Here is a 57,671-nt window from a genome sequence, read left to right on the forward strand (position 1 = left end):
GAAACCTGTTCGGAGGACATGATCGATGCAGTGGCGCGGGCGTTTAATCGGCAGTGGTATCGCGTGGTGAAAAATAAGGTGTTTAACGGTGGATTCATCACCAAACACTACGGACAACTGCCTGATGTAGAAGCGCTTCAGATTGAAGTCCGGTATCCGGTGTATCTCAAGGGGTCGCAGTTGGATCAACCGCAGCCACCTGACTGGAATGTAGAGGAGTTGGTGAGAGCAAGAGAGACGTTTGAGAAGATTTTTGCAGCGATCGTGGGGAGATTGCGATGAAAGTATACTGACTCCACAGGACGATTCTCATTTTTCTGGGCAGCATTCCTCGATTCAATAGAAGTAATCCTGTTTCAGGTAGCGCCATTTCTATTTCGGACAGAAATAATGCAGCTTCAGATAGGACGATTCCTGTTTTAAGTAGAACGGTTCCTATTTTAAGTAGGAACGTTTCTATTTCGACTATAAACAGTCCTGTTTTAGTTGAAAGGTAGCACTCTCAAGATTGGAAACGAGGGCTTTGCACAGTGCCAAGAGCCCTACCAAGAGCCATGCTGAGAGTCATACTAGGGTTTGTTACTATTAGAAACAACTGCTCTGGTATGAATTATGACATTAGCGATCGCGGCTGAACCTGTACCCCTAGAATTTACGGCTGACGGCGTACTTCGGGTAGGCAAAACTCGTGTAACGCTAGACACGGTCGTTGCGGTCTTTCAACAGGGAGCAACCGCAGAGGAAATTGTCTATCGCTATCCATCGCTTAATCTTGCTGATGTGTATTCTGTGATTGCCTTTTACCTGAACCACCCACAAGAAGTTGAAGCGTACCTACAGCAACGACAGCAACAAGCTCAAGAAGTTCGCAAGATGAACGAGGCAAGGTTTGACCCGCAAGGACTACGTGATAGATTGCTAGTCCGTAAAGCTCAACAGGAAACCTAGTGAAGCTGCTTGCTGACGAAAACTTTGACAATACTATCGTGAGAGGTCTGCTACGCCGTAGATCTAGTATCGATATTGTTCGAGTTCAGGACGTTGGGCTGTCGGGCGAGGATGATCCGACAATTTTGGCATGGGCAGCCCAGGAAGGTAGGGTTTTACTGACTCATGATGTTGCTACAATTACCCGCTTCGCCTACGACCGAGTAGAACAAGGTTTGCCGATGCCCGGTGTGATTGAAGTGAGTACATCGGCACAAGTCGGACAGGTGATAGACGATGTGCTGATCGTTGTCGATTGCAGTTCAGAAGGAGAATTAGAGGGTCAGATTCAGTATTTTCCGCTCTAGGAGAAAGCCACATCTAATCGATTGCAAACCTGGAGTACCACACTCGGCGTTCACTTTCTAGCGCTTGTTTTGAAAAGACAGAAACGGTGTATCTTACCCGGCGCTCCGGTTTACGATGCTGATTTGGTCATCTCCAAGAGTCCTACTCTCAGAAGTATCAAGCACACTTGGAGTCGGAACATCGACATTTTCATCGTCATGAACCGAGTCATTGCGATCGGTTAGCTCTCCAGAGGCTTCTGCCTCCGGATTAGCACTAATTTCACTCGGATCAGCCGATTCATGAACCGCTAATTGGATAGGTGGACGGGATTCTTCAGTCATGTTGACCTCTTGTTCTGTCTTGCTCTACGCTCTTTAGGCTAAAGCCTCCTAGAGAGCCATCCCGTCTATCAGCCGACATATCCTGTCAGAGCTTTGAGAGAGGATTTAATGGTTCTCTGACTCATTTACCTCGGCGATCGCGCATTTGAGAAGAATGGTTTGAGGTAAAAGCAGAAGATTTGGCTCCCAAACTTAGAATGATTGGGTTCGAGATCGAAACTTTTCCTGTTTAAGTGCGTTGCTTTAGGTTGGTATAGCCACCATTCCTATTCAAAACAGAACTATTCCGATTTGAAACAGGAACGATCCGATTTGAAACAGGAAGGGTGGCACTCCAAACACAAGTCTTGCTTCCTCCGCTTCAATCCTTGCAAAGTTGCCTCTCATCCCTCCAATCTCCTTCCCCATCCGTCCCACCCTACCGATAGAATAAGAACCTGTTCCATCCATGCAAGGGTCTATGACAGAGATTGCCGCCGCTCCGTTTAGCGCACAAGAGATTGCATCAGAGGGCATTAAGCCCGACGAATACGACGAGATTGTGCGGCGCTTGGGGCGTCACCCCAATAAAGCCGAGCTTGGCATGTTTGGAGTGATGTGGTCAGAACATTGCTGCTACAAAAACTCCCGTCCCCTGTTGAAACAGTTTCCGACTGAGGGCGATCGCATTTTAGTGGGGCCTGGTGAGAACGCAGGCGTCATCGATCTCGGTGACGGCATGAGACTTGCCTTTAAGATCGAGTCGCACAATCACCCATCTGCCGTCGAACCCTTCCAAGGAGCAGCAACCGGAGTCGGTGGCATCTTACGCGATATCTTCACCATGGGCGCTCGCCCGATCGCCATCTTAAATTCCCTCCGATTTGGCAACTTAGAAGACGCCCGCACTCGCCGCATCTTTACAGGCGTCGTCGCTGGCATTTCACACTACGGCAATTGCATCGGCGTTCCCACGGTTGGGGGAGAAGTGTACTTCGATCCCGCCTATTCAGGCAATCCGCTCGTCAATGCGATGGCGCTTGGCTTAATGGAAACCACCGAGATTGTCAAATCAGGCGCGAAAGGCATCGGCAACCCCGTGCTGTATGTCGGATCAACCACCGGACGCGATGGCATGGGCGGCGCAAGTTTTGCCAGTGCCGAACTTTCCGACGAATCAATGGACGATCGCCCTGCCGTACAGGTGGGCGACCCCTTTTTAGAGAAGTCTCTCGTCGAAGCCTGCTTAGAAGCCTTTAAAACAGGCGCGGTTGTGGCAGCACAAGACATGGGCGCAGCAGGCATTACCTGCTCTACCTCCGAAATGGCCGCAAAAGGCGGCGTCGGCATCGAGCTTGACTTAGATCTAATCCCGGCTCGCGAAACGGGCATGGTTCCCTACGAATATTTATTGTCCGAATCGCAGGAGCGCATGTTGTTTGTCGCTCAAAAAGGGCGCGAACAAGAATTAATCGACATTTTCCACAAATGGGAACTGCACGCCGTCGTTGCCGGAACGGTCATCGAAGAACCGATCGTCAGAATTCTATTTCAAGGCGCGATCGCGGCTGAAATTCCCGCCACGGCTCTTGCCGACAACACGCCCATCTATCATCGCGAACTGATCGCCGAACCTCCCGCTTACGCCCGTGACGCTTGGAACTGGACACCCGACCAGCTCCCCGCCGCCGATCCGTCTGGAATCAGCATCAACGGACAAACGTTAAGCTGGACTGACGTTTTAAACCAGTTGCTTGACTCTCCCACGATCGCCTCCAAACGCTGGATCTACCGCCAATACGATCATCAAGTCCAAAACAACACCATCATGCTCCCCGGTGGAGCCGACGCCGCGATCGTTCGCATTCGCCCCCTCGCCGACGCGACCTCTTCATCCATCACTCCAGCCGCTTCATCGATCACCAAAGCCGTCGCTGCCACCACCGACTGCAATTCCCGCTACGTCTACCTCAATCCTTACGAAGGAGCCAAAGCCGCCGTCGCCGAAGCCGCTCGCAACCTCAGTTGTGTCGGCGCAGACCCGATCGCTGTGACCGACAACCTCAACTTTGGCAGTCCAGAAAAGCCGATTGGCTATTGGCAACTCTCTGAAGCCTGTCGTGGACTCTCGGAAGCCTGTACCGAATTCGCCACTCCTGTCACCGGAGGCAACGTTTCCCTCTACAACGAGACGCTAGATTCCAACGGCAACCCCCAGCCGATTTATCCGACCCCCGTTGTCGGCATGGTCGGCTTCATTCCTGATCTAACTCGAATTGTTGGACAAGGCTGGAAGAACGATGGCGACGCCATCTACTTGCTTGGCATCGGATTCGACGACGATTCTCCCTCGCTGACCTTGGGCGCATCTGAATATCTCGCCGTCCTCCACAACACGATCGCAGGGCAGCCCCCCGTCGTCAATTTTGATCTTGAACGGCGCGTGCAAGCCGCTTGCCGAGACGGCATTGGTAAAGGTTGGGTTAACTCTGCCCATGATTGTGCTGAAGGCGGACTCGCGATCGCGCTAGCCGAATCCTGCATCAGCGGCGATCGCGGCGCAACCATTAACCTTCCATCTTTTTCAACCCGAATTGATCACAGTTTATTTGCCGAAGGGGGCGCTAGAATCATCGTTTCTGTCCAGCCTGAAGCAGTTGCAGAATGGGAATCCTACCTCCAAACTCAACTTCCTGGTCATTGGCAAAAATTAGGTCAAGTTGGGACATCCGATCATTCTCTTCGGATACTTTCGGGGGACGCATCTGTTTTGATAAACGCTACGATCGCACTCATGCACACTACCTGGTCAACTGCGATCGAACGCCGACTCACCCTCTAGTCCTGAACCTAATTAGAACAGCCTCTGGCAATGCTTCATTCGGGTAAGCCCTTCTAAAACAGCATCTCTATCACCACCAGCGTGGCAGACAACTCTACAGAAGCCTCTAACGGAAGCATTCATCATTTTCTCTTATCGGTGCAGTTCATAATTCCTATCATTCATCCCGTTCCTCCAGTTCTCCCCGCGATCTGTGCGATATTTAAGAGAATGTTAAGGTTGCCTTTACATTCCTGTGCCTCTTCCGGTCCCAAACTCATCGTCTCATCCTAAGCTGAGCCTAACCTATGCTGCCGAATGATTCTTTCTCCGACCAGTCTTGCCAGTCCAGCGACTCAGAGATTGACACGCTAGCCGCCTCTGATAAACCCGAAGAAGCGTGTGGCGTCTTCGGCGTCTACTCACCCGGAGAACAGGTCGCCACCCTCGCCTATTTCGGCTTGTATGCCTTGCAGCATCGAGGTCAAGAATCAGCAGGAATCGCCGCATTCGATGGCAATCAGGTGAGTTTGCACAAAGACATGGGCTTAGTGTCGCAAGTCTTCAACGAAACCATTTTAGGAAAGCTGCCTGGCTCGTTAGCTGTAGGACATACCCGCTATTCCACCACCGGATCAAGCCGAGTTGTCAACGCTCAACCCGCGATCGTACCGACCCGTCTAGGGTCACTCGCCCTCGCTCACAACGGAAACCTAGTCAACACCGCCCAACTGCGGGAAGAACTCTCTGAACGCGATCATGACTTTATCACCACCACCGATTCTGAAATGATTGCCCTCGCGCTAGGCGATGAAGTCAACGACGGCAAAGATTGGGTCGAGGCAGCAACAAGCGCCTTCAAACGCTGTAGTGGCGCATTTAGTTTGGTGATTGGAACGCCCGACGGCATCTTGGCAACCCGCGATCGCAATGGCATTCGTCCCTTAGTGCTAGGCACATTACCCAAAGACGATCCGGAGTCCCCCGATCGCTATGCCTTAGCCTCCGAAACTTGCGGACTCGACATCATCGGCGCAGACTATGTACGCGACGTTCAGCCCGGAGAACTCGTGTGGATTACAGCCGACGGCTTAACGTCGGTTCAGTGGGCGGAGAAAGCCGAACGCAAGCTTTGCATTTTTGAGATGATTTACTTTGCGCGTCCCGATAGCGTTATGCATGAGGAAAGTTTGTACAGCTATCGACTACGCATTGGGCGGCAGCTCGCTCAAGAGTCTTTTGTTGAAGCCGATATTGTGATTGCGGTTCCCGATTCTGGCATTCCTGCCGCGATCGGGTTCTCTCAAGAATCAGGAATTCCTTATGCCGAAGGGTTAATCAAGAATCGCTATGTTGGGCGCACCTTCATTCAGCCGACCCAAGGAATGCGAGAAGCGGGAATTCGGATGAAGCTCAACCCGCTCAAGGACGTTCTTGCCGGAAAGCGCGTGGTCATTGTGGACGATTCCATCGTTCGCGGAACCACCAGTCGCAAAATTGTCAAAGCGTTGCGAGATGCGGGTGCGCTCGAGGTGCATATGAGAATTTCGTCGCCGCCTGTCACGCACCCCTGTTTCTACGGCATCGACACAGATACCCAAGATCATTTGATTGCAGCCACTAAATCTGTTGCAGAAATTGGTGAGCAAATTGGGGTTGATTCTCTCGAATATCTCAGTTGGGAAGGTATGTTGACTGCCACGAAAGAAGATACAAATAGCTTCTGTTCGGCGTGTTTTACCGGAGACTATCCGATCTCAGTACCTGACCAAGTGAAGCGGGCGAAGCTGATCCTAGAAAAAGTCGCGCCCGTGTAGTTGGTTAATTTACCGCAGCGTCGCGGGCTAACATTAGGTCGCTACCCCAATTGTTAACCCGCGATTGCTTCGCAAACTCCGAAGGATCACTTGGCAAGATCCGAAGGATAGGCGCTCAATGCGCCTCAGTAATTTACCGAATTTGGATCGGGAGCTGAATCACAAACTGCGTTCCTTGCATCTCATTAGAGAAGCACTCTAGCGATCCACCGTGTTTTTCGGTGACGATTTGATAGCTGATCGAAAGTCCCAGCCCTGTTCCTTTGCCAACGGGTTTGGTTGTGTAGAACGGGTCAAAGATTCGTTGCCTGACCGATTCCGGCATCCCAGATCCATTATCTGCGATCGTAATTTTGATTTGGTTCTCGCTGGTGATATCTGTCGAAATTGTAATGGAACTGGGACCGTTGACCCTTTCTGAACAAGTACGATCGCGATTTTGGTGTTCTAGGGCATCGATCGCATTACTCAAAATATTCATAAACACCTGATTGAGTTGACCCGCATGGCACTGTACCAACGGCAACGTTCCATAGTTTCGGATGACTTGAATCTCTGACCGCTCCGATGTTGCTTTCAAACGGTTGTGCAAGATGGTCAGGGTGCTGTCCATGCCCTCGTGAAGGTTGACATCTTTGACGTCTGCTTCATCTAAGCGCGAGAAGTTTCGTAGGGAAAGCACAATCTCTCGAATTCGGTTAGTGCCAACTCGCATTGACTGGAGAACGTTCGTTAAATCTTTGCTGAGAAATTCTAGATCGATCGCCTCGATTTCATCCAGGATGTTCTGCGGCGGGTTTGGATAGTGATGCTGATACAAATTCACTAGACCTAATAAGTTTTTGGTGTACTCATCAACATGAGCCAGATTGCCATGGATGAAGTTAACAGGGTTGTTGATTTCGTGGGCAACACCTGCCACCATTTGACCCAAACTGGACATTTTCTCGCTCTGAATCATTTGGAGCTGGGTCTGTTGCAGATCTTTTAGAGTTTGCTCTAGTTCAGTTGTCTTCTGTTGCAAAGTGACTTCTGCCTGTTTGCGTTCGTCTTCGACGCGCTTGCGATCGGTAATATCGCGCGAGATGCCGACAGTTTGAATCACCTCTCCTTCCGTGTCAAAAATGGCGCTCTTAATGGTGCTAAAAATGCGTACCTCACCATCATGCCGAGTGACTGGCTCTTCTAACACCAAGGTTTCTCCGGTGTTGAGGACATAGGCATCATCCTTCACATATTGCTGCGTGTAGTCTGGCTGATTATAGGCTGCATCAGTAATGTTCTGAAGTTGCTCTAAGGTCCTGTCGTAGTAGTCACGAAACGCTTTGTTGGCATAAATGATGCGTGACTCCGCTCCTTTGCATACGACAAAATCAGGGATGGCATTCAGAATTTGTTGGTACAGATTTTTCGTTTCCAACAACTGGTGTTCTGCCTGCTTGCGATCGGTGATCTCAATGGTGGTACCCACAAGGCGATAGATTTTGCCTTGAGCATCTTTCAAAGGAGACAGCGTGACCAAGAACCACTGAATCCCTTGGTCAAAGTGAGCAAACTCTTCGTAAGAAATGGCTGTCTCTAGCTGGGTACACCGTCGGTAGCTCTGCTCAAAGCTCGGACCCATAACTTCACCAAACACGTCCACCGGAGTCTTGCCCTGCACTTGAGCCGTGCTAAATCCAATGACCTGTTCAAGTAAAGGATTGAATCCGTGATAGCGAAATTCTCCCGTTTCTGTAACATCGACCACAAAAAAGCCTACCTCTGCTCCCTCATAAAGGCTGTGCAGGAAGCCTTCTCTCTGCTGCAACTGTTCCTCTACCTGTTTGCGCTCTGTGATGTTTCGGCAGACAACTACACCCCCGTTCAGGTTTCCATGGGCATCTTTCAGAGATGTGCCGCTAATCGTTGCCCAAATTCCGTTTGGCGCATTGCTATGACGAGTAAACAGTTCCACATTTTCCACACGTTCGCCCCGCAGCGTCCGCACAAGGGGAATCTGCTCTGTCGGAAAGGGCGTCACCCGATCGGGCAGGAAGAGTCCATACTGTTCCGACCATTCCTCGCGTTGAGTGTCTGTTGCTCCTCTGCCAAACATTTGTTCGGCAGCCGGGTTAAAGATCAGAAATTGCCCCTTTGCATCCGCCACGACGACTCCATCGCTCATCTTGTTCAGAATCAGTTGCAGCAGATCGGTCTGTTGTTTGAGTTCTCCTTCAATGCGCTTGCGATCGCGAATATCGCGGCTAATGATTGCCAAACCAAAGGGCTGGTTTGTGACCAAATCGGGGACAACAAAGAGGGTAGATTCAACCGGGATCACTTCGCCCGTACTGAAATGGTGAAACCGTAACTCTCCCTGCCAGTAGCCTGTTTGCTTTACTGTTGGCAGAATGTGCTGCTGAAAGTGCTCGAGGTCTTTGGGCAGGATATAGTCGCTAATGTGTTTGGTCTTGGCTTGCTCAATATCCTTTAGACCCACTAGGTTCAGGGCTGCCGGATTGCTATACAACCATTGCCCGTCCATTGAGTCAATTTCAATGAAGTCGGCACTAGCTCCCAGAATTGCGATCAGCGCCTGATGGTCGCCTTCAGCAAGCGGAAGGCGACGATTGGTTTTGCCAAGCTTTACGGGATCACGCGTGTCTCGAGTTGGCTGCTGCAATGACTGCGATCGCAGTTCCAACTCTTGCTCCAACTGAGCTATTCTTTGTTGTAAGGTTTTTAGTTCCTGGTTTAAGGCGTCGTCGGTTTCAGTTGCTAACAATTCGGCAGGGGACACTTCGGGAGTTTGAAAAAGCTGAGTCATAGCTTGAAGTCACAGGGTATGGATTTTCCCGATATTATTAAAGACCGGTACTTGCTCTAGATTTCCCAGTATTTATCTTCAGCTACACTTAAAATGCTTCTCTTCTAAAGCGTTGAGACGCTTTGCTAGGCGATCTCATTCGATCATTAAACGGAACGTTTCTCTCGCAGCTTATTCGTTCATTTCGCGATAGGTCGCTACCGCCGATGGAGAAACTCGGTTTAGATAACGGAAAATCCAATACTTGAAAATCGTATCCAAAATCACGGGAAAAGTCGCAATAAATAAGAAAATAAAACTGTGACTGGCAGGTAGACCAAAATGTCTAAAAAGACCATCAAGCAGCACTTCCCAGCCATGCGGCGAGTGAAATCCGACAAACGTATCAGTAAGCAAGATAATCACAAATGCCTTGGCGCTATCGCTTAAACCGTAAGCAACTTCATCAATGACAGATTTGAGAATTTCGATTTCACGTTTGCTATTGGTGAGAACAAAGGCAAATGCGATCGCGCCTACAATATCCGCAATCCAATTTTTGATCGCGTCTGTACTATGAAGCGAGAAGGTTTCGGCAATCTCCACTGCTTTTTCTTGCATTTGAGCTTCGACCGCTTCGGCTCGTTTCTTGATCCGTGCTTCCGCTTCTTCTAACGAAAACGCTCGTCGGTCTAATGTTTCTTTTAATAAATTTTCAAACTTCAGTCGCTCTTCAAACCGTTGTAAATCTAACAACGCTTCTTCGGTCATCTCTTGGTTGAGAAAAATCTTTTCAGGAGCCTCGATCCTAAACTGCTGGTTGATCCAGCGTCCGGCGGGCAGGGCATTCGTTAAAGCAATATTGCGAATTCCTTGCTGCACCAAGAGTGGAATTAAAATGAGGGTCAAAATAAACCGAACGGCAAGCAATGTTCTGACTTTGGAAAGTCGGTAGGTCTGAACAACTTCTGCTTCTGATTTGGGATCTAGGTCTCGTCTCAATCGGTTTAAAGTGGTCAAAATCGATCGCGGCAGCAGACCCGTTTTGTCAGAAATTGATTCAAAGTCGTCGCCGCCTGTAGCAGCATTGATCGGAACTTTTTCATTAGACGGTTTCTCACTCGTGTTGCTCAACCGTCTATCTTCTGCGTCAACAGCCGGAATCATTGCCGTTGACACGGCTTCTAGGGTCAGATTTTGTTCGGTGTATCGAGCTAAAATTTCGTCAATAAATGTTAGTTTTTCCAGCGCGATCGCGGGTTTATCTCGCACAGTCGGCACAAATCGATCCGAGCCGATCGCTGTTGTCTCAATCGTTCGCAGCGATCGGCTCGCCGCGACTTTATTGGGATTGGTGGTGTTGAGCGTCGAGCGACTGCGGCGAAACTCGGTTAACCGCATCCGAATCGTGCGGAGATGCCGCTTGAGATCGGCTTCAAAATAAGCGAAGGCGTTTTCGCTGAGATCTCCAGTATTCCGAGCAATTTTTTTGCCGCCGAAATGCTCGTCCTCGATCGCTTTGATTTTCAACGCCGCATCATAGGCCAAATCGAGGGCGCGATCGGGCGTTTCGAGATACCACTGCTCGGCACGGCGGAGCGATCCTTTCAAACGAGCAAAAATAGACGTTCTCATGATTCAATCGGGATGCAATACTGACGGGTGAAGGGTGTCAAGAGGTTGTAGCGTAGAGGGTGGAACTCAGATTCAGGCTCTGCATCTGAAAAGAAAATTAACCTTTTCATGAATTGGTTTGTGAAGCGGATGTAGTTCATTCTAAGCGTGCTGCTGCAACGAGATCTAGGATATAGAGAGAGGCAATCATTTGTCCCTAGCCTTTGACAGTGCAGGTAGATCGCATCGTTAGAGTGCTAAGGATTGTAGCAAATTCATCTGAGGCTGATTTGTGCGTTCTAATTCTGTTTGGGTAACAGGCGCTTCACGGAGCGGCAAAACGACTCGTTTGGTCAATCAATTTTGCGACTGGGTGCGTCCGGGGTTGACTCGTGGCGTAACGCAGAGCGCGATCGGCGTTTTGGTGTTAGCCGCGATCGGAGATAATCGATTGGATCTGGCCGATCGCCTAACAGCCGCAACCCAAGGCAAGTGCCCCTTTCGCTCAACAACGCCACTTGGTTTTTTTGAGGATGAAGTCATGCTGTTTTGGTCACTGCTAATTGGATCGTTGGATCTAAAAGCGACGTTTCCGATTCGATTGCGACCAGAGAATGAGCAGGAATTAGCCACGCGGCTGTGGCGGGCTGAACTGGATGGCGCAATTGCTCGCACAAGCTACAGCGAAGCTAGGCTTGTGCGGCGCATTCTAGACTTGATGCAACTAGCATCATTGAGCGGCATTACGCTAGACGAAATTCCGATGTTGCTAGAACAAGGCGTTCCAGGAATTGAAGGACAGGTAGCAGAACTCTCGATTTCCTACGCGACGGTTGGTGAGATGCTGCAACGGTGGCGGTTTTGGTGTTTGCGGCGTGGATTGCTCACCTATAGCTTGATTACTGAGTTGTATTGGCGCTATTTGTTGCCCAATCCGATTTATCAAAAGCATCTGCTCGATCGCTTTCAAGGCGTCATTGCCGATGACGTAGACGAATTTCCTGCGATCGCTCGGCAGTTGTTTGAGGTCTTTCTAAACAATGGCACAGCCTGCGCGTTTGGGTTTAACCCAGATGGGGCCGTGCGACTGGGCTTAGGAGCCGATCCAACCTACATGGCGGAATTGGCGTCTAGCTGCGAAGAAGTTGCCCTAACCCGGTCTGTGTCATCGCTGATGGACGATCTGGGCGAGTCGATTGTTGAACTGGTTAGCGATCCGGTTTTCTTTGCGAGTTTGCCCGATTCGATTCAAACGGTGCAAACTACGACACAAGCGCAATTGATTCGTCAAACCGGAGATGTGATTGTCAAAGCGGTGCAATCGGGGCAAATTCAGCCGCGAGAGATTGCGATCATCGGTCCGGGAATCGATCCGATCTCTCGTTATGGCTTGACTGAAATTTTGAGAAAAAAAGGAATTCCGGTCGAGTTGCTAAACGATCAGCGTCCACTCGCAAGTAGTCCGATTATCCGATCGCTGTTGACGTTACTCGCATTGATTTATCCTGGCTTGGGTCGATTGGTCGATCGAGACGCGATCGCAGAAATGTTAGTCGTCCTCAGCCAAAAAATAGCAACCTCCGATTGGAGGAACGACGAAACTTTGTCTACGTCATCTGTGGGTACTGCCTCATTTTTGATTGATCCAGTCCGAGCAGGATTGATAGCAGATTATTGCTTTGAGCCACACCCGGATCATCCAAATCTAATGCCTGCAACGGCATTTTCCCGGTGGGATCGATTGGGGTATCAGGCAGCCGATGCCTATGCGGGAATTGTGAAATGGATTGAAGATCAGCGTCAGCAGCTTCGAGAAAGACTAATTGCAAATCCGGTCGTGATGTGCGATCGCGCGATTCAGCGATTTTTTCTAGGTGGCAGTCACTTACCGTTTGATCAATTAGCCGCCCTAAGAGAGTTGATAGAAACCGCGCAGCACTATTGGGAAGTAGACGATCGCTTACGCCGGAGCGACTTTAGCGACGCTCCAGCCTCAATGACGGTTCGTAATTTCATTCAACTGTTGAGAAACGGAACGGTGACGGCAAATCCGTTTCCCGTGCGTCCGGTTGGACTTGCGAGTAATGCTGTCACTTTAGCAACCGTGTTTCAATATCGGTCAAGTCGTCGCGCTCACCGTTGGCAATTTTGGCTGGATGCAGGGTCGTCTCGTTGGCTCAGTGGGGTCGATGCGCTGTTTGCGGCTCCAATTTTTCTTCAGAATTGGTCAGGTCAAGCTTGGCGCGTCGAAGATACTCAAACGATGAACGAACAGCGCTTGCGTCGAATTATGCTGGACTTGTTGGGCAGAGCCGAGGAGAAATTATTCTTGTGCTACAGCGACTTATCGACGAGCGGACAAGAGCAAACAGGCGTTCTGACCACTTTGGTAAATGCAGCGATCCCAATTAACTCCGATCCTATTCCTGTTTAAGTTTTAGCCATTTTCTGATCTCCTGAACTAGCCAAACTTGCTCAAAGTCGGTCAACTCATACCCGATGCGATCTTGGCGATACCCATTCCGGTAAGGACCTGACGTAATTTGAATGCAGCGATCGCCGCGTCGCACCTCTCGAATGTCTGATGTCGTTCCGGTAATCCGGGATGTGGTGGAGGAAAAATGCTCTTCTTCAATGAAAAATTGTTGACGCGTAAAGCGAATTCGAGTCTGACGAAACCAAGGAGCAACAAGGAAAAAAAAGATGACTCCCAAACACAAAACTATCCACACAAGAGGTTGCAGTCCTCTAGCCCGCAATAACAGACCAATGACGGTTGTAGGAATGGCTATAGCTCCTCCTACAACCGTCATCCCGAGCCAGAACATCACGACTCGGATACCACTTGCTTTAGGAATGGCGTATTCGATTGCATCATTTTTTCGATGTTTAGGAATGACGATTTCCAAGCAATCGCGAGATTTAATCAGTTTGACTTTTGTATTGCGAGGGCGTTCGATGCCGAGTCCTGTGGAGTTGCGCTCTGCGCTAATCGCGGCAGCAGGAAGTAATTCGGTTTGATGGGCTAAAACTTGCAGCGCTTGCTCTGCACTTTTGAGTCTTGCTTCAGGTGCGGGATGAATCAGATGGTCGATCCAAGTTGCAAAGTCTGAACTTAGGGTAACGGCATCACGAAATTGAATCTGCAAGTTACGCTGAGGTAAATCGGCTGGAGACGTTCCAGTTAATAGATGAACCAACGTTGCGCCCAACGCATAGAGATCTGATGCCGGAACGGCTCGTCCTCCAAATTGTTCCATCGGCGCATAGCCATAGGTTCCAACGACAGTAAAGGTTACGCCTTCTTTAGCCGCTTTATCTTGTACGGCTCCAAAATCGACTAAGTAAATCTGATCGTCTTTTCCTAAAATCAGATTACTAGGTTTGATGTCGCGATGGAGAATCGGCGGATTGAGATGATGTAAATCGCGCAGAATTTTTAGAACCGCGATCGCAATCTTTCTCACATCGGCTTCAGAAAATCGTTTACCATTGTCAATCAATTGCTTCAGTGATGTACCTGGAATGTAGTCATACACTAAACCAAACCACAGCAAGCGATCGTCAATTGAAAAATAATCGCGATACTTCGGAATGCGCGAATGCTCCAACTGTCTCAGAATTTGCGCTTCTCGCTCAAACAGTTTGAGGTCATCCCACTGCACCTGATCGCCAAACGCTAACAGTTTGACAATCACAGGTTCCGCTTGCGTCTCTAAATCTACGGCTAACCAAGTTTGTCGTCCTGCATTTTGACCCAGCTTTTGTTGGAGTTGGTAGCGATCGTGGATAACTTGCCCTACTTGCAGCATAGATGACTATCCTTGGTCTAGGCTCTTAGTTCTTACTCCACACTCAATCCTAATGGTTCAGTAAAAGCTTCGGAGAACAGGTAAATCGTTAGCTAGTCAATAGTTGTGATAGTTCAAACGAGTATCCTAAACTCAAGGGGCTATGTACGGAGTCGGTTGTTGACTTAGCTCAAATGCATGATTATTCGAGAAACGTTACTAGAAAAGCGATTTTGATAAGCATTCAGTGATTTACAAAAGCGGAACTCGATTTTGCATGAGTTTTTCTTAATTCACATCTCCACTTCTCGGTTTTCAATAAGCGTTTGTCGATATACAAGAATAGAATTCGATTTTGCATAAGTTTCTTTAAATTCGCACAAGTGTTATTTGATTTCACCTATGTATTTCTTGATTTCGGATACACATTTTGACTTTTCTAGATTTTGGTGGTGGATTTAGGTTGCGTGCAGTCTAATGCAACGACCGGAATCAAGCGATCCTTCCGAGCTTAAGGCGAATCGCAAACCCATTACCTTATAACGGCGTTCGCTTTATACTAATAGACTGCACTCAAAGGTTTGTCATATGGTCAGCGAAGTTAAAGCCGTTACAGGGCGGGGAATTCCACTGGTTGGAAATGATATTGATACCGATCGGATTATTCCGGCACGGTTTCTGCGGGCTGTCACCTTCGATGGCTTAGGCGAACAAGTCTTTGCCGACGATCGCGCTCAAAAAAGCGGGCAGCATCCGTTTGATTTGCCGCAATATCAAGGCGCAACCGTTCTCGTTGTCAACGGTAACTTTGGCTGTGGTTCTAGTCGCGAACATGCCCCTCAAGCGATCGCGAAGTGGGGCATCCGGGCGATCGTCGGCGAAAGCTTTGCTGAAATCTTCTTTGGAAATTGTGTGGCGCTCGGAATCCCCTGTGTGACTGCTGATCCAAGCGTGACAAAACAGCTACAGGAGCGGCTGAGCGCAAATCCTCAAGCCGAAATAAAGGTTGATTTAGAACTGAAGCAGGTTCACTGCGACGACTTCACCGCTCCAGTTTCAATCGGCGAAGGCCCACGTCAGATGTTTATAGCGGGAACGTGGGATGCGTGTGGTCAGTTGGTTGCTGGAGCAGATCAGATCCGCGCTACGGCGGCTCGATTGCCTTATGTGAACTGGAGTGTTGCCTCGTGATTATTTTGCTTATGGGCGTTTCTGGCTCCGGCAAAACCACCATCGGTAATCGGCTTTCGGATGATTTGAAATGGGATTTTATCGACGGAGACGGGCTGCATCCCCAAGCGAATATTGACAAAATGAGTCACGGCATTGCGCTGACAGATGACGATCGCAAGCCTTGGCTAGAAACGATTCGATCGCTGATCCAGCATGGGCTTGAGGACAAGAAAAACTTTGTTTTGGCGTGTTCTGCTTTAAAAGCCAGTTATCGATCGCAGCTAAAACAAGATTCTGATCAGGTGAAGATCGTCTATCTCAAAGCGTCGGAGGCGGTTTTGCAAGAACGCATGCAGCACCGCCAGGGGCATTTTATGCCACCTAGTATGTTGCACAGTCAGCTTGAAACCTTAGAAGAACCAACTGACGCGATCGCGCTACATAGTGATCAACCTGTAGAACAAATAGTTGCTCAAATCCGCCAAGCCATAGGCGTCTAGTGAGTAAGTCTCAACTGCTGGTTAGCCTGGTCCAATATTGATCGTAGAGTTCGAGCGTTGATTTTGCCACAGGGGCGATCGATTCCGATCGGCTAATCTGAGCATCTGGCGGAAATAAACTCACATTCGATCGCAACGACTGGGGCAATCGGCGGAACGCCGCTAGGTTAGGCGTGGCAAAAAACAATCGCTCTGTTACTTTTGCGGCGACATCCGATTGCAGCATGAAGCTCATCCATGCATAAGCCGCATCTCGGTTAGGAGCCGTTTTTGGAATTACCATCGTATCGCTCCAGATCGATGTTCCACTCTTGGGAATCACATATTTCAGCTTTTTGTTTTGATTGATCACGCTCACAGCGTCGGCAGAGTAGCACATCGAGATCAATAAATCGCCTGCAATGATTTGATCACGCCATGCATCCGTTGTAAAGGTGGCGATCGCGCCTTTCAATTCTTGCAGTCGCTCAAAGGCTTTCTTAATCTCATCGGCATTGGTGGAATTATAGGAAAATCCTAGCGATCGCAACGTTGCTCCCATGACTTCCCGGACATCATTCATTAGCGTAATTCGCCGTGTTAGCTTCTCTTTGTTTTGCCAAAGATAATCCCAATCCGTGGGTGGTTCTTGAATTTTCTCGCTGTTATACACCAATCCTGTCGTTCCCCAACTCACCGGAACGCTGTAGCGGTTGCCCACATCGTGAACCGAGTGCTGAAACCGGGGTAGAAGATTGGTCAGCCCGTCCAATCGAGAATGGTCTAATTCGCTCAATAATCCTAATTGGATCATCTGACTAACTTTGTAATCAGAGGGATAAATAATGCTATAGATCCCGCCTTTGCCCGCTTGAAACGTTGCCAGCATTGTTTCGTTAGAATCAAAAATGTCGAAAATGACGTTGATTCCAGTTTTTTCTCTAAACGAGTTGACCAATTCTTGATCAATGTAGTTTGACCAGGTGTAAATGTGCAATTCGTTAGAACGGTTCTGAGCGACCTCCTCGGTTTGCACTTTGGCTAACGTCCAACCGCAACTCGACAGGGCAAATCCCGATGCTCCTGCGATCGCGCCCTTCAAAAACCGACGACGAGACCGATGAGAATGAACTCGACTTAACATAACCTTCACCCCTGACTATCCGGTAGCGCTAAACAGCTTTCCGCGTCCCAAACTAGATAGATCGGGGTTTCTGCCGTTGGCACGGTCAAGGCGTGAGGTTGACGTACCGTGATGCGATCGCCAGACAGCAACTGAACGACGTAATGCACATGCGTTCCCAAGTACATCACATCTCGCAGGCGTCCCTCAAAGCAGTTGCCCTGCTCTTCTGGCGTGAGGCTGACCTGAATTTTTTCAGGACGTACACTCACCACAACTCGTCCCGACGTGAGCGGTGGGGTTGTCTGGGCAGGTTGTACCGTCATCTTCAAGCCACTTTCGGTGCGAATCCAGAGCATTGTCGGATGTGCGCCCTCAATTCTGCCGCGAAACAAATTGGTATCTCCAATAAAGCTGGCGACAAATCCTGTTTGAGGACGCTCGTAAATCTGATCGGGTGTGCCGACTTGCTCGACTTGTCCCGCGTTCATCACCGCAATGCGATCGGACAAGCACAGCGCCTCTTCTTGATCGTGCGTCACCAGCACAAAGGTTACGCCTAACTCTCGATGCAACATCGACAGTTCGACCTGCATTTCTTTGCGCAGCTTCAGATCCAACGCGCCCAATGGTTCATCGAGCAATACGACCGCCGGACGATTCACTAATGCTCGTGCAAGGGCAACTCGCTGCTGTTGTCCACCCGAAAGGGAGGACGGCGATCGCTTGGCAAAGCCTTCCATCTTTACCAGCTTCAGCGCATCCTGCACACGGCTTTGCACCTCTGAGCGGGGACATTTTTGAATTCGCAGCCCAAACGCAACGTTTTCCCACACGGATAGATGACCAAACAGCGCATAGTTTTGAAACACTGTATTTACAGGTCTCCGATAAGGCGGGACATGATTCATAGACTGACCGCGAATCACCACCTCGCCTGCTGTCGGTGTTTCAAATCCGGCAATCAGCCGCAATGTGGTCGTTTTGCCGCAACCCGACGGGCCAAGAATACTAAAAAACTCACCTTGACCAATGCTGAGATCAACGCCTCGCACCGCAGATTCACCCCCATAAACTTTAAACACTTTCCGCAGTTCAACATCAAATCCAACATTGACGCCTGTTGAAAGCGGCTTGTGTGTTGCCGTTTGAGACATAGTTTCGGTTCCTTGCGGTGATTCTCCCTGGATCATGAACGCGGCATTCCCTACCAAAAGATAAAGGGGTTCGACGCTCAATTTGATTTATTTTATGCGATGGGAAGGATGTAGAATCTACGGTTTCTGCGGAGCTGCACTCTAGGCTAACTGCGCCTTGAAGGCGCGTATGGCAAATTTGATCTGAAAGAATGATTTAATAATTAAATTGGGTGCATTCGATCGCGTTCACGGTCTCCGGTTTTAGATTGCCCATGCAGGTATTAAAACTCCCAGACCCGAACTCGAGGACAACTGTTAAACGACAACTGTTAGACAAAGTTGTGACAGCTTTGGAATCTAAGCCGCTCTAGTGCAAGTCCTCTAGTGCAATCCTAATATTGCAACTCCTAAGTAGCACTGCCTAGAGAGCCTGCGTCCCTTCAACTGTTTATTTATGGCCCTTCTTCACTCTTCTTCTGCACCCGCTCTCCCCAAACAAACGGGTCGGAACGTAGGACGCCAAAATCAATCAATGGTGCTGCTTCTGCTGCTAGTTGGGCTGATTTTAGCTGGCTTGGGCGGGCGGCTGGCGTATTTGCAGCTCGTTGAGGGCGATCGCAATCGTCAACTGGCAGAAACAAACCGAATTCGACTGATTCCCAAGCATCCAGAGCGCGGAAAAATTGTCGATCGCAAGGGCAGAATTCTGGCGGGGAGCCGATTGTCTCATTCAGTGTACCTCCAGCCATTGGCACAGAAGAAAGTAGATTGGCCCAAGACGTTGCAGCGCTTATCGCACATTCTGAATATTCCGGTGCAAGATATTGAGCGGCGATTGCAACAAGAAGGCTACAGTTTTCCATACATGGTGCGAATTGCCCGGGGAATCAGTCCCCAGAAAGTGACGGCGTTAGAAGAGTACCGCAGCGAATTAGCAGGGGTAGAAGTCGATGCTGAGGCGGTACGAGACTACCCAAACGGCGATTTGGGAGCGCATGTAATCGGCTACACGGGCGAACTGAGCGATCAGGAGTTGCAGCGTCACCAGGGCGAAGGCTATCGACTGGGAGATGTGATTGGGCAGATGGGGATTGAGGCGGCATTTGAGAAGCAACTGCGCGGCGAGTGGGGCGGTCAGCAGGTTGAAGTCGATGGTGCTGGAGATGTCTTGAAAATTTTGGGAGAGAAAGAAACCCATGCGGGCAAAGATGTCACAGTGACGCTCGATCTGGATCTGCAAAAAGCGGCGGAAGCGGCACTTGGAGATCGTGAAGGTGCGATCGTCGCGCTTGATCCGCATACTGGGGCAATTCTGACGATGGTGAGCCGTCCTGGATTTGATCCTAATCTTTTTACCACGCGGATGTCCGACGAGACGTGGAAGCAACTCCAGAGCCAAGACCATCCCTTTCTCAATCGGGCATTGCAGAGCTATCCACCTGCGAGTACGTTCAAAATCGTCACCACAACGGCGGCATTAGAATCGGGCAAATTCTCGCCTGATACGGTTCTCAACACCTATCCTTCTCTCAAAGTGGGTGGAATTGATTTCGGTGAGTGGAACCATGCGGGATTTGGTCCTCAAGGCTTTGTCGGTGCGCTGACCTGGAGCAGCGACACGTTCTTCTACCAAATCGGCATGGGAATGGGGGAGAAACCCTTGATTGAGTGGACGCATCGTTACGGATTTGGGCAAAAAACGGGTGTTGAACTGGCCGCTGAAGAATCTCCTGGTCTTGTGCCTGATGCGGCTTGGAAGCAGAAAGAGGTGAAGCAAGAGTGGTTTGTCGGCGACACGGTGAATATGACGATTGGACAAGGCTATGTTGAGGCGTCGCCGTTACAAGTAGCAGCCATGTTTGCGATCGCTGCCAACGGTGGATATCGGGTCAAGCCTCATTTGCTCAAAGACAACGAATCGGCTCAGAACTGGCGCGAGCCGCTCAATCTTAATCCTGATACCATTCGGATTCTGCGAGAAGGCCTAAGAGGCGTGATCAGCACCGGAACCGGACAGGCGTTAAATGTGTCGAGTTTGCCTCCGGTGGCGGGTAAAAGCGGTACAGCTGAAGACTTAGGACAAGGCTCTCATACGTGGTTTGGAGCGTTTGCCCCGTACGACAAGCCTGAAATTGTGGTCGTTGCAATGGGCGAGTTTTCCGGTGGCAGCGGTGGCTCAGTCACGGCTCCGATGGTACGTCAAGTGCTAGAAGCCTACTTCAAATCGAATCCGTCGGAAAAATCTGTCGGGAAGCGCTAGAAATCTTGTTGTCGAATCGATTGCGGCACACTCATGGGGGAGAGACCTGCGATCGCGCGCAATGCCTGACATCTCAATACTTCAATAAACGTCAGCGATCGCCCTTCGTTTTGAGCCACTGATTCGATCGCTGATAGTAAAAATCCAGCCGCGTCCGTCTCGGTATAGCCTCGACGTTGGGCAATTTGTAGCGCTTTCTCATCTGCTTCGAGTTCAATCCGAGAACTGCGATTGGTGCGCCAAACTTGGCTGAGTGCGATCGCGCCGAGGGCACTCGTTGCGGCGATGCCTACAATGTCTTGCTGTAATAGCTCAAACCCCAGTCCCACAACTCCTGCCCCTGCTAGCCCTAGCGAAAGATTGGGCTGAAACCATGTCACGCTAGAGAGCCAACTGACAGTGCGGAGAATCAGCAGATCTCGTTGCGGGCGGGAGAGACGACTCCACAAATCAAAATTAATGTAAACGACGCGATCGCTACTCCAAGGCATCGGGAATGGAGCATCGATTAGCGCTCGTTGCTCTGGCTTGCTCACTAGTTTGGTTAACATCCGCCCAGAAGCAGGCATAACGTCTAGCAGGCGACGAATTTCGAGTTCCGAATCGAGCATAGTCCAGTGAGCGATAGGAGGGATACGTTATAGCGTACAAGCTTCAGACAGCAATTGAAGCCTCTCCTATCGCCCAATTTTTTCTATTCAGCTAAGAAGAGCAAATCTGGTGAAACCCAGTTGATCAGCATAAACGCCGTAAACGCGACGCTAATTGAAACCACTGCCAGTACAGGTGCGCTTGAAAGATAACGAGGCAAACCAGCCATAGTTAGACTCCGTAAATTCAATGTTTTTAGGGTAAAACAGCGTTGCTTGAGATGACTCAAGCCTTTCTCGGCGAGAAGGGATTCTACCGATGTCCCTTGAGCGCTCATCGAAGGAGCAATAGACGCGCTTGGTGGGTAGTTGGACTAAGTTTGAGGGAGAAAGGACAAAGAACTGAAGAACAATTGATTCATCCTTCTTCCCTCATGCCGTCTCTCTAGCGCGGAGACACAGGAATGCCAGTGTCTGGGTTCGTGATATTACCCACAACAAGTTCACCTGTCGTCAATTCCTTGACGGCTAGAAGAGGCCATAGGAGAGCACTCAACAGGCATTTGATTGCCAAAGGCACGTTGATAATGATCTCTTGCTCCTCTGGGTTGCCGCTCTTCTTTACCGCTTGGATGTAAGAGCGACCCGCCCAACCAATCCAACCGGTGATCAGCAGAAACAGAATGCCTGGGATCGTGAATTCACCCAAGTGAGCAAGATTGCCATCTACAATCAAGTGAGGCAGCCCGTCGTCTTTGCCGCACAGCAAGTTTGAGCGAGAGTACATCTCGTAGCGTCGCGCAGCGTTCTGGTTCACCGAGTCTCTAGCACGTTGAGCAAAGGCCGTACTTTCGTTACAGGGGACTAAGTTGTAAGCCTGGGCTGGCTGTGGAGCGGCAAAGCCGAACCACAAGGAGAAAACGAGAACTAGAGCAAACAATCGTTGCATGGAATTGTTTCCCTTTTTTACAAATTGCGTAGTTTATTAGTGCAAAAAGCGTTGAGCTTTCTGCAATCCAAAAATAGACGAAACTGAGTAGCGCGATAAACTTTTATTAGCGTTACCTAATCCAAGTTTTAGCTACACCACGCAGGGTTTAGCCACGCTACGGTAGCCTATACCTTCAAAAACGTATCAGCAAATGGCAACGGTTTTAGCAATTGAAACAAGTTGTGACGAAACGGCGGTGGCGATCGTAAAGAATCGTCACGTTCTGAGCAGTATCGTCTCGTCACAGATCGCAATCCATCAGAAATACGGTGGGGTTGTGCCAGAAGTGGCATCGCGTCAGCATGTCGAAATTGTCAATGGCGCGATCGCGCAAGCTCTTGAAGCGGCTAATCTCGGTTGGTCTGACATTGACGGCATTGCCGGAACCTGCGCTCCAGGATTAGTTGGGGCGCTACTGGTTGGGTTGACCGCCGCCAAAACCCTGGCAATGCTACATCAAAAGCCGTTTATTGGCGTTCATCACCTAGAGGGACACATTTACGCTTCTTATCTAAGTGATCCAACCTTACAGCCTCCGTTTCTGTGCCTGCTAGTGTCTGGTGGACATACGAGTTTAATTTATGTCAAAGATTGCGGACACTATGAGGTGCTAGGTCAAACGCGCGATGATGCGGCAGGAGAAGCCTTTGACAAAGTGTCGCGGCTGTTGAATTTGGGCTACCCAGGAGGGCCAATCATCGATCGACTGGCAAGCGAGGGAAACCCAAGAGCATTTCCGCTGCCCGAAGGCCAAATTTCGCTACCCGAAGGCGGCTATCATCCCTACGACTCCAGTTTTAGTGGATTGAAAACAGCAGTTCTGCGACTGACTCAAAAACTCCAGCAGAACGGAGAGCCATTACCGATCGCAGATCTGGCGGCGAGTTTTCAAGCAACGGTCGCAAAATCGCTCACGAAACGAGCGATCGCATGTGCGCGAGATTATGGGTTGGATGCGATCGCCATTGGCGGCGGAGTGGCAGCCAATCGGGGATTACGTCAACATTTGCAAGCGGCGGCTGAGAAACACAATTTGCGGGTTCTATTTCCACCGATGCAATTCTGTACGGATAATGCGGCGATGATTGCGTGTGCGGCGGCTGAGCATTTGGAGCGCGGGCATACCTCATCGCTGACGCTGGGGGCACAGTCACGCTTATCGCTTAAAGAGGTAATGACGCTTTATGACAAGGCGATATGATGCTATTGCTGTGTGATCAAGAGGAAGGAATTCGTGGAGCAGGACTTTGAAGCACTAGCAAAACTTTACAAAAATGCGCTCCTCAACGATGTCTTGCCATTTTGGGAAACGCATTCAGTGGATTGGGAGCAAGGCGGTTATTTTACCTGCCTCGATCGCAAGGGCAATGTGTACGATACGGATAAATTTATCTGGCTGCAAAACCGCCAAGTCTGGACATTTTCAACCCTATATCAACAGCTGGAGCCACGAGAAGACTGGCTTAAAATTGCGGCAAACGGGGCTAACTTTCTGGCGCAGCATGGCAGAGATGCAGAGGGAAACTGGTATTTTTCCCTCGATCGATCTGGAAACCCACTTGTGCAGCCCTACAATATTTTCTCTGACTGCTTCGCGGCGATGGCGTTTAGTAAATATGCTCTTGCCTCTGGCGAGGAGTGGCCGAAAGAAGTTGCGCTGCAAGCCTATAACAATGTTTTACGCCGTAAAGACAATCCTAAAGGTCACTACAACAAAATCTATCCGGGCACTCGCCCAATAAGATCATTAGCTGTGCCAATGATTTTAGCGAATTTGACCCTTGAAATGGAGTGGCTGTTGCCAAGCGAAACGCTTGAGCAAGTCTTGAGTGCAACGGTTGAGGAAGTGATGACTGACTTTCTTGATTGCCGTTCCATGCTCATGTACGAAAACGTTGCACCTGATGGATCACGGTTTGATTCTTTTGAAGGACGATTAATTAATCCAGGTCACGGCATCGAAGCTATGTGGTTCATTATGGATATTGCCAATCGTCGAGGTGATTCTAAAGCCGTTAACCAAGCTATAGATGTTGTATTAAGCATTCTTGATTTTGCTTGGGATGCGAAATACGGCGGTCTCTATTACTTTATGGACGCCAAGGGGCATCCAACCCAGCAATTGGAATGGGATCAAAAACTGTGGTGGGTTCACCTAGAATCGCTCGTTGCGCTCTCGATGGGGTATTGCTTGACGGGTCGCGCCGCATGTTGGGACTGGTACACCAAGCTTCATGAGTATGCATGGTCTCATTTTGCTGATCCTGAGTATGGCGAATGGTTTGGCTATCTCGATCGGCGAGGAGAAGTGCTGTTAAATCTTAAAGGCGGCAAATGGAAGGGATGTTTCCATTTGCCGCGATCGCTCTACCTCTGCTGGCAGCAATTTGAAGCTTTGAATGCCTCGTCGTAACTGACTACTGACACTATTGGAAATAGAAGGCTGCCCCGAGAATCGCGTAAGTCGCCAACAGCAACGCTCCTTCTAGCCAGTTTGAGCGACCATCTAAACTAATCAGATTCGCGACAACCACGGCTACTGTAACCGCAACGACCTCGAACAGATTGAAACTGAGATCCATCGGTTGCCCGATCGCCTGTCCAACCAGTACCAGTACGGGAGCCATCAACAGCGCCACTAACAAACTCGATCCCATCGCCACTGAGACCGACAAATCCATGTTGTTTTTAACCGCCACCCCGACTGCGGTCACATATTCTGCTGCACCACCAACCAACGGCAACAAGATCACCCCGGTAAAGAGCGGCGTTAATCCCAACCCTTTTGTTGCTTCTTCCACCACGCCGACGAAAATTTCTGATTCGTAAGCAACCGCAACAGTCGCCGCTACCAGAATTCCCAGCCAGAGCCATAGGTTCGGTTTGTGTGCGCCCTCTCCCTCGCCTTCTAGCTCAGATAAACTGACTTCATAGAGATAATTATGAGTCTTCAACGAAAAGAGCAGCGTCATGCCATACACTGCAATTAACACGATAGCTACCGCGATCGAGAGCTTCTCAATCGCCGGAGTTTCGATGTTGCCAGAGGTGTAGAACGCAAGCGTTGGCAGCAAAATAGCAATCACGGCGAGGGTCATGGATGAGCCGTTCACACGTGCCACAATCGGCTTAAAGTCTTGCTCTTTATACTTGAGTCCACCCAGAAACATCGAAAGCCCCATTGCCAGCAGCAAGTTACTGATAATCGTTCCGGTGATGCTCGCTTTGACAATATCAATCAATCCGGCTCTAAGTGCGACCAGCGCAATGATCAGTTCGGTTGCATTGCCAAATACAGCATTGAGCAACCCACCGATCGAGGGACCTGTGACGATCGCAACTTCTTCGGTAGCAGTACTTAACCAAATTGCTAAGGGCACGATCGCCAAAGCAGAGGTAATGAAGACCGTCATGGTTCCCCAATGCTGCGTTTCTGCCACGATAGAAATCGGGACAAAAATTAGCATTCCGATCGAAATAATCTTTTTAATGGACATAGACTCTAGCGTAAAAAATCTATAGCAATCCTATGTCAATCAAAGGGAAATGGCTTAAAAGCCCTAATATTGCCGTGATTCTTTCAAACTACTTCTTTCAAACTGATTGGAGTCGCTGCTATAAAACGGGTCGAGCTTGGCTTCCAGGTTCAGATCGCTGAATTTGAGATTGAATGGCGGATAGATCAATAAAGCGATCGGCAACATCGATCAGTCCGTCATTGGTCATGGCAGGAAGGCTAACAACTTCAACCCGCGTGCCTTGGTACGCAACATTGTTGACAACATAAGCGAGGTCGCCATCTCCACTTAACAAAACAGCAGTATCACAGTGCTTTGCCAACATCACCATATCGATCGCAATTTCAACATCGAGATTGGCATGTTTAGACCCGTCGGGATACTGAACTAAATCCTTGGTCACAACCCGGTAACCATTCCGCCGCATCCAAAGCAAAAAGCCTTGCTGCTTTTCATTTTGCCGATCGACGCCCGTGTAGAAGTAGGCTCGCAGCAATCGTCGCTGACCTGTGAGACAGCACAGCAACTTGGCATAATCGATCTCTAAACCAAGCTGCATCGCGGCATAGAACAGATTAGAGCCATCAATAAAAATAATCACGCGATCGTCGGTTTCAGTTAGCGATCGCACCGTCTTAACCGTTGGGTGCTGAACCTCTTGATCATGATCTAACCGCTGTGGAGAAGACTGATTGCGATGAGGACGAGGAACGAGTTGCATAATCATCCGACTCCGCGAAATTTGATTTTTATAATCTGTGTTCTAGGGTTAGCATTACCATCCGCTCAATCACCAGACCTTCTACGGAGGATACCACACGCAAATAAAGTAGGGAGACGGCTTCTGAGCTAAGCCAAAATAATGTGAAAGTGCAATTTACTAGAGTGACCTTGCTAGAGTGGCTATACCCGATGTGTGTTTTGTTAGGAAACCTTAGTATTCCTTATCAGGTTTACCCTGCTTTTCCGAAGTTAAAGAGCGCAGTGTAACTAACGATATAAACTGTGATATTCGTTCACAGCTTCTGCACGAAAAACACATTTTCGTAACTCTAGCTCAAGTGAACGGAAAAAAGCTCGAGTCATTTCGTCAGACACACCATCAGTCGAACCTAAATTTATAAGGCTTACAACTTAAGGTTAAAGTCTACGAAGCAAAGTTAAACCTTGTTAAAATAACAGAAATTCTTTATGATGCTTTAAGATTGTCAAAATCTACCGCATTAATTTACATTATAGAGAGGCTCTAACCTAGATTGAGAGGGGCTCCAGCACTTTTTGCTCAATGGATTGAGGGGTTCGATGTGGTCGCACCGAGCGGCCCTCTGGACAAAACGTTAACCGCGATTTGGCTGAGTTATGCGATTCTGTCAGGGTCGCGCCTCGCGGCGATCGCGCTGTCTTTTATCTCGAAGAAAAATCTACAAATTCTGATTGGACAGTTCACAGAGTTAGGGAACGCCCTCCTAAACTACAGAGTGAGAAAACGCACTGTTCCTCGACACTTACACTTAGAGTTGTGTTGGTAGAGAGCTTTAGTGGTGGGTAATGCGAGGGTTAGCAGATGCGTGTTGCTTGTGTAGGGATACGCTTAAGCTCAAAGGTTTGTTACGAAGCAACCGATCTCCTTGAGCTTTTTGATAAAAAATAGCAGAATTCTGAATTGCGGGTGATGCTGACAGGAGCAATACGAAGATAAGCTCTTCTATCTCCATCAGAAAGCCACAGATCCTTGTAATAAACTCCAGTCAAACCAACACTTTTAAGGTCAATGCATGGGTCTGTCACCCCACATTGCATCCACATTACATAAGTGTTTTAGCTTAAGAATTCTATTCATGGTTCAGTTAATTCAAGAAAACCCCGGTGGGGAGGAGGCTACGCTTCACCTTGAACCGACACATTCCCCTCAACAGCAGTTACCCTTACCGTTTCCTGAGCAGTCTAGCAAACTGAATTTGGAGACTGACAATTCGTTAGAGCATCCCGAAGGGAGCCGCGGTCGAGTGGTGATGTTTATCGATGGCGCTAACTTGTTTTATGCGGCATCTCAGATGGGAATTGAGATTGATTATGCAAAGCTACTGCGCTATTTTCGTCAGGATAATCAGCTAGTCTCTGCGTTCTTCTACACAGGAGTTGATCCGAGTAACTTGAGACAGCAATCCTTTTTGACCTGGATGCGTCGCAACGGCTATCGGGTCATCACAAAAGATGTGGTGCTTAACCCGGCGGGTGTAAAACGGGCGAGCAGTATGAATGTTGAAATCGCGGTCGATATGGTGCGAATGGCTCCAGATTGTGACACTGAAGTGGTCATTAGTGGTGACGGAGATCTGTCGTATGCGGTAAATGCAGTGAGTTATGTCGGGTCGCGGGTGGAGGTATTTGCGCTGCGATCGATGGCCAGCGATCATCTCATCCATGTCGCGGATAGCTATATTGATTTGTTGACTATTCGCGAAGAAATTCAGAAAGCGCGGAAATAGCCCAATGGTTTCTGTTAAGGGCAATTTCTCAGATCTCGATTTTTCAAATTCAGAGAAAACGCCTCCCCAAGCGCTAAACCATTAGAGCAATCACGGCTCCTGTTCAAGGACTTTCTTTGCTTCTAAAAGGTCTTGCTGATGCTGTTGAGTCATCGTTGGATAGGTTAAATTCAACGATTTTAATTTGCTACAGATAATGTCGGAAACGGCTAATCGCGTAAACCACTTCTGATCTGCCGGAATAATATACCACGGCGACCACGGCGTGCTGGTGTGGCTAAAAACCGCTTCGTAGGCGCTCATGTACTCATCCCAAGCTGCTCGTTCTTTGGCGTCGGATGCGGAAAACTTCCAATTTTTCTCCGGTTGATTAATTCGATCGAGGAAGCGCTTTTTCTGCTCTTCTTTTGAAACATGCAGAAAAAATTTGAGAACAATAATTCCGTTATTCACCAAATACTTCTCGAAGTTGTTGATCTCCTCAAATCGCTGATCCCAGATCTTTTTGTGATTCAGGGCGGGCGGTAGCTTTTGGAGGGCTAATAACTCTGGATGGACGCGCACGACCAGCACTTCTTCGTAGTACGATCGGTTAAAAATTCCAATTCGACCCCGTTCTGGCAAGGCTCGCGCCGATCGCCACAAGTAATCATGGTCAAGTTCTTCGTCAGAAGGTTTTTTGAAGCTATACACCTGACAGCCTTGAGGATTAACACCCGACATGACGTGTTTGATTGTGCTGTCTTTTCCAGCCGCATCCATGGCTTGAAAAATAATCAGAAGCGCGTAAGAGTTTTGAGCATACAGAACATTTTGATAGGCTGCCAGTCTCTCAACCCCAGCTTGTAGCTCAAGTTGTGCAGTTTTCTTATCGAGAGAGCCGCTGTATTTTGGATCGAAATTCTTTAGCTTGATTGTCGAATTAGGCGTCGCAATAAACGGTTCGTGCTTCATGGCTTAATCCTGACATTGATTTGTTCAATCTAAAGGAAAAGCAACTTGCCTTAAAAGATTCATTGGACGTATTTCGGTTAAAAGCTTTAGTTCTGCTTCGCTCCGTACTAACAATGCGCCTGCAAAGCCGAGTGAGTTCACCGAAATGTTGTGCGTGCTTTCCTGCGATCGCGGCACAACTAGCATCCATTCCCGGGTCATCAGTAGGTTATACGCCCCAGATTGCAAGGTTGGTGTTCTACCGTCTCCTACTTGTAATCCAAGCGATCTCAGCAGAGCGTTGTAGCAAGTCAACGTCTGTTCCGCCGCTTGAGATGGGTCTTGTGCCCAACTCGGATCAAGGTTTATAAAAGCGTGAACAAAGGGTAACCCCGAAACATTGTTCGGAAGATTTGTTGAAGCGGATGTGAGCAGTGGTGCGATCGGCAGTCGGCTTTCTGGAACTAGCGGAAATGGAACGAGTTGCAAATGTTTGTGACGCTGACTAGCCCCGGCAACTTTGCCAGCGTTATAAAATCCTAGTCCATCGAATTCGGCTAAACAGGCCCATAGAGCTTCAAAATCGTTGAAGGTCAGGAGCGATTCTTGCTCCTCGAACGCGCGAGTAATGATTAGTAAGTGATGATCAGCCACGTTGAATTTATTGAGCAAACAGACGTGGGTAGACGAAACATCAACCACAAATAAATCGGCTTCATACGGTAAGAACGGGTTGAAATCTTTACCTGTTGCCAATTCTGCGTTGATCTGCTTTTGGGTGGCTTCGTCTTTGCGGATCAAATTGCCGAGAATCCTCACCAAAAATTGGACACCCCCATCGTGAAGGAATCCGCGTTCGGTGGGAAGCGAGTGGAGCGCGCCGGACGCGATCGCGAATTGTGTCTGAGCGATCGCCCGTTCCCAAAGCTGTCCGGGATGGTTGAGGAGTGTGATGAAAGGCTGCTCAGGCATGATGCTCAGCTATTTTAGTGCAATTGCGGCAACTCCAAAGGAACCGCATCGGCTGTCTGAAGCATTGTAGCTTGTCTCTTTCAAATCTCCTCTCTACAAATTTCCTCACAAAGCACAATTCCCACACCTCCTTGTAATGTAATGGAGGCGTGGGAATCAGCTAGCGGTGCGGAGACGAGCGGGTAATCTGTGATCCAATTCGCGTCCAATGTGTGACCCAATGGAATGTGTGACCCAATGGCTTGAATGACAAATTACTGAATCAACCCTGTGCGCAGAGCACGAACTGCAACCTGTGTACGATCGTCTGCACACAGCTTATTCAAAATGTTTCTCACGTGAGTCTTAACCGTACCAACCGTGATGTAGAGCTGTTCAGCGATTTGAGCATTGCTGCATCCATCGACGATTAGCTTAAGCACTTCTAGCTCTCGCTCAGTTAAAGGATAGGCAGGAATGAAATCTTCGTCGGTGATTCGATTAATGGCGATCGTTGTAGGTTCGACGGTTTGAGCCGAGGAAACGTAAGATTTCTGAGTTTGGTGCAGCACGATGCGCGCGATCGCAGGGTCAATCCAAGCGTTGCCTTCGGAGGTAACGGTGAGCGCTTGAGCGAGCTTGTCGATGCTGGCATCCTTCATGCAGTAGGAATCAGCTCCAGCCGCAAACGCAGCAAGTACAGTATCTTCACTGTCTTGGAGCGTCATGATCAGGATCTTCGTGTGCGGCGATTCTCCTTCGGCTTGCAATTGCTTAAACTCGTTGGTCAGTTCAATTCCGGTCATATCGGGCAGCCCTACGTCCACGATCGCAATGTCAGGCTGTGCCGTTCGCAGGAGCTTTAAGCCGGACTTAGCATCTCTGGCATCTCCAACGACTTCAAAGCCTTCCCGTTGTTGTAGTGCCGCACGGATGCCAACCCGCGTAAGGTCATGGTCTTCAATTAGAATTACTCGGATTGTACTCATTGCCAAGCCTCAAACATTGTTATGGAACAGTAGAGCGTTTTTTTTATAAACCATTATCTGCCGGATGTAGATATCAAATTTTTCCGAAGCCCCTTTTAACTCATCAGAAAATTCTACGGTGATTGGCATCTAAGGTCGATCTACCTTTAGATATTTCTATTATCTCAGAACGTCTGTCTAGAGATAGGGATTTATCCCAATAGTGCAATGAAGAGGTAGATTTCTCATCTTGCTAAGGGCGGAGACGATACGTTTCTTAAGGTTTGCTTCTGAATTCAGGAGTATTTCGATTGACAGTGAACTTTTGGGAGACCGCCTCTTGCAGCATCTGTTGAGATAGAAACCCCTGAGACAAAATGAAATCGTGAAATTCTTGAGGATTAAACCGAGATCCGAGCGCCGTCTCGACCTGCGATCGCAGCTGCATAAATCGCTGGTAGCCATAGAAATATCCAGGCGCATGACCCGGTAATCGAGCGGTGTAGCGCTTGATTTCTTGATCGGCAAAGAATGGTGAAAATCCGGCGTCCTCGGTCAGGACTCGAACTGCCTCTGCGGTGGTGATTCGATTTAGCTGAAGTTCTGGCTCTAAAAAGGCGCGAGCCGCCCGGAGCAATTGAAACTGAAGGGAAATAAACCGCCCTTCGATCGGCATGTAGGGCTGTATGATTTCCTCGGCATACGTGGCCCATCCTTCGTGATTGGCAGTATTGTAGGCAAACTCGGTACGCGCTTTTGACAAGCCTCGATCTTGAATCGTTGTAAATTGTAAATCGTGTCCGGGTCGGCCTTCGTGGGCAGTCAGTGTCCAAGCGACAGCGGGATGAGTGAAATCATCGTAAGGACGCGACTGTTTTTTAGGTTGCAGCACGGGCAGAATGAACGTGCCGCCCTGTTCGCTTTTTCTCGATCTGCCGGGATAGTATTGCGGAACCGGGAAGGACGCATTTTCTTGAGCGGTGGCAAGGCGAATGTTCAGCGATCGCTTTGGCAAGGTGACGAGGTGTTCACGGCGAATGATCGCTTCGATATCCTTCTCGCGCTGCTGGTAATGCCGCAGCGCGTCCTCAGCAGAAAGCTGGTTCTGCTTTAGCGCTCCAATCACTTCTCGATACCCAGTTGCCTTGAGTTGTTTTTGCCGAGCGACCTGCGGCGCGATCGCTTCCATTTGCGCCTGGACTTGTTTAAAGCTGGAGCGAGCTTGACTAATCAAATCGTTAACCGGAATGTCAATGCCTTTTTCTTGAAGCTTAAATGCATAAATTTCGGCGGGGAGACGAAAATCAGTCCTAGCTTTGGGTAAGACTTCGCGCCGAATAAAGGTGTCATACTCTAGTAGCTGAGATTTAAGTTTGGCGTAAGTGGTTTGATAGTCTGATATTTTCTGTTGTTCAAAAAGTTTCTGAAGCTTGTCGAGATGTGTTGCTGCGCTCTTTAAGTCAGATTCGAGTTGAGATTTCTCTGGAAAATAGGTTTCTGATTGGTTCAATCGATCGCGGATGCGTTGCTCTGCTCGTGCGATTAGCGATGGCGTTCCGGCTGCTTCTCCTGCATACTGTTTCAGTTGCGTTAGCGCCATCTGTTTCGTTTTAGATGAACTCGACTCTCGAAATGCATCTCTAAAACTGTTTGAAATCGCTTGGCTAAGGTTGACATAGGGGAGATTGTATTTCTGATCAAGAAGCTGCGATCGTAGCTCTCGCTGTCCTGCCTCAATTAGAATTGCCAAATCCACTCGCAGATTCTGATCTTTCTCTTGAGCTAATTTCTCTTCTAGTGTCTGTACCGTTTGACGAATGCGTTGCTGTTGGCATTCCACAAAGCTTGGATTGAGCGTTAACAATTCTTCGCTGACAGCAAACTCTCCGCGACATGCTTTTGCTGTTTCTGCCTGTGAGAGCAACGCTGCGTATTCATTGCTGCGCTTGATCCAAGGCGAGGTTGCGATCGCAGGACGACGGACAGAATAGATCAACACACATGCCACACACGTGAGCAGCGAAAGCCCTACAAATCCGGCTTTGCGAGCTTTAGCCGATCGAAACCGATTGAAATGAATCATGGTAGACCGTAATTTGCAGTTTGCTATTTTAGCAACGCCTCGTCAGGCAAATTCAGGCGTTACTAAAGATTTGTCTATAAAAAATTGTCTATAAAAATTGACTGAACAAGCCCTCAAAGTACTTCTGAAGGTTTGGCGTAATTGCTGTAAAACAGATGTAAAGACTGTCAGTATCTGCTGCCTTTTGTGAAACTTTAGCATAGAAATCTTCACTCCTCTCTGGGGCTAATATGTTGAGTTTAAGAGTGGTTGATTCAGAGAATAATGGCTGTAGCTCCGAACGATTAACGTGCAATTCGGCTCCTTTTTGTGACAGTCGAATGAGTTTTCCATAAAAGAGCCTGTCTCCAACGTGTTTTCCCTCTACCAGGGCAAACTGAAGCGGAATGCCTTCGGGTAATTGAACAAATGTTTCCTCTTCTTTTGGCAGGTATAAATTGTAGAATCCGGCAATTCCAGCTATGTCGTAAACTGCGATCGCTTGCTTAAATCCTTTCGGCTGAACATTCAATCGTTTGTTAATTCTAACGTTTGAGCCTGCTTCAGTTAACGTTTGCTGAGAAACGAGAATTTGGCCTCCCTGAGTGTACGATTCGATGCGATAGGCTAGATTAACTGGACTGCCGACAATGCCGTATTTCGTTCGTTTTTCTGATCCAATATTTCCAACGACGACTTCTCCCGTGTGAATTCCAATTCCCATTTCTAAATGCGGAACGTCAAAGGGTTTTAGTTTTTCATTCACCGCTCCCATGGCTAGCTGCATAGCACAGGCACACGCGATCGCTCTTAGGGCATCATTTTCTTTGGCAATTGGTGCGCCAAATAACACCAAGATGCCGTCGCCCATAAACTCATCAATCGTTCCCTCGTAATGATTGATTACATCTGCCATGTGTTCTAGATAGAGATTGAGAATCTGAATCACTTGTTCTGGGGAGAGCCGTTCAGATAACGCAGTAAAGCCGCGCAAATCAGAGGTGAGAATCGTGATGTTGCGGCGATCGCCGCCCAGTTTTAAGCCTTCAGGAGTTTCAAGCAAATTGGCAACGATGCTATCGCTTAAGTAGCGTCCAAACACTTGACGAATTAAACCATTTCTTTTTTCTAAATCAACATTCGCCTGCGCTAAATCTGCCGTTCGTTCTCTGACTCGCCCTTCTAACTCTCGGGTAGTCTGACGCTGTTTTCCAATCACTAACGTAATGCCTGACAGTCCTAAAACCGAGATTCCGCCTAAGGTAAAAAACGTCTCCGTCAGATTTCGGTTGGTCTTATTTACCAAACTATCTAACGATTGAGTCACTTCCCACACGCCGCCTATATTGCCGACCTCCCAATCTTTTTTAGGGCTGTCAGGATGGGTATTATGGCAAGCAACGCAGGTCGGTTTCATTAAACTGGCTTCGGCATATCGCAACGAGGTATGATCGCCGTGACGCTCGAGACGAGTAAATTGCTGCCTCGGATTTTTTTTGAGAAAGTCGATCGCATCCCGCTCGAACGCATCTTTAGCCCCACCTTGGGCTTTGCGGGACGGAAACGGAAAATCGCTATACAGCCGAAAGGCTAACTCATTGTTCTTGTCGGTGACGCGCTTGCCAAGCTCGATCGCAAAGGTCGATGGCAGCGGAATGGCTCCTTGCTTAGTCAAGTACGTATGCGTGACGTCAACTCCTTTGATCGCTTTGGCGCGATCGACCGCCGCATCACTGTAGAGATTAATCGCTTCATTAAACGACTGCGTGTACAAAACTGCATTTTGAGTCGCTTGCGCTTCAATCAGGCTCGATGAGAGACGCGACATGTTCGATAGCGCAACCCCAACCCCGATACAGAACATCAGCGTCAACACTAGAATGATTCTCTTTAAGAGAAGTTGACGCAGCCGTTTCCAACCTTGAGCAATTAATCGATCCATAGCAAAATTAATTAACCCAGAAGGGAAAGAGTTAGCGATTAGCGCAGAGCGCAATACAGACGGAACTGTGAGGACACATAGTTGTCTTAATTGTTACAGAATTCCTGTTAAAACCGAAGATTAGATCGGAAAGTTTAAGGTTTTACCATGAGTATGATAAAAAGACTTTGCGAACCGTTTTCTTGAAGAATTGCACCTCTGGTACTCATGACACTTTCGCGCTCTAGACCCACGGATCGAAGGCTCTAAGTTTAGTTATTTCTGCATTTTTGAATCATGGATCTTGAACAAGCTCTTGCCTTTACCGACCAGCTAGTGTTTGCGAAAGTAGGGACGCATTTAAGCGATCTTCAGCAAGCGATGCTGCGCGAGTCGTGGTCTTGGCAACGGCAAAGCTATGACAAAATCGCGGATACCTACGGTTATTCGCCGACCTATTTGAAGCATGATATTGGTCCTAAACTATGGCGGCTTTTATCTTCTGTTTTGGATGAGAAAGTTAACAAAACGAGCTTTCGAGCCGCGATCGAACGGCGCTTTCAAGCGGCGGCAACGCTTCAAGAGCCGGCTCAAGCTCTAGGTCTGGTTGAAGTGCCGATTCAACCCATCCAGCGCTCTTCCCGTCAAGATTGGGGAGAACAAATTGATATCAGTTTTTTCTATGGGCGTGAGGCAGAATTAAGTCAACTCCAGCAGTGGATTCTCGATGAGCGGTGTCGATTGGTCGCGATACTGAGCATGGGTGGAATGGGAAAAACATCGCTGACGATGAAGTTGGCGCAGCAATTGCAGCCGCAGTTTGAGCGGGTGATCTGGCGATCGCTCCGCAATGCGCCGCCGCTCGTAGACCTGTTAGCGGATTGGTTGCACGTTCTATCTGACGTAGAGGTTGCTGATGCGGAACCCGTTGCGGGAAAGTTGTCGCGGCAGTTGGCCCAACTGTTGACCCAACTGCGATCGCAGCGCTGTCTTCTGATTCTCGACAACGTTGAAACCGTTTTGCCAGATCCGGGAGCGACTGCTAGCCCTCACCACAATTGCAGCGACAATTCAGAATTGAGTGGATACGAAGGATATGGTGAACTCTTTCGGCAAATTGGAGAAACCCTGCATCAAAGCACTCTAGTGTTAACGAGCCGGGAGAAACCTCAAGACATTAGCGTTCTAGAAGGCGCAACGTTACCTGTGCGCTGCTTTTATCTCAGCGGGTTGCAACCGCGCGACGGACAGGCGTTACTTCAGTTAAAAGGGGCGTTTCGAGGGACAGACAAGGAGTGGAACCGATTGATTGAGGGCTATTCTGGCAATCCTTTAGCCTTAAAAATAATTGCGACCACAATTCAGAATTTATTTGATGGCAGCATTTCTGATTTTCTACAGCAAGATACCTTTGTCTTCGGTACCATCCGATCGCTGATTGAACAGCAGTTTGAGCGGCTATCGGAGGCTGAAAAAACGGTGATGTATTGGTTGGCGATCTATCGAGAGTCGGCAACGTTTTCAGACTTGCGATCGGACATTTTCCCGCCGATTGTGCCTCAAGCATTGATGGAAATTCTCCAACTGTTGGAGCAGCGATCGCTCGTCGAGCGAACCGCCGCTCGATTCTCACTGTTGCCGCTCATGTTGGAGTATGTCAGCGATCGCTTGATCGATCACGTGTGTCAAGAACTCAAATCCGGTCTTGCTTCGCAAGCTTGTCTTGTGAAACGCCACGCTTTGCTAACGTCGCAGGCAAAGGACTACATTCGAGATACCCAAATTCGCTTGATTCTGGCTCCCATCCTCAGGCGGTTAGAGGCAGATCTGGCAGGTCAAATTGATCTTAAAACGCTTTTTACCCAGAGCTTGAAAACGCTACAAGGAAAATCATCGCTTGAAACCGGATATGCGGGTGGAAACCTTTTGAATTTACTCTGTCAATTGACTTCCCGTTTAGAGAATTTAGACTGTTCTAATCTAAAAATTTGGCAGGCTTATCTAAAAAATGTAGAACTTCATGATGTTGATCTTTCGGATTCCGATTTATCTCACTCTATTTTTACTGACACATTAGGCATTATCTTTAGTGTTGCCTTTAGCCCAGACGGAGCGCTGCTGGCGACCGGAGATGCAGAAGGTGGATTGCGGTTGTGGGATGTTGCAAACGGGACGCTGTTGTTGAACTGTAGCGGTCATGTCGGGTGGATTTGGGCGATCGCATTCAGCCCGGACGGTCAAACGTTAGCAAGCTGTAGTAGCGATAAAACCATTCGCTTATGGGATCTGCACACGGGTCACTGCCTAAGCGTTCTAGAAGGGCATACGGGTTCTGTGTGGTCAGTCGCGTTTTGTAGCGACGGCAAGACATTAGCAAGCGGTGGCGATGAGTCAACCGTCAGGCTTTGGGATATCAGCACGGGTAACTCTCAACTTCTACCAGGACATACCGGACGGGTACTTTCTGTTGCCTTTAGCCGTGATGGTCAGACGTTAGCGAGTGGAAGTGACGATCGCAGCCTGCGCCTCTGGTCGATGCACACCAAAGATTGCCAGCAGATCTGCGAAGGACATCGCGATCGCATCTGGTCAATTGCCTTTTTGGATGACACGACTATCGCCAGTGGCAGCGCCGATCACACCATCAATCTCTGGAACTGTAAAACTGGAGCGTGTTCGAAAACCTTGCAGGGGCATCGCGATCGCGTTCGTTCAATTGCATTTGATCCTGCCTCTAACCGTCTCATTAGCGCCAGCGACGATCGCACCATCCGAGTCTGGGATTTAGCCACAGGAGACTGTCTGAGCAGCTTGCGAGGACACACAAACGCTATTTTTTCACTCTCCCTTAATCGAGACGGCAAAACTCTAGCCTCGGGCAGCACCGATCAATCGGTAAAGCTTTGGAATTTACCTACGAGCCAATGTCTAAAAACCCTGAGCGGCTATACAAACTCTATTTTTTCGATTGCGTTTAAAGCAGATGGGCAACAGCTTGTGAGTGGCAGTACTGACCAAACCGTAAGGCTTTGGGACACCTCTACAGGGACGTGCTTGAACACGTTTCAAGGACATCGCAGCTGGGTTACGTCCGTTGCGTTTCATCCAAATGGACAGTTACTTGCGAGTGGGAGTGTCGATCGCACGATTCGACTATGGGATCTTACAACAGGGCAGTGTCGATTACTTGAAGGACATGTAAACTGGGTTCAATCGGTAGTCTTTAGTCCCGATGGTCAATTTCTCGCCAGTGGTAGTGATGATCAGACTATCCGCATCTGGGCAGTCGATACAGGAGTGTGTCTTCAAACGTTGCAGGGTCATACGAGTTGGGTGTGGGCAGTGGCATTTAGTCCCGATGGAACGCTGCTCGCTAGCAGTAGCGAGGATCAAACCATTCGGCTTTGGTCAATGCAGACTGGAGCCTGTCTTCATACCTTACAAGGACATACCGGACGGGTTCAATCGATTGCCTTTCATCAGGATGGTGAAGTGTTAGTCAGTGGAAGTGGTGATGAAACTGTGCGGCTCTGGTCAACCACAACAGGACAGTGCCTTAATATTCTGGAGGAGCATCAGAATAGCGTTTGGTCGGTTGCCTTTAGTCCCGATGGTGAAACCCTTGCCAGTGGTAGCTTAGATCAAACCATAAAGCTTTGGCAGATGGAGACAGGAGCGTGTCTAAAAACGTTGCCCATGTTGACGCAAACGGTACGGACTGCGATCGCGTTTCATCCTGACCCAAATTGTGCGGCAATTGCCAGTGGTAGCCAGAGTGGAACGATCACGATTTGGGATACTCAAACGGGTCACTGCTTAAAAACCTTAGCTCCAACTAAGCCTTATACCGGAACAAATATCACTCGTGTTACGGGGATTACGATTGCTCAGAAGTCTGCCCTGGTCGGCATGGGCGCGATCGAATCCTAAATGAATTCCATAACTTCCATCCATTCAATGCGACCTTAAAAACCTCCATAACTTTCCTCAACTTATCCTCATCGACGCTCCTTGAGATCCGCAATAGAGTGATAGTGTCCTGAAAAAGACAGGGTTTCAAACCCAGTCAACTAAACCCGACTCCACACTGAAAGCTTTCGACAACACTTAATAAAGAGCATTTTGATACATCCATTAATGCTCAATAACAAGGGCAAATCGTCCTCAGCTTTGTGTTGTCGTGCTGCTCATCCATCTGACTGACTCACTCTGACTGACTCACACTTATTACTCACAAGGAGCATCAATTATGGCTTACACTAACGCACAATTCCGCAGCATTCTTAACGGTTTAGGGTTTGGCTACGTTCCAGAAGGTGAACTGACCGATCCCATATCAACTGACAACAACCCACTGATTGATCGAGTTACCCGTGATGCGATCGAAGACTTTCAAAAATATTTCAATCTTCAAGTAGACGGTATTGCGGGTGCAAAAACGATGGCGATGGCAGAGCGACAAATGCGAGTACTTCAGGCAGAACTGAACCAAGTCGTGGGAGCTAACCTACCAAAAAATCAGCCGTTTTATGGACCCCGTACGATCTCAGCTATTAAGGAGTTTCAACGACGTTATGGATTTGTTCCCGATGGCTTTGCAGTGCTTCCAGTTCGCCAAAAGCTATTGGCAGTGTCAAAACCGCAAGGGGTCACGCATTAAATAGCTCAAATTCTTGTTTTATAAAGCTGAAGAATTCACGATCGCTCCTACTCCGGTAGGAGCTTTTTTGCTGTGTTGCTATCAGTTTGATTGATAAAGTTTACGATTCACCTTAACTCTTATAGCGAGCTTATCTTAACAAGCTCCATAACTTTTCTCAACTTATAGTTATGGTGGCATTGCAGAAAAACTAATACATTAATAGTGTTCTGAGAAACGAAATGACTGAGCCAAATTAACAGGACATCCAATCAAAATCTTGTCATCTAAATAGGAATGAGCTAATCATGAAAGCTGCGATCGTGTCTATTTTGTCTGTTTCTGCTATCACTACACTGTTCGGAATGTTTGGAATTGGAGCAACCGCAAATCGTGCTGATGCATTCTGTATCTATAATGCAACTGATAAGCAAATCTACTTTCAACAAGCAGAATGGAAGGGGATGTCTAAAACCATTAAGGCTGGCGATAATGGCTGCTGCAATTGGCAGACCAAAGATTGCAATCCTAGTAAGAAGCGCGATCGCATGCTAGATGTTGCTTCAATTCGCGTGGTTATTAAACCAAGATTCAATTACGCGGAGTCGGTAGATTGTGGTGTCGAGAAGTACAGTGCAATCGGAGGTAGCAGCATAGAAGCGAAACTTCAAGCTGGAGGCTATTGGACAGTCGAGAAAAATAAAAACTTCAACCCCAGCCAAAAGTACGGTTCGCAAAATCCTCCCTATTTAGTGAACTCCTGGAGCTATGACCATAGGCTTCTGAGTACCTATATTTGCCCAGTAGAGCGTAAAGGCAAACCTGGGCTACTAGATTTTCTCGATTAATAGATTTCCTCTAAGAAGACATGCAATCACATTAATGCTGTTTTTGCTTACTAAAACTTGCGATCGCTCCTACTCCGGTAGGGGCTTTTTTCATTAATTCTGAACCTAATGGTCGTTCAAAACTTGCTAATTCATCCTAATTTTTCTAGCAAACTTACCTAACGCGCTCCTTAACTTTCCTTAATTTATAGTTATCGACCCGCATCAGATAAGCCAGTAAATTGAAAGTGTTCTGAGAGAAACGGTTGCTCATCAATTAACAAACCAGACAACATCTCAGAAAAATCTTTTATTACAGATACCAACCTCACGAAGGAGCTTCAATCATGTCTGCAATTCAATTCTTCAAATCTCGGAAATCTCTAGCAGTTTTCGCACTCTTAAACATTAGCATTCCTATGTTTACACTTGTAGGAGCACGGGCTGCACACGCAGACTCTAACTTCGTTCAATGCGTTCCTGCAATGGGCATCAATGTCTGTGTTGAGGCAAATACGAGTGACTATTCTCTTTACACTCAGTCAGGGTCACTCACCAGTCAAAAAGTTGTCCTTCCGGTCGAAGGTGGCTGTCCGGTGTTTGGTGCAATGGACACTGCCAAGGGTCATCTTCGGGTAGAAGGATGTGTTACTCCTTTCTCAAGACCGCCACAATTACAGGGGGTTGCTCAAGTTTGTAATGCAGGCAATTGCCAAAGAGAAGCGATTACGTTGAATTTTCCAAATCGCACCATGTTGTCAGACGATCGCCATCTGGGTGCGAAGGGATATGAGTATTATTTGGATGGTGAGCTAGTTGCAAGATCGCCGAATTGGTCGCGCCAAGATTCAGTCACTCATTTAGAGTTAGCGAAGAAAACATATCCTAATCGAAAAGTCGAAGGCTATTTTGACGGTCAAAAGATTGGCTATGAATTGTTTTGGGATGGCGTGAGAGTTGGATTTGAGCCAAGCTGGAGCCGGGAGCAAGCGATCGCAAACCTGCAACAGAACAAAAAAGCTTATCCCAACAAACGAGTTGAGGGAATTCTCAACGGTCAGAAAGTTGGCTACGAGTTATTTTGGGGTGGAATGCGCGTCGGGTTTGAGCCAAATTGGAATCGGGAGCAAGCGATCGCGAACTTGCAATGGAACAAGAAAGCTTATCCCAACAAGAGCGTGTATGCTCTATTGAATGGCGAAACGGTTTACTTACCTAACATTCCTGTCACCAGACCAACTAGCAGCCGATAGTAGGCTCTACATCCTGTTAGAGGAACTGTTTCAATTTTATACACCGTGACTTGATCTAAAGCAGCTAGTTAACCTAGCTGCTTATAGCCTTCCGTACATGCTTTGCAGCGAAGGCGCTTCCTGTTTAACTTGCTACCTGCTCTGCCACCTCTGACAACCGCACTTGCTCAACACAAGGCGTACAGCCTAACCATTGACGAGAAATCTGAACAAACGGATGAGGATCGCCGCTCACATAAAATCGAGTCGGCTTTGGTGGGCGAGTATGGCGCAGACCCAACACATCTAACTCTTGAGCCGCTGCTAAAACCACATGAGATGCCGGATCAATCAACTGCACTGACTTGGGTACAATCGACCGAATTACAGGAGCCAAGTGCGGATAGTGAGTACAGCCATACACTAAGGTATCAATTTCCTGCTCTAGTAACGGCTGCAAATACTGCTCGACAACTTGGTAAGTATATAGGTCATTAATTCGACCTTGTTCGATTAGAGGGACAAATTCGGGACAGCCGACTTGCCAAACTTGGGCCGTCGCATCGACTTCTAAAATAGCCTGACGGTAGGCATCACTTTGAGCCGTAGCCGGAGTCGAAATCACCCCAATCCGCTTGCCCTTCTGAACTGCCGCCCGCGCACCGGGCAAAATAACACCCAAAATAGGCAATCCCGGAAATTCTTGGCGAACCGTCTCGATCGCTAAAGCCGAACTCGTATTGCACGCCATGATCACCATCTTGACGCGATGTGCCGTCATCCACACCAAGATCTCCCGCACAAATTGTTCAATTTCTAAGCGCGATCGCGTCCCATAGGGCAATCGCGCTGTATCTCCGAAATATAAAATCGATTCGTTTGGCAGTTGGCGATAGAGTTCGCGCAACACTGTTAAGCCGCCCACTCCACTATCAAACACCCCAATCAGATCGGAGCTTTGCGATGAGGCATGGAGCATTGACTCTGCTCGTCTAACCGCATCAGATGTTTGATTCTTCATATTCTAAAGTTTGAACTCCACACCACAAAATAATTCACACCATACGAAATTCTAAGCCTAGGCGCAATTCCCTAAAGGCTCAAGTCTGGTTGTGTTAACGCAAGTATTGAATAATACCCCGGGCGATCGCTTGAGCTAACTGCTGTCGATAACCCGGCGTGGCTAACTTGGGCGCATCTTCTGCCCCCGTTACAAAGCCTGTCTCAACTAAGACAGACGGCATTGAGGTTTTCCGAATCACGTAGAATCGCGCTTTGCGGACGCCGCGATCGCGCGTTCCGGTCGCCTGCAAAATGCTGCTGTGAATCGACTGTGCCAGACCTGCGCCAGACGAGAAGTAGTACGTTTCTAAGCCATTAATATCGGGGCGACTCATACTGATCGCATTGGCATGAATGCTGACAAAAACGGTTGCATTGGCGCGTTGTGCGATCGCCACTCGCGGCTCTAAATCTAAATCTCGATCGTCGGGGCGAGTCAGAATCGCTTGAATGCCCTGCTGCTCTAGCAGCGCCGCTACTTGACGGCTGATATCTAAAACAACATTTTTCTCGTAAATGTTGCCAATGCCGACCGCGCCCGGATCAGGTCCTCCATGTCCTGGATCAATCACCACCACCAAACGACCACTCGGCGTTCGGGTGCGGGGCTGAACCGGATTTGGACGGGTGGCCGGAGGAACAGGAATAGAGGAACCCAGAGTCGGATTTGGGGGAGACAATAAAGCGCTTCGACGGAGCGAGAGCGACACGAGTTGCCGACTGGGCTGATTGGGAGTTCCGACTTGAACACCAGAGGCAGGCGTCATCAAAATCGCCACGTTCGTGTCTTCTTGGCGAATCCGGACTTGCAGCAGGGGACTGTTGCTGGGTAGTTGAGGCCCTCGAATGTTGCTGTCTAGTCTCGCCGATGGAACCGTAATTCGATACGCTCCACTGGCTCTATCCCATCCTGATGTGTAGGTAATGGGCTGATCGGCTCGAATCAGAAGCTGGCTGGCAGCTGCGTCGTATTCCACCGACTGAATTTTGGCAGTTCCCGACTGAGCTTGTGATCCAGGCAACTGGCTCTGCGGTTCCTTTCGCGGCAATTCAGCCGTGGGAATGGAGCTAGACCCAGACGTTTGAGGCAGAACAACAATACCGCCTGTACTGCCCGTGCCGCTCATCGAAGCTTCCCAATTGGGGCTATCGGGAGATAAAGACAATGCCACCCTGACCACAGGCGGCGAGGCTTGAAACTGCGACACCTGCAATCGGCTCACTCCATTCTGGTTTACCGATAAATCGCGAGGATAAGCGCTGGAAGAGAGTGTTGCTCCGTAAATATCAATATACATCTGGCGGCGATCGCCGCTTCTCAGCGATCGGATCTGCGCTTGCCCTTCTGTTGTCCGCAAAAAGAAACCGTCTTGGGTTGCCTGAATGCTTTGAATCTGAATGCCTCCGCGACTGATCAGGGGTCGATTGCTGCTTGGAGGGAGACTCCTGAGAGGAGGACGACTGATTGCTGATGACGGCAGTTGCGTTATTTCCGAATTAGTACCCGCAAATTGAGGTGTTGGGACTTGCACCGACCACTGCTGAGCCGTTGTTCCGCGAAATTTTACTTGCGCCGGGTCAAGTGTATAGCCCGGAGCAAGTTCCATCACGATCCGAGTCGTTCCTCGCTCAAATTGTCCTACCCGCACAGAGCGAACCGCCCCTCCATAGGACTGGGTGACAGCAGGACGCCCCAAAGTCGTTCCGGGCAGATCGATAATTAGCCGCGTCGGATCTGCAATCAGTTGTGCTCTGGGCTGTACCCCGTCATCGGTTGTAAAGTCGAGGCGATTTTGAGCCGCATCAAACCGCCAAGATTGTAGTCTCGCTGCCTCGGCAGGCGAGGTTAGGAAAAAGAAAACAAGGGGTAATAAAGAATATAAATAAGAATTTAGCCCTCTCCAGTTTCGTTGATTGTTGACCTGATCGCGTTTCAATGTCGTTCTCCTTGTGTGCATCGCGTCGCCCTGCTTTGAACCTGCAAATACTCAAACCCACGCTTTCAATTGCTACATTTGGTGCAGAGTCTTAGCTAGAAATAGCGAGGCGAAATGATGAATGATTGCCTCAGTTAAAGCGCCGCATTTTCCCTATTTAGTCTTCTCACACACACGATTAATAGTTGCTGTGTCCTCTGATAGACAAGCTCTGATCTATCGAAGCTAACGATTTAGGGCAGCCGTGAACCAAAACTTGAGATCAGATTGGTCATTCAAAAATAACCTTCCCAATATTCACCGCAACTGCACCCTATTCTGGAAATTCTGCTTAGCTAAGCAGAATTTTAAGCTCTCGAACGGTGCAGACGTAAAGATGAACGCTGAAGTTGCGCAAAGGCTGGACAAGCGCTTCAATGACTGCTGGCATAAGAATTTATGGCTAATTGAGACACGTTGAGAGCCTGAGAGTGTTTCTACCGATGGGTACGGCAGTGAGCGATTTGGCTACAGCATTTTAATATAGATGCTTAAGAATCAAACTATTTTCTGGAGTTCATGGTTCTAATTGCAAAGAAATTATAAAGATGAGATTGGCCCAGAGCGCAACTTTGGAAGAGCTGATGTGGCGCAGCGCTACTTTGTTCAGCTGCTGAGCGCTCTGGGATGTGCATTGTACCTAGTCATCCTGTTGAACAATGCCTGGTTCTAGAACTTCAGAGGGGGCAACTCCTTGAATGGCAAGGTCGTCCTCTTGTCCTACAGAGTCACCGTTAGTAAAGACAACCCGTAATAGGGGTGGCGCTAGAAACGTAGTCAAAATCACCATCACAATCACGGCGGCTTGCAGGGCTTCGGGTAATGTTCCAGTCGTTGCACCAACTGAGGCAAACACTAAGCCCACCTCGCCCCTAGGAATCATCCCAACCCCGATCGCGAGTCGATTTAGCTCTGGTTGTCCAAAAATAGTAAATCCGGTGACAACTTTACCCGCGATCGCAACCGCGACCAAGAAGGCAGCCATAATCAATCCTTCGCGATTGCTGGGCACAAATGGATTGAGGACGCTCAAATCGGTGCGTGCGCCAACCACGACAAAGAAAATGGGCACAAGCATATCTGAGATAGGCGCAACTTGTTCTTGCAGCTCGGTGCGCTTCTCGGTTTCTGCCAAAATCAACCCCGCCGCAAATGCCCCTAAGATGGCTTCTAGCTGGATTACAACCGCAACATCCGCTAAAACAAAGGTCAGAACCAGGGCAGTGATCAACAGCTGTCCCCGCGTTCTCAATTCGTTTACAAGCGATACCAGAAATGGATTGAGCAGGAGTCCGAGCCAGAGGCTGCCGATCAGAAAGACGCCAGCGCTCACAATCAAATAAATAACGTTCCCAATTTCGACTTGTCCGGTCTTTGCCAAACTCGCGACCACGGCAAGTACAATGATGCCCAACACGTCGTCTAAGACGGCTGCCCCGATGATAATTTGTCCTTCTTTAGAATTGAGACGCTGAATTTCTGCCAGCACCCTGGCTGTAATGCCGATGCTGGTGGCGGTCAGTGCTGCCCCTGCAAAAATGGCTGGAACTGATGAAACGCCGAATATCAGCATTAGACCGGCTGTGCCTAACGCAAACGGAACTGCTACTCCCACGACCGCCACGATCGCGGCTTGCGGTCCGACTCGAATCAGTTCTTTAAGATCAGACTCTAACCCAATCTCAAACAGCAGAATGATCACACCCATTTCTGCCAAGGTCGAGAGGACTTCGCTCTGCACCTCAAAGGTTTTGGTGAGCGCGGCTGGGTCAAGATGAGCCGTTAGTTGCAATAGCTGCATTACCATCGACTGACTCGCTGTTAGATCAACGCTTGGAAAGACGAGTAAGTGCAGCGCAGAAACGCCAACCAAAACGCCCCCTAGAAGCTCCCCTAGAACCGCCGGTAGCTCGATACGTGCGCAAATTTCGCCGCCAATTTTGCTAGCTAGGTAAACCACGATTAGGCTCAGCAACACGCCTGCCAAAACAAGGGAACCACTTTCTGGCTCGGCATTCGCGACAATTGGCGACAGGATTTGAACTGGAGTGGAGAATAGTGACGAGAAATTATTCATCAGTCAAAGCAGTAACACTGATTCCCATGGTACAGACTCTGTAACATTTCTCAATGCCCACATTTCTCCATCCCTACAGGAAGTCTGACTAGACAAACACGCGATGCTGCAATGAGGGCATCTGCCGCCGGACTTGCTCAAGGCGAGTTGGCCTAATTTCGGCGATCGCAACCCCCACCTCTTCTCCCGCATCTGCCAAAATCATGCCCCAAGGGTCAATAATCATTGCGTGTCCGTGAGACTGCCGTACGGCATTGTGGCGACCCGTCTGAGCGGGAGCAATCACATAGCAGGTATTCTCGATCGCTCTAGCTTGTAGCAACACTTGCCAGTGGTCTTTGCCCGTGTATGCCGTAAACGCAGCGGGAACAAACAGCACTTCTGCCCCTAACTGAGACATCTGACGGTAAAGTTCTGGGAACCGCACGTCATAGCAGACCGACAGCCCCAAACTGCCCAATTCTTTAGACGGGTAAATCGGTGGAACCCGCATTCCAGCTAAAACCGTTTCTGATTCACGATAGGTGTTGCCATCGGGCACATTCACATCAAACAAGTGAACTTTCTCGTAGCGGGCTAGTTCTTGACCGTTCGGGCCAACCAACAGCGCCGTATTGTAAACCTTACCATTGCCGACCGGAACCGGAAACCCGCCGCCTAAAATCGTGATCTGAAAGCGTTGTGCGACGGTTTTGAGAAATTTCTCGCTTTCCTGCGCGATCGCGTCGGCTTGGGCCATTTTCGCCACTTCATCACCGAGAAACGAAAAGTTCTCCGGCAGCGTCACGAGTTCTGCCCCTCGTCGGACGGCAACATCGATCAATTCTTCTGCCTGAACCAGATTCTTTTGCAAATCTGGCAGACTGTTCATTTGAATGGCGGCGGCAAAGTAAGACTTCATGGATTTCACTCAGGCTCAGAAAAATGAGTAAAGCTCTATATTGTATCGGCTTCTAAAGCGATAGAAACATCTGTCGGGCAACAAATTCACTGCAACCCTAAAGCAAACTTGAGAACTGAAGTGCCCGACTTGAAGTTACTTTACTACGTTAAGCACGATGTTAAGCTCGATTGGAGTGACTTGATCTTCGCATTGAGAAACAAACCTATTTTTTATCGGTTTGCGGCGTGCTAGAGTCATGGCCCAAAACAGCTTGAGTGAGGGTAGACACGAGGCTAATGAGTGCTGCGGTGAACATGACGAGCATTAGCATCGCTAACGCCGCAAATGGGGAAAAGATCAGAGTGCAAAGTAAAACGATCAGAATGAAAGATGCGATCGCGTTATTCATAGAAACCAACTCCACAAAAATTCTACATTTACTCTAAAAAAAACTTCTTCAATTAACCTCTAACGTGAGCAGCATTTTGATTAGGTTTTGCTCAGTTATTGAAGAAATATTCTGTTACGACGATGGACTTTAATTCGAGGTATGATGGCAGACATCATCTCGCCCTAAACTCTCTCGGTGTAGAGATTTCAAGTCGTTCACGCTTCACTCAAACGGCGAGATACTGATTTTACTTGAGTTATAAACCCGGCAAAGTCGTTATGAATGAATGGCAAAAAGACTGGTCTGAAATGCTAGACACGATGGCAGGACACATCGGAGATTTTTTCGCTGAAGTGGCTCAAGATATGACGGAAGTTGCAGAGACATTTATCGTTCTTTCTGAAGAAGTCTCAACACAACTTAATAACGTTTTTACTGACGAAATTGAGCAATACGTAACAGAGTTGGTTAGCCCCGTTCTAGAAGCCTACTTCGGCATCGAAAGTATGGTCGGGGAAGCCACTCAACCCGTATTTCAAACCGTCGATCCATTGCTCAAACAGCATTTAGGGTGCGTGGGCTGTCGTCACTTCCACGGACAGGTGTATGGCGATACCCTGTTGGTGTGCGGAATGCATCCCTATGGCATTGGCGAAGGTGTAGAAACTTGTCCTGACAAAGAAATGACTGTTTGGAAGTCACCCGGATTCTCGTCTGAAAATCAGTTCTCTTTTGGCTCAGACGAAGACTGGTAGCCAGGAAGCTAGGACAAAAAATTGGGCTGGATGTATGTTGTACATCCAGCCCAATCAAAAGCAGAATTTAGACTTAGACAAGCTTCAAATTAGGATATTCTGCCAACACATCATCGCGGGTCAACACATCCCCTTCAGCTTGCGGCGTCCATAGCACTTCAAGAGCTAGAAGCTGATCGCCAGAGACACTACCCAACTGGCTCAGGGCACGCTTCAGGTCATCAGAGCTATTAATCGTGGGAAGCTGTAACTTGCCCTGAGTGCCGACTAACAGGGTGACGACAATATACTCACCCGGTGCTTCAGCTAACGCACCGCCTCGCTCAGCCACTGTCAACGCGCTGCTCTCTTGAGAGGCTTGCTTCAGTTGGTCATTCACGTTAGACAGAGTTTCTGCCGTAAACTTGCTCCGCTCAGACAAAGCTAGACGATTGAATTCTGCACCGGCTGCTTCTAACCGAGCTTGATGAGCTTCCGATGCGCCATACACCCAGTATTGGGGGTGACGCAGTAGCGAAAGAGTCGTCTCTTGCAACACTTGTGCCAGCCCTTCGGAGGAGTCAGTATCGGCACGTTGAGCGATGCGATCGAGGTCTGTTTGCAAACTCCGAGCTTGAGCTAACAAGCCAACTTGGACTTTCGCAACCGAAACAGATGGATTGGTCGTGTAGTCTAAATCGCTGCCTTCTGTCGCCCGTCGGAAGCTTTGCAGCAGAAAGCCTGCGATCGAGATGAAGATAAACAGGGTGAATAGGCTGCCACCGCCGCCGAAGAACGGGAAGTAGAGGAAGGGGAAGAACCCACCGCCGCCACCGGGATAGTAGCTGCCACCACCAGGGTATCCACCGCCAGGATAGCTGCCTCGACTAGGCGTGAAGGTACGGCTAGGCGCTCTAAAAGAGCCTCCACCGATGCGACCACCCGTCCCCGCCGCAAGCGCACCATCAGCATGACCGAGTGTCAGCGTTAGAACCAACCCCAGCGCAATTAGGGGGCGGATGAGTGATTTAAAGAAAGATTTTGGTGTTTTCATAGCGTAGTCCCATTTAGCTCGCCTAGACAAAATGCTTGTTGTTCTAAACGTTAAGCTTTATACCTTGTTACAGTGTTTTAAGCTTTTCTACTCCTCTACTGTATCGCCTTCTATAGGGGTTGAAAATGCCTTAAGTAGTAGGTTTGAGGGGAGATTACCGTACTAAAAGAGGTGGACATGAGCGTGCTAACCACCGCCGACGATCGTCACGATTTCTAAGCGATCGCGCTCCTTGATTTCGGTTGTATCCCAGTACTGCCGATGCAAGATTTCGCCGTTGTATTCTACGGCGACAAGTCGAGGGTTTAAGCCGAGTTGCTCCAGAAAATTTGGCAGATGCAGATTTGGCTCACAGGTTTTAGATTCACCATTCACCTGAAGTGTGATTTGCTCAGACATGCGCTGGTTCTCCCTCACTACTTTTCTTCTCTCTACGTCCACGGATCAGTTATTGAATTTTGCTTTACAAAGTTGGGTGTTTGAAACCGACGTTTTTGCTCGAGTTGCGCCATGAAATATTGCACTGCTAGCGTCGGTTGCTCTGCTGCCATAATCGCCCGGACAACAGAAATGCGTTGCGCCCCAGCAGATAGAACCTCGTGGACATTATTGGCGTCAATGCCCCCGATCGCAAACCAAGGAATTGGACACTCTTCTGTTGCATGCCGCACATACTCGAGTCCGGCGGCGGGTCTGCCTGCCTTGGTTGGCGTTTCATAGACGGGACCGACGCCAACATAGTCTGCGCCTTCTTGAACAGCGCGGTAAAGATCATCGGCACTGTGTGTGGAACGTCCGATTAGCCGCTGAGACCCTAGCATCTGACGGGCTAATTCTATCGGCAAATCGTCTTGTCCGAGGTGAACGCCATCGGCATCGACAGCTAGGGCTAAATCGATGCGATCGTTAACAATAAATAGCGCTCCGTACTCGTGGCACAGCCGCCGCAATGTCCGAGCATTACTCAGTCGCGTCAAATCATCTGAGTCTTTGTCGCGATATTGAACAAGGCTGAGTCCTCCCTGCAACGCCGACTCCACCGTTGCAAACAGCGTTTCAGAAGGCGACGTGACCAAATACAGCAGAGACTGACGCAGCTTTTGATGCCGATGCTGTGCCATCAGTTGGCTTTCAAGCGTGTAAACCTGATAGCGCATTTGTTTGAGCGATGCAGCCATATCTTGGCTGTAGACTTTGCCGTATTCTTCTAACACCCGCAGCGCTTCTTCGACGCGGCAAAAATTAGCCTGCAAGACTTGCTCAATTGTGCCTCGCGTGGCTTCGTTGGGATGCGTTAATTCTGTACCCGGATCGTCTGGGGTGTTGCGCGCCGATCGCAGATCGCTGTGATGCCAAGTGGCGAGTTCTTGTCGTAAGTGTTTGCACTGATTGGTGAAGTGAGAGTGGTTCAGGCCAAACCGACACCATTCTTCTATCACCCGCAATCCTTCACGGGCGCGATCAAGATTGGCATCCAAAATTCGGTATAAAGCAGGTTGCATAGATGGGAGAACGGGCTCTGTTTTGTCCATTGGCGCAAACCGATTAATGTTTCATCCTAGCAGCGAGAGGGAGTCGGGCATTTTGAATTGTGACATTCTTTATAACTTAAGGGTTAATACTGAATTCAGCTAACTCCTTGGTCAAAAATGAAGCGGTATTTAAAAACTCAATTACTATGAACTTCCGTTGCGGTATTTTCGCTCTTATGCCCGACGGATAACCGTATGAGGAAGTCGCTCTCTTCATTCATCAAAGGCTGAATTCTATCAGTACTTTTGCGGTCGTTTTTGTTTCTAGTCTTTGTTTCTAGTCAAAGTCATCCTACTGCCGTGTATAGGAGAAAGATTGTGAGTAAAATATCACCTGAAAAGCCGTCTTCCAGTGTTGTATTAACGCTGGGTGTCTTTGGAATTATGCTATTTGGCGGTGCATCCCACGCCATGGCTCAATCGATCGCACAACCGATTCAGCTCGCTCAAGCCTCCGGTTCGTCCCCTCAATACAATTACTTGTTTGTCAATTCAAACACTGGAATTGATACTGCTGAGGGTAACGTGCGATCGCCGCTAAAAACTATTACTCGTGCCCTGCAAATCGTTCAACCAAATACGATCATTCTGTTAGCTCCAGGGACGTATAGTGCGCAAACAGGTGAAGCATTTCCACTGCAAATGAGGCCGGGGACAACGATTAAAGGAGAGCCTCGCGATCGCGGACAAACTGTTGTCATTCAAGGCGGTGGTATCTTTTTGAGCCGTACCTTTGCACGGCAAAGTGTCACCATTGTCGGTGCAAATCAGTCAGGCTTAACGGGCGTTACTGTTTCTAACCCCGACGCTCAAGGCTACGGGCTGTGGACGGAATCCACGAGTCCTGTGATCAGTGACAACACGTTTACTAGAAATGGTCATGATGGGGCATCTGTAGTCGGGAGCAGTGCCCCAATTCTTCGCAACAACTATTTCTATCAAAATGGTGCAAACGGCGTCACGGTTTACGGAACCTCGCGCCCAGAACTGCACGACAACATTTTTGAGCAAACCGGGTTTGGCATCAACATTGCACAAAGCGCGGCCCCTCGAATTGTTGGCAACCGCATCACGCAGAACAAAGACGGCATTGTGATTCAAGGGAAAGCGCAACCGATTCTGCGAAACAATATCGTGGATGGCAATGCCCGGGATGGCATGGTCGCGATCGCGCAGTCTCGACCAAACTTAGGCACGTCCGCCGACCCTGGCAACAATACCTTTACGGATAACGGACAGTTTGATCTCAACACTCAGAAAAGCATTCAAAAAATTCCAGCCTTTGGCAATCAAATTACGGGAAGTAAGACGATCGGACGATTAGATTTCTCGAATACGTCTACCGTGGCAGATGCTCCGGTTAGCGTCGCATCTGCTCAGCGCTATAGTCCGTCCCTACCGACAGTCGTGCCCGCTTCATTTTCGCCCAGCCGCTCCTTAGTGTCGGTGCCCGCTCAGCCTTCCGCATCCTTTAAGGGCACAACTGTTGTCGCGCCGATTTCTAAGAAGTCACGCTCTGCGGTCTCTTCATCGCGCAGCAGACGAGTACCGCTCTCCAAGCAGCCAAAATCTCAAGTGGCGCGGATTGAGATTCCGGTTCTGGCTCCCTCGAATTTTAGTACTGCTTCCAACCGATCTGCTTTCCAACTAAATAGCGCGCTCCCTCGGAGCTTGGCAGAGCCAATCGCTCGTCGTGGCTCGGACGGTGCCATTAATATTCCGGTTCCTCCTCCTGAGCGGATTAGGGCAGTACGCAATACAAAAACGTCGTCATCTCGTCGATTGGCTCTGCCAAGCTCTACAGGATCGCAGGCGATGTCCTCTAGGGTTGCTCGCCCTACTTCTCGTAGCGCGGTCTCGGCATCAGGCACCTTACGTGTGCCCAAAGCGTCAATTCCTGTCGGTCGAACGGCAGGAACATCGGTTAAGGTTTGGCGCGGCGCACCCGTCTCTCCCAACCGATCTGCTGCTCCAGTGAGGCAAGATCTGGCGTTTGGACTGCGCTATCGAGTTGTAGTGCAAGCCCGCAGCGAGGGTGAACAGGCTCAAATCCAATCTGCGGTTCCAGGCTCGTTTCCTGTCTTTCGCAGCGGACAAAGTGTGCTGCAAGCAGGAGTTTTTAGCGATCGCATCAAAGCCCATGAACTTCTACAAACGCTGACGAATCAAGGACTGAGAGCTACGGTCGAACAGCTTTGATCCTGTGGATAAATGGTAGGGTCGTTTTATTGTCGGAAACAGAAATCTGGACGCTGGATTCTCTCGTTCGGCGTTCTTGAATGTTTTGAATCTCACAAACGAGAGATTAGGGCTTCTAGATATCTTCTAATGACAATAAAACAGCCCTGCCTAGATAAATAAAGGCAAGAAAGGATCATTCATCCCTTTCCTAATTCTTCTAAAATGGTGGTTACTATATCAAGTCGCCACCATAGGATTGTTCATGGATATTGTCGAGTTTTTTCAACAGAGCGCAGGGAAATGGTCATCGATGCGAACCAGCCATCATCTAGCGTTTAAGCAACAAGAGGCTGGAAAATCGAATATTCAAATCGAATTGCTCGACAAGGCTGACCCTGCCGTAATCCAACTGTGTGAACAGCATAATGTTGACCCTGCTACGGCTTCGTGTGGAGCGCGAGTGACCTGGGACGGCACAATGGATTGGGATAAGGAAAAACACGATGGCTCAACGGTGCTTGTGCCGATCGCAGATCCTGAAAATCCGCAAGAAGGGAAGCTGCTGAGAGAAATGGGCTATGCCGAGAAAGCTCCAGTCGCAGGAAGCTATCACATCAACGACAGTAATGAACTGACGCTCGTGACTGAGTACGAAAGTATGTACTCAAAAGAACGCCTTTGGTTTGAAAGTCCCAACGTGCGCTTGCGTCACAGCATCTTAAAGCGGTTTGGCGGCTTCAGCATGGCATCGTTCTGCTCAGAAATCCGCTTGGGTGTAGCTCAAGCAGCCGAACAACAAGCAACCGAACAACAAGCAGCCGAACAACCTAGTGATACAGCAGCCAACGCTTAGGTTTGAATAGTCATGATGCGAGTGAGTGGAGCGGTTCCTTTTGAGTTGCGCTCTACGCTTCGCTGATTCGCCTAGCTTTTGCCTGGGGTCTTGGGCGGCAATTAGAGTGTGCTTTATGTTAGGAAAAACAGCCCATAATTCCGCCTGTTTACCCACATAGACTTTTCATTTTCAATTCCATGCTTGGCGTACTATACTGTCACGGTGTTTTGAGGCGAGTTCTATGGCGCAAGAGCAAAAAGACCAGCAGCATCCGTTGTGGAACGGCGATCGCCAAATTGTCGATGCCCTGCTTAGCGGCGAACCGACCGATTACAATCTGGCTGAATTGGCCCGTCTGAAGATTCGCTACAACGGCTTTCCAGGCGCTAGAGACATTCAAACGGATTTAGATCGGGTTCTAAAGCAGTGGAAGCTGACCGAAGATGCGCTATATGAGCGGACACGCCAGATTCATGAAACATCGCAGGTGTACAAAGGTCGTGGTGCAAAGCGAGACGATTGGAGTTAGCCAACGCCTGAACGCCAAATCAGCGTCCACGATTGGTTCTCAATCAAAATATAGATGCCTAAACCGATCAGAACTACGGGTACAAAGATGTGGCTATAGCGGCTGAGAATCGGCGCGACAGTTGGATGTCCTGCTAACCCATCTGAGATGATGCACCAGACCCCAACGAGTAGAAAGAATACGCTTAAAACAATCACCAAATTAGTCAAAGTACTACTTGCAAAGAGTGGAATATAAATTCCGATATTATCTCCACCATTAGCAAACCTAACGGCAGCAACGTTAAAAATTTGAGGATTGATGAGTTTGAAAATTCCTCTACGTGACACGCTCGTTGCTTGAACTTCATCACGATCCTCTGAAGTGATTAAATTCCGAATTCCAAACACTATTGGCACAAATCCAAGCAACCCAATTAAGGGTTTAGAAACAACTAATCCGCCAAAAAAACCTGGTAAGCTGCATAAAACTAATGCTGTGAATCCTAAATATTGACCAGCATAAATATGATGCTTTTTGAATTGCGGATTGACCTGAGCAAAAAACAGCATCAGGATCACTAAATCATCGATATTTGTCGCGACGAATGCGATCGCGGCGTAAGCTGCTACAGCCATCGCACTCGTCAAAGTGGCTGAGACAAACCAAGGCATATTTAAGGCTGAGTTGGGGCTGGACTAGGATCAAACTGAAAATTTGGCATAAACTCCGCCGAAAGCTGAGTGTTTTCTTTGGTGAACGGACGCAGCTTTGCAGTGGGCGAGGGAACCGTCAGAATTTGAGCGACCTGAGCCTGTTTCTCAAGCTGATCGGTCGAAGACACCAGCCCACTTAGACCATTGATTAAGTTTCTCAAGTTATTACGAAGCGCCGGATCGCCCGTTAATTCATCTAAATCGGCCGTAATTTTTTGCGTGTTCTGAAACGTCTCTCTCGCAGAATCAAGCGTTTGCCGCAGTAATGTAATGCTTTCAGGATTGTTCAAACTGGTTGACACATCTCGAAAATTAGCAGACGCTTGAACCGCATTTGCAGAAAGAGTCTCTAAATTTTGAATCAGTTGCCCTCGTTGAACCTGATTGAAAATTGGGCTCAAACTCGCAACGCTACCGCGCAATTGGGTACTCGTTGCATTGAGGTTATCCAACGTTGAAACCAGCGTTGCTCGATTGGCGGTCACTAACTCATTCACTTGCCCAACTGTCAGCGTCACTTGATTTGCTGCTGTCGTGATCGAGTCTGCGGTCGTTGAGAACGATCGCGCCGTTGTTGAGAATGTACCGACTTCCTGTCTAGCAGATTTCACTAGCCCCGTAACTTCTTTGCTAAGAATGGCAATCTGAGCGGCTGCCTCACTGCTATTTTTCGTTAAGGTTGTGATGTTGCCTGTAAATTGCGGACTGCTGTAAGCATCGGCAAACTGAATTGTCGCTCGAATCAGCTCATCGGTGCTGATGCCCAAGCGCCCTTTGACGCGCGAACCGTCGCACAAAATGACATCCCGGTTGCAGTCTGGGTCGAGGGGTTCACCCGCGTTTCCTTTGGAGCTGCGTGCAGAGCTAATCGCGCCTTCTGATAGCAATTGGCGCGGAACGATGTCCACCACCGTTTCACCCAGCAAGCCCGTCTGATTCACCGTCACCTCAGAATCCTTGGGAATCAGCAAATCGGCGGGCGACACCTCAATTTGCACCTCGACGCCATTGGCTCCTGGAGCTGTGCTTTTAATCTTGCCGACATTTACGCCCCGGTAGCGCACGGCCGTTCCGTCTTGGACTCCATTGATCACCGCAAAATCAGCCACGATCGTAAAGCTGCGGTTGGCGGGGTTGAGTCCTTTGATCCACAGCACCAGACCGCCAAACAAAGCGGCTCCGACAAGCAGCAACAAGCCGACTGATCCTTCTCGAACGGTTCGCGATCGCAACGCCATACCTCTTACCCAAGCACTTGAATAGGTCCTTCTACACTACCGCTAAAAAACTGCCGAATCAGAGGACTATCTGTCGTGTCAAGTTCGTGGGTTTTGCCCTCCCACTGCACCTTGCCACGATGGAGAAACAAGACGCGATCGGCAGTGCGACGAATGGTACTCTCTTGGTGCGTGACCATGACATAACTCTGGCATCCTTGCTGGCTATTCTGGAGATGACGAACCAGATCTTCAATCACGGTAGATGCGATCGGGTCGAGTCCGGCGGTTGGCTCATCGTAGAGTAGCACGTCCGGCGCGTCGTCCGGCTTATTGGGGTTTGCCATCACCGCCCGGGCAAAACTGACGCGCTTCCTCATGCCACCAGACAGTTCTGCGGGGTAGCGATCGCGAATTCCTGCCAAACCCACCATTTCTAAACGGTGGTCTACTAGCTCCCGAATCTGTCGTCTAGACAATCGAGAATGCTGGTGCAGCAAAAATCCTACGTTTTCGCCAACGGTGAGCGAGTCAAACAGCGCGGCTTGCTGAAACACCATGCCAACATGGATCGAATCGGGTTCATCTTCAATCAACCCCTTACGCCGCTTTCCATCGACAAAAATTTCTCCTTCATCAGGAGCAATCAATCCAGCGATTAGGCGCAGTACCGTTGACTTTCCGGTTCCTGACGGTCCGATGATTGCTAGCGCCTCCCCTCGATAAACGGTCACATCAGCCTGATCGAGGACAAGATTTCCTCCAAACTGCTTTCGGATTC

At 48.9% G+C, this 57,671-nt stretch carries 48 protein-coding genes (2 of these 48 running past the window's edge); 21 read left to right on the top strand and 27 right to left on the bottom strand.

The window, feature by feature from the left end:
- From AC5I6P_RS20480 to AC5I6P_RS20490, 3 genes are all read left to right on the top strand, one after another.
- Nucleotides 1-282: the end of an N-formylglutamate amidohydrolase gene (locus AC5I6P_RS20480; protein ID WP_495695608.1), read on the top strand. The gene continues 495 nt to the left of window position 1, outside the view; only the last 282 of its 777 coding nucleotides appear in the window; the start codon falls outside the window, past its left edge; the stop codon is at nucleotides 280-282.
- Between the two features lie 330 nt (nucleotides 283-612).
- Nucleotides 613-948: a DUF433 domain-containing protein gene (locus AC5I6P_RS20485; RefSeq protein WP_495695609.1), complete on the top strand. Its 336-nt coding sequence runs from the start codon at nucleotides 613-615 to the stop codon at nucleotides 946-948.
- Nucleotides 948-1,295 (top strand): DUF5615 family PIN-like protein, encoded by a 348-nt coding sequence (locus AC5I6P_RS20490; RefSeq protein WP_495695610.1) that lies wholly within the window; start codon nucleotides 948-950, stop codon nucleotides 1,293-1,295. Before AC5I6P_RS20485 ends, AC5I6P_RS20490 begins: the two co-directional genes overlap by 1 nt.
- Nucleotides 1,296-1,388: 93 nt before the next feature.
- Here the strand turns inward: AC5I6P_RS20490 and AC5I6P_RS20495 are convergent, their stop codons facing one another.
- Nucleotides 1,389-1,619, bottom strand: coding sequence for a hypothetical protein (locus AC5I6P_RS20495; RefSeq protein ID WP_495695611.1), 231 nt, complete (start codon nucleotides 1,617-1,619; stop codon nucleotides 1,389-1,391).
- 460 nt (nucleotides 1,620-2,079) lie between these two features.
- On the opposite strand from AC5I6P_RS20495, the gene purL reads away from it, so the two are divergent.
- Together purL and purF are read left to right on the top strand one after the other, a co-directional pair.
- A complete protein-coding gene (gene purL, locus AC5I6P_RS20500; protein WP_495695612.1) occupies nucleotides 2,080-4,440 on the top strand; it encodes a phosphoribosylformylglycinamidine synthase subunit PurL in 2,361 nt (786 codons plus the stop codon).
- A 287-nt stretch (nucleotides 4,441-4,727) separates the two neighbouring features.
- Complete coding sequence (gene purF / locus AC5I6P_RS20505; protein WP_495695613.1) at nucleotides 4,728-6,236, top strand: amidophosphoribosyltransferase; 1,509 nt, start codon at nucleotides 4,728-4,730, stop codon at nucleotides 6,234-6,236.
- A 133-nt stretch (nucleotides 6,237-6,369) separates the two neighbouring features.
- Here purF and AC5I6P_RS20510 read toward each other — a convergent pair whose 3' ends face one another.
- Nucleotides 6,370-9,045, bottom strand: coding sequence for a PAS domain-containing sensor histidine kinase (locus AC5I6P_RS20510; RefSeq protein WP_495695614.1), 2,676 nt, complete (start codon nucleotides 9,043-9,045; stop codon nucleotides 6,370-6,372).
- 171 nt (nucleotides 9,046-9,216) lie between these two features.
- Nucleotides 9,217-10,659: a proton extrusion protein PcxA gene (locus tag AC5I6P_RS20515; protein WP_495695615.1), complete on the bottom strand. Its 1,443-nt coding sequence runs from the start codon at nucleotides 10,657-10,659 to the stop codon at nucleotides 9,217-9,219.
- A 271-nt stretch (nucleotides 10,660-10,930) separates the two neighbouring features.
- Here AC5I6P_RS20515 and AC5I6P_RS20520 point away from each other — a divergent pair, with 271 nt between their 5' ends.
- The gene (locus tag AC5I6P_RS20520; protein WP_495695616.1) at nucleotides 10,931-13,072 is read left to right on the top strand and encodes a recombinase family protein; all 2,142 of its coding nucleotides are present in this window, start codon (nucleotides 10,931-10,933) and stop codon (nucleotides 13,070-13,072) included.
- On the opposite strand, the gene AC5I6P_RS20525 is transcribed toward AC5I6P_RS20520, so the two are convergent.
- The gene (locus tag AC5I6P_RS20525) at nucleotides 13,059-14,450 is read right to left on the bottom strand and encodes a serine/threonine protein kinase (protein ID WP_495695617.1); all 1,392 of its coding nucleotides are present in this window, start codon (nucleotides 14,448-14,450) and stop codon (nucleotides 13,059-13,061) included. The genes AC5I6P_RS20520 and AC5I6P_RS20525 overlap by 14 nt on opposite strands.
- Before the next feature lie 567 nt (nucleotides 14,451-15,017).
- Here AC5I6P_RS20525 and leuD point away from each other — a divergent pair.
- Nucleotides 15,018-15,620: a 3-isopropylmalate dehydratase small subunit gene (gene leuD / locus AC5I6P_RS20530; protein ID WP_495695618.1), complete on the top strand. Its 603-nt coding sequence runs from the start codon at nucleotides 15,018-15,020 to the stop codon at nucleotides 15,618-15,620.
- Nucleotides 15,617-16,102: a gluconokinase gene (locus AC5I6P_RS20535; RefSeq protein WP_495695619.1), complete on the top strand. Its 486-nt coding sequence runs from the start codon at nucleotides 15,617-15,619 to the stop codon at nucleotides 16,100-16,102. Before leuD ends, AC5I6P_RS20535 begins: the two co-directional genes overlap by 4 nt.
- A gap of 10 nt (nucleotides 16,103-16,112) precedes the next feature.
- Here AC5I6P_RS20535 and AC5I6P_RS20540 read toward each other — a convergent pair whose 3' ends face one another.
- Both AC5I6P_RS20540 and AC5I6P_RS20545 read right to left on the bottom strand, forming a co-directional pair.
- Nucleotides 16,113-17,225: an ABC transporter substrate-binding protein gene (locus AC5I6P_RS20540; RefSeq protein ID WP_495695620.1), complete on the bottom strand. Its 1,113-nt coding sequence runs from the start codon at nucleotides 17,223-17,225 to the stop codon at nucleotides 16,113-16,115.
- 5 nt (nucleotides 17,226-17,230) lie between these two features.
- Complete coding sequence (locus tag AC5I6P_RS20545) at nucleotides 17,231-18,361, bottom strand: ABC transporter ATP-binding protein (protein WP_495695621.1); 1,131 nt, start codon at nucleotides 18,359-18,361, stop codon at nucleotides 17,231-17,233.
- 436 nt (nucleotides 18,362-18,797) lie between these two features.
- Between AC5I6P_RS20545 and mrdA the strand changes: the two genes are divergently transcribed.
- Nucleotides 18,798-20,603, top strand: a complete 1,806-nt coding sequence (gene mrdA, locus AC5I6P_RS20550; RefSeq protein WP_495695622.1) for a penicillin-binding protein 2 — start codon at nucleotides 18,798-18,800, stop codon at nucleotides 20,601-20,603.
- Here the strand turns inward: mrdA and AC5I6P_RS20555 are convergent.
- The 3 genes from AC5I6P_RS20555 to AC5I6P_RS20565 form a co-directional block, all read right to left on the bottom strand.
- Entirely contained in the window at nucleotides 20,600-21,214 is a 615-nt protein-coding gene (locus AC5I6P_RS20555) for a DUF3318 domain-containing protein (RefSeq protein ID WP_495695623.1), read from the bottom strand. The two genes, mrdA and AC5I6P_RS20555, sit on opposite strands and share 4 nt — an antisense overlap.
- Before the next feature lie 83 nt (nucleotides 21,215-21,297).
- A complete protein-coding gene (locus AC5I6P_RS20560; RefSeq protein ID WP_495695624.1) occupies nucleotides 21,298-21,423 on the bottom strand; it encodes a hypothetical protein in 126 nt (41 codons plus the stop codon).
- Nucleotides 21,424-21,638: 215 nt separating this feature from the next.
- The gene (locus AC5I6P_RS20565) at nucleotides 21,639-22,142 is read right to left on the bottom strand and encodes a Photosystem I reaction center subunit III (protein ID WP_495695625.1); all 504 of its coding nucleotides are present in this window, start codon (nucleotides 22,140-22,142) and stop codon (nucleotides 21,639-21,641) included.
- A 193-nt stretch (nucleotides 22,143-22,335) separates the two neighbouring features.
- Between AC5I6P_RS20565 and tsaD the strand changes: the two genes are divergently transcribed.
- On the top strand, nucleotides 22,336-23,385 hold the full coding sequence (tsaD, locus tag AC5I6P_RS20570; protein WP_495695626.1) for a tRNA (adenosine(37)-N6)-threonylcarbamoyltransferase complex transferase subunit TsaD: 1,050 nt from the start codon (nucleotides 22,336-22,338) through the stop codon (nucleotides 23,383-23,385).
- 33 nt (nucleotides 23,386-23,418) lie between these two features.
- The gene (locus AC5I6P_RS20575) at nucleotides 23,419-24,597 is read left to right on the top strand and encodes a n-acyl-d-glucosamine 2-epimerase (RefSeq protein ID WP_495695627.1); all 1,179 of its coding nucleotides are present in this window, start codon (nucleotides 23,419-23,421) and stop codon (nucleotides 24,595-24,597) included.
- A 13-nt stretch (nucleotides 24,598-24,610) separates the two neighbouring features.
- Here AC5I6P_RS20575 and cax read toward each other — a convergent pair whose 3' ends face one another.
- Both cax and AC5I6P_RS20585 read right to left on the bottom strand, forming a co-directional pair.
- On the bottom strand, nucleotides 24,611-25,681 hold the full coding sequence (cax, locus tag AC5I6P_RS20580; RefSeq protein WP_495695628.1) for a calcium/proton exchanger: 1,071 nt from the start codon (nucleotides 25,679-25,681) through the stop codon (nucleotides 24,611-24,613).
- A 118-nt stretch (nucleotides 25,682-25,799) separates the two neighbouring features.
- Entirely contained in the window at nucleotides 25,800-26,423 is a 624-nt protein-coding gene (locus tag AC5I6P_RS20585; protein WP_495695629.1) for a LabA-like NYN domain-containing protein, read from the bottom strand.
- Between the two features lie 583 nt (nucleotides 26,424-27,006).
- Between AC5I6P_RS20585 and AC5I6P_RS20590 the strand changes: the two genes are divergently transcribed.
- Complete coding sequence (locus AC5I6P_RS20590; RefSeq protein ID WP_495695630.1) at nucleotides 27,007-27,231, top strand: hypothetical protein; 225 nt, start codon at nucleotides 27,007-27,009, stop codon at nucleotides 27,229-27,231.
- Nucleotides 27,232-27,540: 309 nt separating this feature from the next.
- Complete coding sequence (locus AC5I6P_RS20595; protein ID WP_495695631.1) at nucleotides 27,541-28,191, top strand: LabA-like NYN domain-containing protein; 651 nt, start codon at nucleotides 27,541-27,543, stop codon at nucleotides 28,189-28,191.
- Nucleotides 28,192-28,281: 90 nt separating this feature from the next.
- Here AC5I6P_RS20595 and AC5I6P_RS20600 read toward each other — a convergent pair whose 3' ends face one another.
- The 5 genes from AC5I6P_RS20600 to AC5I6P_RS20620 form a co-directional block, all read right to left on the bottom strand.
- Nucleotides 28,282-29,145: a polyphosphate kinase 2 family protein gene (locus tag AC5I6P_RS20600; RefSeq protein ID WP_495695632.1), complete on the bottom strand. Its 864-nt coding sequence runs from the start codon at nucleotides 29,143-29,145 to the stop codon at nucleotides 28,282-28,284.
- A 24-nt stretch (nucleotides 29,146-29,169) separates the two neighbouring features.
- Nucleotides 29,170-30,096 (bottom strand): ATP adenylyltransferase family protein, encoded by a 927-nt coding sequence (locus AC5I6P_RS20605; protein WP_495695633.1) that lies wholly within the window; start codon nucleotides 30,094-30,096, stop codon nucleotides 29,170-29,172.
- Between the two features lie 254 nt (nucleotides 30,097-30,350).
- A complete protein-coding gene (locus AC5I6P_RS20610; protein WP_495695634.1) occupies nucleotides 30,351-31,064 on the bottom strand; it encodes a response regulator in 714 nt (237 codons plus the stop codon).
- Nucleotides 31,065-31,320: 256 nt separating this feature from the next.
- Nucleotides 31,321-33,126 carry a DUF885 domain-containing protein gene (locus AC5I6P_RS20615; protein ID WP_495695635.1) on the bottom strand — a complete coding sequence of 602 codons (1,806 nt, stop codon included), beginning with the start codon at nucleotides 33,124-33,126 and terminating at the stop codon, nucleotides 31,321-31,323.
- A gap of 88 nt (nucleotides 33,127-33,214) precedes the next feature.
- Nucleotides 33,215-35,047 carry an adenylate/guanylate cyclase domain-containing protein gene (locus tag AC5I6P_RS20620; RefSeq protein ID WP_495695636.1) on the bottom strand — a complete coding sequence of 611 codons (1,833 nt, stop codon included), beginning with the start codon at nucleotides 35,045-35,047 and terminating at the stop codon, nucleotides 33,215-33,217.
- A gap of 276 nt (nucleotides 35,048-35,323) precedes the next feature.
- On the opposite strand from AC5I6P_RS20620, the gene AC5I6P_RS20625 reads away from it, so the two are divergent.
- The 4 genes from AC5I6P_RS20625 to AC5I6P_RS20640 all read left to right on the top strand — a co-directional run bounded on the left by AC5I6P_RS20625 (nucleotide 35,324) and on the right by AC5I6P_RS20640 (nucleotide 41,745).
- The gene (locus AC5I6P_RS20625; RefSeq protein WP_495695637.1) at nucleotides 35,324-38,956 is read left to right on the top strand and encodes an NACHT and WD40 repeat domain-containing protein; all 3,633 of its coding nucleotides are present in this window, start codon (nucleotides 35,324-35,326) and stop codon (nucleotides 38,954-38,956) included.
- Between the two features lie 319 nt (nucleotides 38,957-39,275).
- Nucleotides 39,276-39,686: a peptidoglycan-binding domain-containing protein gene (locus tag AC5I6P_RS20630; RefSeq protein ID WP_495695638.1), complete on the top strand. Its 411-nt coding sequence runs from the start codon at nucleotides 39,276-39,278 to the stop codon at nucleotides 39,684-39,686.
- A gap of 287 nt (nucleotides 39,687-39,973) precedes the next feature.
- Entirely contained in the window at nucleotides 39,974-40,513 is a 540-nt protein-coding gene (locus tag AC5I6P_RS20635; RefSeq protein WP_495695639.1) for a hypothetical protein, read from the top strand.
- A gap of 398 nt (nucleotides 40,514-40,911) precedes the next feature.
- Nucleotides 40,912-41,745, top strand: a complete 834-nt coding sequence (locus AC5I6P_RS20640) for a hypothetical protein (protein WP_495695640.1) — start codon at nucleotides 40,912-40,914, stop codon at nucleotides 41,743-41,745.
- A gap of 124 nt (nucleotides 41,746-41,869) precedes the next feature.
- Here the strand turns inward: AC5I6P_RS20640 and murI are convergent, their stop codons facing one another.
- The 5 genes from murI to AC5I6P_RS20665 form a co-directional block, all read right to left on the bottom strand.
- The gene (murI, locus tag AC5I6P_RS20645) at nucleotides 41,870-42,745 is read right to left on the bottom strand and encodes a glutamate racemase (RefSeq protein WP_495695641.1); all 876 of its coding nucleotides are present in this window, start codon (nucleotides 42,743-42,745) and stop codon (nucleotides 41,870-41,872) included.
- Between the two features lie 94 nt (nucleotides 42,746-42,839).
- Nucleotides 42,840-44,723: an N-acetylmuramoyl-L-alanine amidase gene (locus AC5I6P_RS20650; protein WP_495695642.1), complete on the bottom strand. Its 1,884-nt coding sequence runs from the start codon at nucleotides 44,721-44,723 to the stop codon at nucleotides 42,840-42,842.
- Nucleotides 44,724-45,402: 679 nt separating this feature from the next.
- Complete coding sequence (locus AC5I6P_RS20655; protein ID WP_495695643.1) at nucleotides 45,403-46,839, bottom strand: cation:proton antiporter; 1,437 nt, start codon at nucleotides 46,837-46,839, stop codon at nucleotides 45,403-45,405.
- 88 nt (nucleotides 46,840-46,927) lie between these two features.
- A complete protein-coding gene (locus tag AC5I6P_RS20660) occupies nucleotides 46,928-47,740 on the bottom strand; it encodes a carbon-nitrogen hydrolase family protein (protein ID WP_495695644.1) in 813 nt (270 codons plus the stop codon).
- Nucleotides 47,741-47,945: 205 nt separating this feature from the next.
- Nucleotides 47,946-48,131, bottom strand: coding sequence for a hypothetical protein (locus tag AC5I6P_RS20665; RefSeq protein ID WP_495695645.1), 186 nt, complete (start codon nucleotides 48,129-48,131; stop codon nucleotides 47,946-47,948).
- Nucleotides 48,132-48,391: 260 nt separating this feature from the next.
- Here AC5I6P_RS20665 and AC5I6P_RS20670 point away from each other — a divergent pair, with 260 nt between their 5' ends.
- Nucleotides 48,392-48,868 (top strand): hypothetical protein, encoded by a 477-nt coding sequence (locus AC5I6P_RS20670; protein ID WP_495695646.1) that lies wholly within the window; start codon nucleotides 48,392-48,394, stop codon nucleotides 48,866-48,868.
- A 73-nt stretch (nucleotides 48,869-48,941) separates the two neighbouring features.
- Here AC5I6P_RS20670 and AC5I6P_RS20675 read toward each other — a convergent pair whose 3' ends face one another.
- The 3 genes from AC5I6P_RS20675 to AC5I6P_RS20685 form a co-directional block, all read right to left on the bottom strand.
- Nucleotides 48,942-49,901: a DUF1517 domain-containing protein gene (locus AC5I6P_RS20675; protein WP_495695647.1), complete on the bottom strand. Its 960-nt coding sequence runs from the start codon at nucleotides 49,899-49,901 to the stop codon at nucleotides 48,942-48,944.
- A gap of 186 nt (nucleotides 49,902-50,087) precedes the next feature.
- Nucleotides 50,088-50,300: a sulfur carrier protein ThiS gene (gene thiS, locus AC5I6P_RS20680; RefSeq protein ID WP_495695648.1), complete on the bottom strand. Its 213-nt coding sequence runs from the start codon at nucleotides 50,298-50,300 to the stop codon at nucleotides 50,088-50,090.
- 32 nt (nucleotides 50,301-50,332) lie between these two features.
- Nucleotides 50,333-51,403, bottom strand: a complete 1,071-nt coding sequence (locus AC5I6P_RS20685) for a thiamine phosphate synthase (protein WP_495695649.1) — start codon at nucleotides 51,401-51,403, stop codon at nucleotides 50,333-50,335.
- A 348-nt stretch (nucleotides 51,404-51,751) separates the two neighbouring features.
- Here AC5I6P_RS20685 and AC5I6P_RS20690 point away from each other — a divergent pair, with 348 nt between their 5' ends.
- From AC5I6P_RS20690 to AC5I6P_RS20700, 3 genes are all read left to right on the top strand, one after another.
- Entirely contained in the window at nucleotides 51,752-53,632 is a 1,881-nt protein-coding gene (locus AC5I6P_RS20690) for a DUF1565 domain-containing protein (RefSeq protein ID WP_495695650.1), read from the top strand.
- Between the two features lie 244 nt (nucleotides 53,633-53,876).
- On the top strand, nucleotides 53,877-54,467 hold the full coding sequence (locus AC5I6P_RS20695) for a phycobiliprotein lyase (protein ID WP_495695651.1): 591 nt from the start codon (nucleotides 53,877-53,879) through the stop codon (nucleotides 54,465-54,467).
- 223 nt (nucleotides 54,468-54,690) lie between these two features.
- Nucleotides 54,691-54,978 carry a DUF3288 family protein gene (locus AC5I6P_RS20700; protein ID WP_495695652.1) on the top strand — a complete coding sequence of 96 codons (288 nt, stop codon included), beginning with the start codon at nucleotides 54,691-54,693 and terminating at the stop codon, nucleotides 54,976-54,978.
- On the opposite strand, the gene AC5I6P_RS20705 is transcribed toward AC5I6P_RS20700, so the two are convergent.
- The 3 genes in view from AC5I6P_RS20705 to AC5I6P_RS20715 are tightly spaced (at most 5 nt apart) and all read right to left on the bottom strand, a layout consistent with a single transcriptional unit that may run on beyond the window.
- A complete protein-coding gene (locus tag AC5I6P_RS20705) occupies nucleotides 54,975-55,631 on the bottom strand; it encodes a cadmium resistance transporter (RefSeq protein ID WP_495695653.1) in 657 nt (218 codons plus the stop codon). The genes AC5I6P_RS20700 and AC5I6P_RS20705 overlap by 4 nt on opposite strands.
- A 2-nt stretch (nucleotides 55,632-55,633) precedes the next feature.
- Complete coding sequence (locus AC5I6P_RS20710) at nucleotides 55,634-56,911, bottom strand: MlaD family protein (RefSeq protein WP_495695654.1); 1,278 nt, start codon at nucleotides 56,909-56,911, stop codon at nucleotides 55,634-55,636.
- A gap of 5 nt (nucleotides 56,912-56,916) precedes the next feature.
- Nucleotides 56,917-57,671, bottom strand: partial view of an ABC transporter ATP-binding protein gene (locus AC5I6P_RS20715; protein ID WP_495695655.1) — the 3' portion only. 28 nt of this gene lie beyond the right edge of the window; 755 of the gene's 783 nt are visible here — the last part of the coding sequence; the start codon falls outside the window, past its right edge — the gene reads right to left on this strand; its stop codon occupies nucleotides 56,917-56,919.

This window comes from Myxacorys sp., assembly GCF_059501405.1.

What these genes read in the sequence shown, in the direction of transcription:
- AC5I6P_RS20515 (WP_495695615.1), bottom strand. Translation starts at nt 10,659, where the DNA reads ATGAGAACGTCTATTTTTGCTCGTTTGAAAGGATCGCTCCGCCGTGCC.
- AC5I6P_RS20540 (WP_495695620.1), bottom strand. Translation starts at nt 17,225, where the DNA reads ATGTTAAGTCGAGTTCATTCTCATCGGTCTCGTCGTCGGTTTTTGAAG.
- purL (WP_495695612.1), top strand. Translation starts at nt 2,080, where the DNA reads ATGACAGAGATTGCCGCCGCTCCGTTTAGCGCACAAGAGATTGCATCA.
- murI (WP_495695641.1), bottom strand. Translation starts at nt 42,745, where the DNA reads ATGAAGAATCAAACATCTGATGCGGTTAGACGAGCAGAGTCAATGCTC.
- leuD (WP_495695618.1), top strand. Translation starts at nt 15,018, where the DNA reads ATGGTCAGCGAAGTTAAAGCCGTTACAGGGCGGGGAATTCCACTGGTT.
- AC5I6P_RS20700 (WP_495695652.1), top strand. Translation starts at nt 54,691, where the DNA reads ATGGCGCAAGAGCAAAAAGACCAGCAGCATCCGTTGTGGAACGGCGAT.
- AC5I6P_RS20670 (WP_495695646.1), top strand. Translation starts at nt 48,392, where the DNA reads ATGAATGAATGGCAAAAAGACTGGTCTGAAATGCTAGACACGATGGCA.
- AC5I6P_RS20675 (WP_495695647.1), bottom strand. Translation starts at nt 49,901, where the DNA reads ATGAAAACACCAAAATCTTTCTTTAAATCACTCATCCGCCCCCTAATT.
- AC5I6P_RS20665 (WP_495695645.1), bottom strand. Translation starts at nt 48,131, where the DNA reads ATGAATAACGCGATCGCATCTTTCATTCTGATCGTTTTACTTTGCACT.
- AC5I6P_RS20695 (WP_495695651.1), top strand. Translation starts at nt 53,877, where the DNA reads ATGGATATTGTCGAGTTTTTTCAACAGAGCGCAGGGAAATGGTCATCG.
- cax (WP_495695628.1), bottom strand. Translation starts at nt 25,681, where the DNA reads ATGTCCATTAAAAAGATTATTTCGATCGGAATGCTAATTTTTGTCCCG.
- AC5I6P_RS20705 (WP_495695653.1), bottom strand. Translation starts at nt 55,631, where the DNA reads ATGCCTTGGTTTGTCTCAGCCACTTTGACGAGTGCGATGGCTGTAGCA.
- AC5I6P_RS20600 (WP_495695632.1), bottom strand. Translation starts at nt 29,145, where the DNA reads ATGAAGCACGAACCGTTTATTGCGACGCCTAATTCGACAATCAAGCTA.
- AC5I6P_RS20620 (WP_495695636.1), bottom strand. Translation starts at nt 35,047, where the DNA reads ATGGATCGATTAATTGCTCAAGGTTGGAAACGGCTGCGTCAACTTCTC.
- tsaD (WP_495695626.1), top strand. Translation starts at nt 22,336, where the DNA reads ATGGCAACGGTTTTAGCAATTGAAACAAGTTGTGACGAAACGGCGGTG.
- AC5I6P_RS20635 (WP_495695639.1), top strand. Translation starts at nt 39,974, where the DNA reads ATGAAAGCTGCGATCGTGTCTATTTTGTCTGTTTCTGCTATCACTACA.
- AC5I6P_RS20560 (WP_495695624.1), bottom strand. Translation starts at nt 21,423, where the DNA reads ATGGCTGGTTTGCCTCGTTATCTTTCAAGCGCACCTGTACTGGCAGTG.
- AC5I6P_RS20625 (WP_495695637.1), top strand. Translation starts at nt 35,324, where the DNA reads ATGGATCTTGAACAAGCTCTTGCCTTTACCGACCAGCTAGTGTTTGCG.
- AC5I6P_RS20555 (WP_495695623.1), bottom strand. Translation starts at nt 21,214, where the DNA reads ATGCTCGATTCGGAACTCGAAATTCGTCGCCTGCTAGACGTTATGCCT.
- AC5I6P_RS20565 (WP_495695625.1), bottom strand. Translation starts at nt 22,142, where the DNA reads ATGCAACGATTGTTTGCTCTAGTTCTCGTTTTCTCCTTGTGGTTCGGC.
- AC5I6P_RS20615 (WP_495695635.1), bottom strand. Translation starts at nt 33,126, where the DNA reads ATGATTCATTTCAATCGGTTTCGATCGGCTAAAGCTCGCAAAGCCGGA.
- AC5I6P_RS20660 (WP_495695644.1), bottom strand. Translation starts at nt 47,740, where the DNA reads ATGAAGTCTTACTTTGCCGCCGCCATTCAAATGAACAGTCTGCCAGAT.
- AC5I6P_RS20485 (WP_495695609.1), top strand. Translation starts at nt 613, where the DNA reads ATGACATTAGCGATCGCGGCTGAACCTGTACCCCTAGAATTTACGGCT.
- AC5I6P_RS20585 (WP_495695629.1), bottom strand. Translation starts at nt 26,423, where the DNA reads ATGCAACTCGTTCCTCGTCCTCATCGCAATCAGTCTTCTCCACAGCGG.
- AC5I6P_RS20610 (WP_495695634.1), bottom strand. Translation starts at nt 31,064, where the DNA reads ATGAGTACAATCCGAGTAATTCTAATTGAAGACCATGACCTTACGCGG.
- AC5I6P_RS20525 (WP_495695617.1), bottom strand. Translation starts at nt 14,450, where the DNA reads ATGCTGCAAGTAGGGCAAGTTATCCACGATCGCTACCAACTCCAACAA.
- AC5I6P_RS20655 (WP_495695643.1), bottom strand. Translation starts at nt 46,839, where the DNA reads ATGAATAATTTCTCGTCACTATTCTCCACTCCAGTTCAAATCCTGTCG.
- AC5I6P_RS20640 (WP_495695640.1), top strand. Translation starts at nt 40,912, where the DNA reads ATGTTTACACTTGTAGGAGCACGGGCTGCACACGCAGACTCTAACTTC.
- AC5I6P_RS20545 (WP_495695621.1), bottom strand. Translation starts at nt 18,361, where the DNA reads ATGTCTCAAACGGCAACACACAAGCCGCTTTCAACAGGCGTCAATGTT.
- AC5I6P_RS20710 (WP_495695654.1), bottom strand. Translation starts at nt 56,911, where the DNA reads ATGGCGTTGCGATCGCGAACCGTTCGAGAAGGATCAGTCGGCTTGTTG.
- AC5I6P_RS20495 (WP_495695611.1), bottom strand. Translation starts at nt 1,619, where the DNA reads ATGACTGAAGAATCCCGTCCACCTATCCAATTAGCGGTTCATGAATCG.
- thiS (WP_495695648.1), bottom strand. Translation starts at nt 50,300, where the DNA reads ATGTCTGAGCAAATCACACTTCAGGTGAATGGTGAATCTAAAACCTGT.
- mrdA (WP_495695622.1), top strand. Translation starts at nt 18,798, where the DNA reads ATGGCCCTTCTTCACTCTTCTTCTGCACCCGCTCTCCCCAAACAAACG.
- purF (WP_495695613.1), top strand. Translation starts at nt 4,728, where the DNA reads ATGCTGCCGAATGATTCTTTCTCCGACCAGTCTTGCCAGTCCAGCGAC.
- AC5I6P_RS20605 (WP_495695633.1), bottom strand. Translation starts at nt 30,096, where the DNA reads ATGCCTGAGCAGCCTTTCATCACACTCCTCAACCATCCCGGACAGCTT.
- AC5I6P_RS20510 (WP_495695614.1), bottom strand. Translation starts at nt 9,045, where the DNA reads ATGACTCAGCTTTTTCAAACTCCCGAAGTGTCCCCTGCCGAATTGTTA.
- AC5I6P_RS20630 (WP_495695638.1), top strand. Translation starts at nt 39,276, where the DNA reads ATGGCTTACACTAACGCACAATTCCGCAGCATTCTTAACGGTTTAGGG.
- AC5I6P_RS20685 (WP_495695649.1), bottom strand. Translation starts at nt 51,403, where the DNA reads ATGCAACCTGCTTTATACCGAATTTTGGATGCCAATCTTGATCGCGCC.
- AC5I6P_RS20595 (WP_495695631.1), top strand. Translation starts at nt 27,541, where the DNA reads ATGGTTCAGTTAATTCAAGAAAACCCCGGTGGGGAGGAGGCTACGCTT.